A 55,620-nucleotide genomic window follows, 5' to 3' on the forward strand; every position below is an offset into this window, starting at 1 on the left:
GGTCCCGGTGGCACCGCGTCCGAGCGGTTCCTCCAGGAGGTATTTGCTGCCTACCGGCCGCACGTCATGCGCTCCCTGTCGCTCGCCTACGTTCCGACACACTGTAGTGCCGTCCCGCCCGGCACCGGCCGGTCGAAGTTCCCCTCCCCCGGGGGACCGCCTTCCCGGGCCGGGCCATGTCTCCGTTCGAAGGGAAGACGCTCGATCCGGACCGGCAGGTTGCCAAAACCGGACGTGACCGATCTCAACCGGTCATCCGCGAAGCGCCGGCCAGGCACTTTTGGGGGCAGAGCCGACCAATCAAGATCACTTGCCGGTGGGCGGCGGGCAGGGTGTCGGTGGCAGGTGCGAGGATGCCTGCAGTACTGGCCGACGTGCCCGTGCGGCGGTGGGGGGAATGTCCGCGGTTGGGGGGCCGCGGAGCGGCATCGTCCCCTCCGGTTCGCGGGCGCCCGCGCAGAAGGGACCGCTGACGGCGATGCAGATCCGGCTGACCGTCGTAGACCCGCTGGGCCCGCCCACCCCCACGGCCCGGGGCCGCGCCGCGAGCCGTGACGTGCTGGTCACGGCGCCCGCGGGGACGGCCCTCGCCGCGGTGGCCTCCGCCCTCGCCGCCGCGGTCGCCGGGGACGCCGGGGCCGCCGAGCGGCCCGGCCGGGAGCCCGGCGCCGGCCCGGTGGTGCTGTACGCGGGTGCGGAGCGGCTGGACGCCCAGCGCTGCACGCTCGGCGAGCCCCCGCTGCTGGACGGCGCGGTGCTGTCCCTGGGCGCCCCCGCCCAACCCGAGGCGCACCCCGAGCTGGACGAGGCCCCGACCCAGCTGCACGTGATCGCGGGCCCGGACGCGGGCGGTGTCCACCTGCTGCACGGCGGCCAGATCACGGTCGGCCGTTCCGCCGACGCCGACGTCCCGCTCGACGACCCCGACGTCTCCCGCGTGCACTGCGCGGTGACCGTGGCCCCCGACGGCCGGGTCTCGGTCGCCGACCTCGGCTCCACCAACGGCACCGCGCTGGACGGCCGGCCCGTGGACCGCCCGGTCCGCTTCGCCCCGGGCGCGCTGCTGCGCATCGGCGAGTCGGTGCTGCGCCTGACCCCGTCCGCGGGCCCGGCGGCCCGCAGGGAGACGGCCCCGGACGGCGAGGGCCACGCCCGGCTCGCGGGCCCCGCCCCCACGGACGCGCGGAGCGGCGGCCACCGCCCGGCAACGGGATCCTGGGACCGTACGGAACCGGAAGCCCCCCGCCACCCGGGTGCGGAGGCGGAAGCCTTCCGGGACGCAGGACCGGGCGCCGGTTCAGGCTCCGGTCCGGGCGCGGCGACCGTGGCGGGGACCGGCACCGCCGCCTGGTCCGCCGGACAGGTCCCGGGGGCGGCGGCCCCGCACACCTGGGAGCGCGGACCGGCCGGCGCCCCCGCCGTACCCCCGCAGGGCCGCGCACCGCGGATCGAGAGCCGGGGCGGCGACACCCACGCGGGCCGGTCCGGAGTCGCCGGCTACCCCGGTGCCGCACCGGACCGGGACGGCTCCTCCGACGGCGGCGGGCGCAAGGGCACGCCCGTGCGGGGGACGGACGTGCCCCAGGCACTGCGCAGGCGCGGCGGGCTCGGCGCGTGGGCGCGGCGGCTGGCCGGCGGGCGCGGCGAGGCCGCGGCCCGTGGCGAGGCGTACGACGACACGGCGGCGGACGCGCCGGACGGGACCGCGCCCGGGCCCTGGGCGACGCCCCGGTCGCCTGAGACGTGGCCGGACCCGGCGGCGCTGCTGCTGACCGCGCTGGGTCCCGGCCCCCGGCTGTGGGAGCGCGGTCCGGGACACCCCGAGGCGCTGACGGTGCGCCTGGGCACCGCCGACCGCCCCGCGCCCGACGGCTCCGGACGGCTGCTGCCCGCGGTCCCGGTGACGGCTGACCTGCGCGAGGTGGGGGCGCTGGGCCTGGCCGGACCACGCGCCCGCCTGTCCGGGCTGGCCCGCGCGGTGCTGGCCCAGCTCGCCGCGCTGCACTCCCCCGACGCCCTGGAGATCGTGCTGCTCAGCACGGACCGCGCCCGTCCGGCACAGGAGCGGACGGCGGAGTGGTCCTGGCTCGGCTGGCTCCCCCATCTGCGGCCGGGCCACGGCCAGGACTGCCGGCTGCTCCTGGCCTACGACCGCGAGCAGGCCGCGGCCCGCACCGGCGAACTCCTGCGCCGCCTGGAGGACCACCTGGCGGACACCCGTGCCCCGGAGCCCGCGGCGATCCGCGCGGACCGCACCGAAGGCACCGCACCGGGCGGTGCACCGGGCGCCGGCGACGGGCCGGCCGCGCCGCACCCCGCCGGGGCCGTCCCCGCACCCGCCCCCGCGTCCGCCCACCGCCCCTCCTGGGCGCGTGAGGAGACGGCGTCCGGTCCGGCCGGCGGCTTCGCGGGTCCGTACACCGTGGTCGTCGTCGACGGCGACCCCGGCGGCACCGCCGTGCGCGACGCGGTGGCCCGGCTGGCGCAGGAGGGTCCCCGCGCGGGGATCCACGTGATCTGCCTGGCGGAGGCGGCGGCCGCCACCGCGCCCGCGGTGCCGCAGGCCCACCAGGGGACGTACGAGAGGCCGTACGAGGAGCCCTACGAGGCCGCGCACGGCGGGCAGCCGCACCGAGGGGCGCACGGAGAGCCGTACCAAGGGGCCTACGAATACGAAGAGGCGTACGAGGCGGCGTGCGCGGCCTCGCCGGTGTTCCGGGAGTGCGGCGCCGTCGCGCTGCTCGGCGGTGACGTGGCGACCGCGCTGCGGCTGATGCGCGTCGCCCGCTCCGGCGGCCGGGCGCGGCGGCCCGTGGCCCCGGGCACCGTGGCCGTCGTCGACGCGGTGTCCCCGGCGTGGGCCGAGCGGTTCGCGCGGGCGCTGGCACCGCTGCGGTCGGCGGAGACAGCGGCCGGGAACCGGCCGGCGCGGGTGTCGGCGCCGCTGCCGCTGTCGGCGCGGCTGCTGGACGAACTGGGGCTGGCCCGCGCCACCCCGGCCTCGTTGCAGGCCCGCTGGGCGGACGCGGCCGACGACGCCACGGCCCTCGGCGGCCGGGCCTGGGCGATACTCGGGGCCGGTCCGCGCGGACCGGTCTGCGCCGACCTCGTGGCCGACGGGCCGCACCTGCTGGTCGAGGGGCCGGCGGGCAGCGGCCGTACGGAACTGCTGCGTTCGGTGGTGGCGTCGCTGGCCGCCGCCGAGCGCCCGGACCGCCTGGGCATCGTGCTGGTGGACGGCCGGGACGGCACCGGCACCGCCGGCGGGCCCGGGGAGGGTCTGCGGGTGTGTACGGACGTACCGCACGTGACGACGCACCTCACCGCCAACGACCCGGTGCGGATGCGGGAGTTCGCCCAGTCGCTGAGCGCCGAGCTGAAGCGGCGGGCCGAGCTGCTGGGGCTGGCGGACTTCGCCGAGTGGCACGGGCGGCGGGGGCTGTCCGGCCGGGTCGTCGCCCAGCGCTCCGGGCCGCCGGGCCCGGGGAGCGGCCCGGCGACGGGAGCGGGCGCGGACGACATCGACACCCCGCCCAGCTCCACACTGCGGCTGCGGCCCGCGGCGGCGCGGGCCCGGACCGAGGCGGCACCCCCGCTGCCCCGGCTCGTCGTGGTCGTGGACGACCTGGACGCCCTGGTCTCCCCGGCGCTGGGTTCGCCCGGCCGGCCCGCCGCCGGGTCCGTGATACGCGCGCTGGAGGCGGTGGCCCGGGACGGCGAGCGGCTCGGCGTCCACCTGGTGGCGGCCACCGCCCCGGGAGGCCGTACGGCGCAGACGGAACCGGTCCGCCGGGCCTCGCTGCGCGTCGTCCTCGACCCGCCGGAGTCCGGGCCCGGGGCGGCCGGGCCGCTGGAGCGGCCGGGCGGCGCCGGCGGCCGGCCGGCGCCGGGGCGGGGCCGGCTGACCGCCGCCGACGGCCGGGTGACGCCGTTCCAGGGCGGCCGGGTCACGGGCCGCATCCCGCGGACGGCGACCCAGCGCCCCACGGTGGTGCCGCTGGAGTGGCAGCGCATGGGCGACCCGCCCACCCGCCGTTCGGTGCGCGAGCTGGGCAACGGCCCGACGGATCTGGCCCTGCTGGCGAGCGCGTTGGAGCGGGCGGCGCGGGAGGTGGCCGCGGCCCGGGTGCCGTCCCTGATCTGAGGGCCGCCCCGGTGCCGTCCGGTGCCGCGCCGAGCCGTGCGCGTCCCGCTCCCGGACCGCCGCCCTGACGCTCCGTCACGACCTCATCACGATCACGGGGTTGAGGCGGGGGGCGCTCTTGCCGACATCCGGACCCCGGCGTAGGACAGTGCAGCACGGGACAGCGCTCGGACGTTCGACGAGTACGAAGAACGGGGCAGTGATGCACAGCAGGCGCAGCACCATCCGGACAGACAGACCCATCAGCCCGGCGGGAACCGGCAGACCCGCGCGGCCCGCCGGGGCCGGCCGTGCGGCCAGGGCGGCGGCGGTCCTCGCCGCCGGCGCACTGGCCCTCTCCCTGACCGCGTGCGGCGGTTCGGGCGACGACAAGAAGGCCGACGGTCCGAGCAGCAGTGGCACCGGCGGGGACGCGGGCAGCGGCGCGACCGTCACCCTGCCCAAGCTGGACGGCGCGTCCCTGGAGGTCGCCGCCGTCTGGACGGGTGCCGAGCAGGCCAACTTCAAGAAGGTCCTCGCGGAGTTCACCAGGCGCACCGGCGCCAAGGTCACCTTCGTCCCCGCGCAGGACCCGATCATCAACTTCCTCGGTTCGAAGATCGCGGGCGGTCAGCCGCCGGACGTGGCGCTGCTCCCGCAGCCGGGCGCCATCAAGCAGGCCGTGGACAAGAAGTGGGCCAAACCGCTCGGCCCCGAGGCGCAGGCGCAGCTCGCCAAGAACTACTCGCAGGGCTGGCAGGACATCGGCAAGGTCGGCGGCAAGCAGTACGGCGCCTACTACAAGGCCGCCAACAAGTCGCTGATCTGGTACAACGCCAAGGTCCTGGAGGGTGCGGGGGCGAGCGAGCCCAAGACGTGGAAGGACCTGCTGACCACCGCGCAGGCGGTCTACGACTCCGGGGTCACCCCGTTCTCGGTCGGCGGCGCCGACGGCTGGACGCTGACCGACTGGTTCGAGAACGTCTACCTGTCCCAGGCGGGCCCCCAGAAGTACGACCAGCTCGCCCAGCACAAGATCAAGTGGACGGATCCGTCGGTCAAGCAGGCGCTCACCACGCTCGCGCAGATCTGGTCCAAGAAGGACTACATCGCGGGCGGTCAGAGCGGCGCGCTCCAGGTCGAGTTCCCGGCCTCCGTCACCCAGACCTTCACCGGCGGCGACCAGCCGAAGGCCGCCATGGTCTACGAGGGCGACTTCGCGCAGGTCAACATCGGTGAGACCAAGGCGAAGGTGGGCACCGACGCGAAGGTGTTCCCGTTCCCGGCCGTGGGCGCCACCGCGCCGGTGGTCTCCGGCGGCGACGCGGCGGTGATCCTCAAGGACTCCAAGGCGGCGCAGGCCCTGGTGACGTTCCTGGCCTCGCCGGACGCGGCGACGATCCAGGCGAAGCTCGGCGGCTACCTGTCCCCGAACAAGAACGTCCCGGAGTCGGCGTACCCGAACGAGGTGCAGCGCAAGATCGCCAAGGCGCTGATCGGGTCCGGCGACGACTTCCGCTTCGACATGTCCGACCAGGCCCCGCAGGCCTTCGGCGGCACCCCCGGCAAGGGCGAGTGGAAGGACCTCCAGGACTTCCTGAAGAACCCCTCGGACGTCGCGGGCACCCAGGCGAAGCTGGAGAAGGACGCCGCGGCGGCCTACGGCGGCGGAAGCTGACCCGGCGATGACGTCGGCAGCCGCGGAGGGTGCCGCCGCACGGACGGCGCCGCCCTCCTCCCCTTCCCCGCGCAAGAGCGTGACCGGCACCCGCAGGACCGTGGCGGTCCTCTTCCTGCTGCCCGCCCTGGTGCTGCTCGGCGCGCTCGTGGTCTACCCGATCGGGTACTCCCTCGTCCGCAGCTTCTACGACTCCTCCGGCCACGGCTTCACGGGGTTCGACAACTACAAGGCCCTGTTCACCGACGACGGCATCCGCACCGCGCTGAAGAACAACGTCATCTGGGTGGTGGTCGCGCCCGCGGTCGCCACCGCGCTCGGCCTGATCTTCGCGGTGCTGACCGAACGGGTGCGCTGGGGCACGGCGTTCAAGCTGGTCGTCTTCATGCCGATGGCGATCTCGATGCTGGCGGCCGGGATCATCTTCCGGCTGGTGTACGACCAGGACCCGGACAAGGGCGTCGCCAACGCGGTGTGGGTCGGCGTCCACGACACGTTCGCGCAGTCGTCGGCGTTCCCGAAGGCCCACCCGGGCCGGAACTCGCCGCTCAAGCCCGACCACGGCGGCTTCCTCACCACGAGCCCGGTGCACACGGGCCAGTCGGTGGCGCTGCCGCTGGTCGGCGTCGCCCCCGACCGGATGCCGGACGGTGCGAAGAAGGCCGCCCCGGCACCGGCCGAGCCGGGGAAGGTCACCGGCACCACCTGGCAGGACTTCACGCGCGGCAAGGGCGTCGGCCGGCTCGGCGCGGTGGACCCGTCCGAGCAGGGCTACGCCGGGATGCGGATCGAGGCGGTCAAGGACGGCAAGGTGGTGGCCGGCACGAAGGCCGCCTCCGACGGCACGTTCACGCTGCCCGCCTCGGCCGACGGGGCGCTGCTGCGGCTGCCCGCGAGCAACTTCAAGGAGCCGTACAACGGCGTCGACTGGCTCGGTCCCTCGCTGGTCACCCCGGCCGTCATCGGCGCCTACGTGTGGATGTGGGCCGGGTTCGCGATGGTGCTGATCGCGGCGGGGCTCGCGGGCGTGCCGCGGGAGCTGCTGGAGGCGGCCCGCGTGGACGGTGCGAGCGAATGGCAGGTGTTCCGCAGGATCACCGTGCCGCTGCTCGCCCCGGTGCTCGCGGTCGTCGCGGTCACCCTGATGATCAACGTGCTGAAGATCTTCGACCTGGTCTTCATCATCGCCCCCGGCTCCTCGCAGGACGACGCCAACGTGCTCGCCCTGGAGCTGTACCGCAAGGGCTTCTCGGAGGGCCGCCCGGGCGTGGCCAGCGCGATCTCGGTGTTCCTCCTGCTGCTGGTGATCCCGGTGATGGTGTTCAACATGCGGCGGCTGCGGCGGGAGGTGCGGCGATGAGGGGGCCTCACGCTCACTGCCGGGGGTCCGGGGGGCGCCCCCCGGATGGACACAGCGACATGCGGCGGCTGCGGCGGGAGGTGCGGCGATGACGACCGAGGCCGTCACGAAGGCGCGGGCGGTGCCCGCGGCGCGGCCCGCCGGGGCCCGGCAGCCGCTCGGCTCCCGGCTCGCGGAGATCGCCGGCGGGGGCCTGGTCCGGGTGTTCCTGATCCTGGTGGGCCTGTTCTGGCTGGTGCCGACGATCGGCCTGCTGCTGTCGTCGCTGCGCTCACCGCAGGACATGAGCACCGGCGGCTGGTGGACGGTGTTCACCAAGCCCTCGCAGCTCACCTTCGACAGCTACCAGAAGCTGCTGGAGAACGGCGACATCACCAACTCCCTCCTGAACACCGTCCTGATCACGGTCCCCGCGACCGTGCTCGTCGTGGTGGTCGGCTCGCTGGCGGCCTACGCGTTCGCGTGGATGGAGTTCCCGGGCCGCGACTGGTGGTTCCTGGCCGTGGTCGGCCTGCTGGTCGTGCCCGTGCAGGTGGCGCTCATCCCCATCGCCGAACTGTTCGGCAAGCTGGGCCTGTTCGGCACCATCTTCGGGGTGATCCTGTTCCACACCGGCTACGGCCTGCCGTTCGCGGTGTTCCTGCTGCGGAACTTCTTCGCGGAGATCCCGCGCGAGCTGCTGGAGGCCGCCCGCCTCGACGGCGCCGGTGAACTGCGCCTGTTCGCACGGGTGGTGATGCCGCTGGGCGGTCCCGCCATCGCGAGCCTGGGCATCTTCCAGTTCCTGTGGGTGTGGAACGACATGCTCGTCGCGCTGGTGTTCACCAAGTCCGGCACCCAGCCGATCACGGTGGCCCTGCAGACGCAGGTACGGCAGTTCGGCAACAACGTCGACGTCCTGGCGCCGGGCGCGTTCATCTCGATGGTGATCCCGCTGGCCGTGTTCTTCGCCTTCCAGCGGCAGTTCGTCTCCGGCGTGATGGCGGGCGCCGTCAAGTAGCCGCCGCGCACGCGGCGGACCACGCGCCCCTGGGGGCGGACCGACACCGGTCCGCCCCCTTCCGTTCACCCACGATCCCCCATATGCCGTAGCGAACCGTAACCAATTCACCCCATCGGCCGTTTCCGGGCACGGCAGCACCGACCGCCCGCGCGACCCTTGGATGCCCCGTTGCCCAGGTTCAGTGTCATCGTCCCCGTGTACCGCGTTCAGGCGTATCTGCACGAGTGCCTGGAGTCGGTGCTCACCCAGTCCTTCATGGACCTCGAACTGGTGGCCGTCGACGACTGCTCACCGGACGCCTGCGGGGAGATCATCGACGAGTTCGCGGCCCGCGACCCGCGCGTGCGCGCCGTCCACCTGAGCGAGAACCGGGGTCTGGGCGCCGCCCGCAACGCGGGGATGGCACAGGCCAGTGGCGAGTACCTGCTCTTCCTGGACAGCGACGACACCCTCACCCCGGACGCGCTGTGGGCGATCGCGGCCCGGCTGAAGGAGACCGGCGACCCGGACCTCCTGGTCTACGACTTCGCCCGCACCGACTGGACCGGCCGGGCCGTCCGCGACGACGTCACCGGCCCGCTGAGCCAGGACGGCCCGGCCCCCTTCCGGCTGGCCGACCGCCCCGGGCTGCTCAGGGTGCTGATGGTCGCCTGGAACAAGGCCTACCGCCGGGACTTCGTGCGGCGCGAGGGCCTCGCCTTCCCGGACGGCTACTACGAGGACACGCCCTGGACGTACCCGGCGCTGCTGGCGGCCGGGTCGATCGCCACCCTGGACCGGGTGTGCGTGCACTACCGGCAGCGGCGGCGGGGCAGCATCCTGGGCACCACCAGCCGCCGGCACTTCGACGTCTTCGCGCAGTACGACCGGGTGTTCGCGTTCCTGGACCGGCGGCCCGACCTGGCCTGCTGGCGGCCGGTGCTGTTCCGCCGCATGATCGACCACTTCACCACCGTCTTCACCCGCCCCGGCCGGCTGCCGCGCGGCTGCCGCGCCGAGTTCCTGCGCCGGGCCCGCACGTACTACCGCCGCTACCGCTGCCCGGGCGCCCGGCCGGGTCCGCGCCCCCGGCTGCGGCACGCCCTGGTCCGCCTCGGCCTGCACCGCACGTTCCGCCTGCTGCGGCTGGCGATGACCCTGCGCCGCCGGGCCGCGAAGACCGTGCTCACCGCGCTGCTGGCGCTGCGGGCCGCCCTGCTCCGGGCGCACTACCGGATCCAGCTGTGCCTGCCGCTGCGCGAGGACCGGGCGGTGTTCGCCGCCTACTGGGGGCGCGGGCACGGCTGCAACCCGGGCGCGCTGGAGGCGGCGTTCCGCGAGTTCGCGCCGCACATCCGCACGGCGTGGGCCGCCCGCCCGGGCCACCACGGCACCCTCCCGCCCGGCACCCGCCCGCTGACCTGGGGAACGGCGGCGTACTGGACGGCGCTGGCCCGCTCCAAGTACCTGGTGAACAACGTCAACTTCGACCGCCGCCTGGTCAAGCGGCGCGGCCAGGTGTTCGTGCAGACCCAGCACGGCACGCCGCTCAAGCACATGGGCCTGGACCTTCAGGAGCGGCCCGCGGCGGCCCGCGGCATGGACTTCGCCGAACTGCTGCGGGGCGTCGACAAGTGGGACTACGTCCTGTCGGCCAACCGGCACACCACCCTGACCTGGGAACGCGTCTACCCCGGCCGCTACACCACGCTGGAGTACGGCTACCCGCGCAACGACGTCTTCCAGCGGGCGACCCCGCAGGACGTGGCGGCGCTGCGCGCGTCGCTGGGCGTCCCGGACGACGCGGTCGCGCTGCTGTACGCGCCGACCCACCGCGACTACCGCCGCACCCAGCGCCCCGCTCTGGACCTGGAGCGCCTCGCCCGGCGGCTCGGCCCGCGCTTCGTCGTCCTGGCCCGCGCCCACTACTCCCAGGACGGCCCGCTCACCCGCGCGCACGACGGTCCCGTTCCGGACGGCCCCGCCACGCACGCACCGGAGGCACCGGACCAGGGCGCTGCCGTGCCGGGCGGCCGGGTCATCGACGTCAGCGCGCACCCGAGCGTCGAGTCCCTGTGCCTGGCCTCCGACGTCCTGCTCACCGACTACTCGTCGATCATGTTCGACTACGCCGGCCTGGACCGCCCGATCGTCGTGTACGCCGACGACTGGGAGGCGTACGAGGCGGCCCGCGGCACCTACTTCGACGTCCGCGCCCACCCGCCCGGCGCCGTCGCCCGCACCCCGGACGAACTGGTCGGCATCCTCACCGGCGGCCACTGGTGCGGCTCCCGCTCCGCCCGGTCGCGGGCCGCCTTCCGCGAGCGGTTCTGCCCCTACGACGACGGACGCGCCGCCGAACGGGTGGTGCGCCACGTGGTGCTCGGCCAGACCGACGAGGCGTCCGGGCTGCCGCCCGTCGTGCCGCTCGCCGAGCGCCGCCCGGTGCCGTCGCGGGCCGCCACCGCCCAGGCCCCCTCCCGGCTGGCCACCGTGCCCCCGCCCGCGGGCCCGCAGAGCGTCACCGAGAAGCACTGACCGGCGAGAGCCCGCGACGAGAGTCCGCGGTCACCGGCCGCGACCTGAGCCACCGACCAAGAGCCCCCGAAGGAAGAGCCGCATGCCGCGCTTCAGCATCATCGTCCCGTCCCACGGTGTGGCGGGCCGGCTGTCCCTGGCGCTGGACTCCGTCCTCGCCCAGTCCTACGGCGACTTCGAGCTGATCCCGGTCTGCGACGGACCCGGTGCCCCGGCCGCCGACGTGGCCGCCGCGCACGCCCGGCGGGACTCACGGGTGCGGCCGGTGCACTCGCCGCCGTCCGCCGGGCTGGGCGGCGCGCGCAACGCGGGGACGGCCGCCGCGACCGGCGCCTACCTGCTGTTCCTGGACGGCGACGACGTCCTCGTACCGGGCGCGCTGACCGCGCTGGCCGGGCGTCTGGCGCAGACCGGCGACGTCGACGCGCTGTACTTCGAGCACGAGCGGACGCCCTGGTGGCAGGGGCTGCCCCGGCCCGCGGACCCGCCCGGGGCCCTTCCCGGCGGCCTGCCCGCCGGTCTTCCCGACCCGCTGCCCGAGCACGCCTTCGCGCCCGCCGGCGCTCCCCGGCTGACCGGTGTCCGGCTGCCCGCGTGGAGCGCCGCCTACCGCCGTGCCTTCGTGACCGGCCACCGGCTCGCCTTCCCGCCCGGGCACCACACCGACCTCGCCTGGGGCGGCCAGGTCGTGCTGGCCGCCGAGCGGATCGCGGTCCTGCGCCGGGTCGTCGTACGGCACCTGCTGCGCCGGCAGGGCAGCCGGCTCGAACTCCCGGGCGAGCACCATTTCGACCTCCTCGACCAGTCGGAACGGGTGCTCGTCCGGGCCCGCGAACAGGGCCTGTCCGCGGAACGGTTCGCGGCGCTGTTCGCACAGGTCATGGAGGTCGTGACGGAGACGGCCCGGCACCCGGCGCGGGTGCCCGCGGGCCGCCGCCGCGCCTTCTTCGACCGGGCCCGTCTGCTGGACCGCCACCACCGCCCGGCCGGGTTCCGCCCGCCCGCCGGCCACCCCGGTCTGCCGCACCGGCTGCCCGCGCCCCTGGCCCACCCGGTCTTCCGCGTGCGCGGTGCCGCCGCCCGGGCCGCCGGGCGGGCCGCACGGGCGGGCGCCGGCGCCGCGTCCGGGCTGCGCGCCGTGCGCACGCGCCTCGCCTACCGGTGGCACCTGCGCCGGCCGCTCGACGACGACCTCGTCGTGTACTGCGCGTACTGGGGCCGCGGTTACGCCTGCAACCCGGCCGCCCTGCACGCCAGGGCCCTGGAACTCGCCCCGCACCTGCGGGCGGTGTTCCTGGTCGAACCCGGCCACGAGCACACCCTGCCCGAGGGCGTCGACCACGCGCTGATCGGCAGCCCCCGCGCCTGGAAGGTGCTGGCCCGCGCCAAGTACCTGGTGAACAACGCCAACTTCGCCGACGCCGTCGTCAAGCGGCCCGGCAGCGTGCACGTCCAGACCCAGCACGGCACCCCGCTGAAGACGATGGGCTGCGACCAGTCGACGTACCCGGTCGTCGCGGCGCAGTCGGGCAGCTTCACCGGACTGCTGCGGCGCGTGGACCGCTGGGACCACAACCTCTCCTCCAACCGGCACTCCACCGAGGTGTGGGAGCGGGCCTTCCCCGGCGCGTACGAGACCCTGGAGTACGGCTATCCGCGCAACGACCTCCTGCTGACGGCCGGTGCCGAGGACGTGGCCCGCGTCCGCCGCGCGCTGGGCGTGCCCGAGGGGGCGACGGCCGTCCTGTACGCCCCCACCCACCGCGACCACCACACCGGTTTCGAACCCGGCCTGGACCTGGAGGAGTTCTGCGCGGCGGCCGGCGACGACGTCGTCGTCCTGCTGCGCGCCCACTACTTCTACGACCGGGGCGGCCGCGCCGGCAGCGGGCGGGTCATCGACGTGACCGCGCACCGCTCCACCGAGGAGGTGTGCCTGGCCGCCGACGCGCTGGTCACCGACTACTCGTCGATCATGTTCGACTACGCCAACCTGGACCGCCCGATCGTCGTGTACGCCGACGACTGGGACGTGTACCGCCAGACGCGGGGCGTCTGCTTCGACCTGCTCGCGAGCCCGCCGGGCCCGGTGGCGCGCACGCCCGGGGAACTGGCGGCCCTCTTCCGCGACGGCTCCTTCGCGGGGGCCCGGTCGGCGGCGCTGCGGGCGGTGTTCCGGGAGCGGTTCTGCCAGTTCGACGACGGCCGGGCCGCCGAACGCGTCGTGCGCCGGGTGTTCCTCGGTGAGCCCGAGGCGGCGCTGCCGCCGGTGATCCCCCTCGCTGCCCGTGTCCCGGCCCCGGCCGCCGTGCCCTTCACCAGGACCGGCGTGCCCCCCGTACGGTCCGCCGCCCCCTTCGTGAGGAGCTGACGAGAGCAGTGCCCCGCTTCAGCGTCATCGTTCCCTGCTTCAACGTGCAGGGCTTCCTGCGCGAGTGCCTCGACTCGGTCCTCGGGCAGTCCTTCCGGGACATCGAGGTGATCGCCGTCGACGACCGCTCCCCCGACGGCTCGGGCGCCATCCTCGACGAGTACGCCGAGCGCGACCCGCGCGTGCGCGTGCTGCACCTGCCGGAGAACGTCGGGCTCGGCCGTGCCCGCAACGCCGGGATGCCGCTGGCCACCGGCGACTTCCTCTTCTTCCTCGACAGCGACGACACCCTCACCCCGGGCGCGCTGCGCGCCATGGCCGACCGGCTGGCCGAGACCGGCGACCCCGACGTGCTGGTCTTCGACTACGCGCGCACCTACTGGTGGGGCGGGACGCGGCGCAACGCCCTGGCCAGGGTCCTGGCCGAGGCGGGCGAGGGGACGTTCACGGCGGCCGAACGGCCGGAGATCCTGGACCTGCTCATGGTGGTGTGGAACAAGCTGTACCGGCGCGACTTCGTCGAGGCGCACGGTTTCGCCTTCCCGCCCGGCTACTACGAGGACACCCCCTGGACCTTCCCGGTCCTGCTCACCGCCGGCCGGATCGCCGTGCTGGACCGGATCTGCCTGCTGTACCGGCAGCGCCGGCAGGGCAACATCCTGTCCACCACCAGCCGCAAGCACTTCGACGTCCACGACCAGTACGAGCGGGTCTTCGCGTACGTGGACGCGCACCCGGAGCTGGCCTCCTGGCGGCCGTACCTGCTGCGCAAGATGGGCGAGCACTGCCTGGACATCCTGGCCAAGCCGGACCGGCTGCCGCCCGCGGACAAGGCCGAGTTCTTCCGCCGGACGGCCGAACTGTTCCGCGCGCACCGGCCCGCGGACACGCCCGCGGACGGCGCGGCCGCCGCGCTGGAGGGCAGCTGGGCCGCCTACCGGCTGCGGCGGCAGGCCGCGCGGACCGGACGGGAGCTGGGCCGGCGGGCGCGGCAGGGCCGCCGGGCGGCGGCGCGCGGGGTGAAGGGCGGCTGGGCCGCGCTGCACACCCGCCGGCCGCTGGACGAGAACCTCGTCCTGTACTCGGCGTTCTCGCACCGCGGGGTGCTCGGCGATCCGGCGGCCGTGCACCGCAGGGCGCAGGAGATCGCCCCGCACCTGCGCGGGGTGTGGGTGGTGCGCGACGCGGAGCAGGCGCGGCGGGCCGGACTGCTGCCGCCCGGCGTCGAGTACGTGCTGCCCGGCACCCTGCGCTTCCGTGAACTCGCGGCGCGGGCCGGGTACTTCGTCAACAACGTCAACTGGCCCGACGTGCCCGGCAAGCGCCCCGGCAGCGTGCACATCCACACCCATCAGGGCACCCCGCTGAAGTTCATGGGCGCCGATCTGCTGGCCAAGCCGGGCGCCCGGCACGGCCTGGACGTCCCGGGCATGCTGCGCCGCGCCGACCGCTGGGACCACAGCCTGGTCGCCAACCTCCACTCCGAGCTGGTCTGGGAGCGGGCCTACCCGTGCCGTTTCGCCTCCGCGCGCACCGGGAGCCCGCGCAACGACGTCCTCGTGCGGGCCCGCGCGGGGCAGGGCGGTGAGCCGGGGGCCGCGGTGCGCGCCCGGCTCGGCATCCCGGCGGACCACACGGTGGTGCTGTACGCGCCGACGCCGCGTGAGTACCGGCGCGGCGGGTACGCCGAGCGCTTCGATGCGGCGCGGCTCGCCGCGGACCTGGGCGAGGGGCACACCCTGGTGGTCCGGCTGCACCCGTCGCTGGCGAACGGCCCCGCGCGCGGCCTGGGCCTGACCGAGCTGCACCGGCGCGGTGTGCTCGTGGACACGACGGACGAGCCGTTCGTCGAGGAGGTGATGCTCGCCTCCGACGTCCTGGTCACCGACTATTCCGCCCTGATGTTCGACTACGCCGCCCTGGACCGGCCGATCGTGCTGCACGCCGACGACCTCGGCGCGTACACGGCGAGCCGCGGCCTGTACGTCGACATCACCGCCGAACCACCGGGCCACGTGGCGCGCTCCTACCGGGAACTGGCGTGGCTGCTGGCGTCGGGGAGCTGGCGGGACACGGAGTCGGCGCGTCTGCGAGCGGCCTTCCGGGCGCGCTACTGCGCGTTCGACGACGGGTGGGCGGCGGAACGGGTGGTGCGCACGCTGATCCTCGGCGAGCGGGACTGGACCCCGCCCGGACCCGCCGCGTCCGGCACGGTCGCCGCGTCCGCGCCGCCCGGCGCCGCCCAGGTGCCCGCCCAGCTCTCCGGCCACGGCCGGCTCGCCCCGTCATGAGGACACGCACCCGGGCGCGGGAGGCGGCGGCCCGGCTGCGCGGGCCGCGCGGCTGGGTCCTGCTGTTCGCCGTGGTGTTCGCGCTGCTCCAGCTCGGCACCGTCACCGGCCGGGACACGCCCGACACCAAGAACTACCTGTCCTACGCCCTGAGCCTCGGCGGCGCGGACAAGCGGGAGACGGCGGCCGTCACGATCGACTACGCCTGCGCGGGACGGGCCGCCCGCGCCCGCCGCGAGCACCGTGTGGACGTGCTGCGCTTCCGCGCGCCGAGCCCGGACGCCCGGGTGGCGAAGGCGTGCCGGGACGGGCTGTGGCGCACGGTGGACGCGCGGCTGCGGGCCGGGCAGAGGGGCGGGCACACCCTGCCGTTCATGCCGGTGCGCTTCATGCGGATCTTCGAGGTGCGCCCCGGCTACCCGGTGTTCCTGGTCCCCTTCGTCACCGTCCTCGGGGCGACCTGGGGTCTGTGGGCGGCGGGCGTGACCGTGACGGTGGCGGGCGGCGTCCTCGTGTACCTGCTGCTGCGCCGCCGCCGGGTGCCGGTGCCCCTGGCGCTGACCGGCCAGGCCCTGTACTACGTCCTGCCGTGCGGCACCACCGCCATGCGGCCGATGACCGAGGGCCTGATGACGGCGCTGACCCTGGTGGCGCTGTGGGGCTGTGCGCTGGCCCTGGACGGGCGCGCCCGGCTGGGGCCCGCCGTGGTGGCGGGCGCCCTGCTCGCACTGTTCACGGTGAAGCACTCCCAGGCGCTGTTCCTCGGGCTGTGCCTGGCCGCCGCGGGCGCGCTGACCGCCCTGCGCCGGCGGGCGCGGCCCGGACCGGCCCGGCGTGCGGTCACGGCGGTCACGGCGGTGGCGTGCTGCGCGGTCGCCGGCACCCTGCTGCTGGCACGGGCGCTGCACTACCCGTCCGAGTACGACAGCCTCCAGGACCTGCTCACCGGCCACTACGCCCGGCCCGACCGGGCCCGCCCGTGGTCCGAGCTGCTGCACCTGGAGCTGAGCTTCTGGCGGGAGTGGCTGCGCCGTCAGCTGTGGCAGCCGCTGTTCGCGGCACTGCTCGCCGCCGGCGCCTGGGGTGCCCTCAAAGCCCGCCGGGGGGCCGGTCCCGGGCGGGAGCGGGCGTTCGGTGCCTTCGTCGTGGCGGCCGCGTGCACCGGGTTCCTCAACCAGGCGGCCCATCCCGACATCACCGTGTGGGGCGAGCGGCTGATCGTGCTGGGCTGGCTGCTGCCGGTGCTGGGGCTGCCGCTGCTGCTGGACGCGCCGGCCCCGGGGGCGCGCCGGCCGGCGGCGGGCATCCCGGGGCCCCGTGCGCGCAGCGCGGCCGGCGAGGAGCGCAGCCCGGAGGGGACCGTCACTCGATGACGAGTTCGACCGGGATGTTGCCGCGGGTGGCGTTGGAGTAGGGGCAGACCTGGTGGGCCTGCTCGACCAGCTCGCGGCCGGTGGCCGCGTCCACGGTGTCGGGCAGTTCGATGCGCAGGGTGACGGCGAGCGCGAAGCCCTCCCCCTGCTTGCTGAGGCCGACCTCGCCGGTGACGGCGGCGTCGCTCACGTCCGCCTTGGCCTTGCGGCCGACGAGGGCCAGGGCGCTGGCGAAGCAGGCCGCGTACCCGGCGGCGAAGAGCTGCTCCGGGTTGGTGCCCTGCCCGTCGCCGCCGAGTTCGGCGGGCGGGGCGAGCTGCACGTCCAGCTTGCCGTCGGAGCTGAAGGCGCGGCCGTCACGGCCGTGGGTGGCGGTGGCGACGGCGGTGTAGAGCGCGTCCATGGAGAACCATCCCTGTCGTTTGCGTCGAGGAGCGTGTGCCGTCCGCGGGTGCCTGGGGCACCCGGTCCGGACGACCATGAGTAGATCACACAATTAAGTTGTGCACAACTGAATGACGCCAGAGGTACTCTGGGGTCCATGACGACCGAGGCATCGCGGACCCCCGCCCCCGACGAGGAGTGGCTCCACCTGGACCACCAGGTCTGCTTCGCGCTGCACGCCGCCTCGCGCGCCTTCACCGGCGTCTACCGCGGCCTCCTCAAGGAGCTGAACCTCACCTACCCGCAGTACCTGGTGATGCTGGTGCTGTGGGAGCAGGGCGAGACGCCCGTCAAACGGCTGGGCGAGCGCCTGCGCCTGGACTCCGGGACCCTCTCCCCGCTGCTCAAGCGCCTGGAGGCGGCGGGCCTGGTGACCCGGGAGCGCAGCGCGCGCGACGAGCGGTCGGTCCAGGTGCGGCTGACCGGCGAGGGCACCGCCCTGCGCGAGCGGGCGGCCCGGGTGCCGCGCGCGATCATGGCCGCGACCGGCCTCACCGCCGGGGAGGCCGCGGACCTGCACCTGCGCCTCGCCCGGCTCACCGAGGCCCTGGACACGGCGGCGGCCGGCCTCCCCGGCTGACCCGCCCGCGCCCACGCCTGCGCCCGCGCCCGCAACGCACGCCGGCACTCGCCGTCACCCGTCCGCACCGACACGGACCGGCCACCGACACCGACACCGGTGTGCCCGATCAGGCGTGCTCGGCGACTTCTTACCGGTGATTTGCCCGCGTATCGGCAGGGGCACGGCATTCGCACGCATTACGATCCGCCGTGATGAGTGCCATCCGGAGCGTGCCGCGTGCCCTGATCCGCCTCTCGGCGAGACACCGCCTCCTCACCCTGACGGCCGCCTGGCTCCTCACCCGCGCCCTGACGCTGTGGCTGCTGGCCCACGACACGCTGCCCGGTCTGGGCGGCGGCGCGGTGGCGCGCGAGGTGTGGAAGCTGTACCACCGCTGGTACCTCGTCCTCTCCCACGGCGCCTTCCCGGCGCACGACACGCTGTGGCAGTACCCGCCGGGCGCCGGGCCGGTCCTGCTGTCGCCCGCGCTGCTTCCCTGGCTGACGTACTTCCAGGCGTTCGTCGCCCTCACCCTGGCCGCCGACGCGGTGATCGCCCTCGCGCTGGCCCGCGCGGGCACCCGGCCGGGCCGCAGCCTGCGCGGCGCCGGCTGCTGGACGCTGGGCCTGCCGCTGCTGCTGCACGTCCCGCTGGCCCGCTACGACATCCAGGTCACCGCCTTCGCCGTGCTGTCCCTGCTGGCGCTGCGCCGCTCGCCGCGTGCCTGCGGCACGCTCGCCGCGCTGGGCGCGCTGGTGAAGGTGTGGCCCGCCCTGGTGCTGCTGGGCACCCCCCGGGGGCGCACGACACGCTCCGCCTGGATCTGGGCGGCCGGAACCGGGGCCGCGGGCGCGCTGGTCCTCGCCGGGACGTTCCGCAACCCGCTGGCCTTCGTGCGGCAGCAGGGCGGCCGGGGCGTGCAGATCGAGTCCTTCGGCGGCACGGTGCTCGCCTTCGCCACCCACGCGGGCTGGCCGGGCGCCGTGCGGTACCAGTACGGGGCGCTGGAGTTCACCGGACCGCACGTCACCACCGTGGCACATGTCTCACTGGCCCTGTCCGCGGCGGCCTTCGCCCTGCTGCTCCTGTGGCGGGTGCGGGCCAGGCACTGGACGCCGGACACGCCCTGCGACGCCGCGCTGAGCGCCGTCCTGCTGTTCACCGTGACCAGCAGGGTGATCAGCCCGCAGTACATGGTCTGGCTGCTGGGACTCGCCGCGGTGTGTCTGACCTCACGGCAGACCACCCAGCGCCCGGTGGCCGCGATGATCGCCTGCGCCTGCCTGGTCAGCGCGATCGCCTACCCGACGCTCTACAGTCAGGTGGCGGACTGCACGTGGACGGGTTGTGTGTTGATGCTGACCCGCAACGGCCTGCTGGCCGTGGCCACGGTAGTCTCGTTCGTCCGGCTGTGGCGCTCGACGAGACCCGTGGTGCCCCGCAGACAACCCGAGCAGGACCCGCACCGTCTTCCGTCCGGGACGCTGAGTTCCACTTAACGGGAGATTACCGACCACACCTACGATATTCGGCCGTGGACTCCATGCACCTGCACCCGCAGCAGAACCCGCACGTCAGCGTCGTCGTCATCGGCTTCAACGATGTCGACCGCATAGCGCACGCGGTACGTTCCGCGCTCGTCCAGGGCCCCATGGTCCGCGAGGTCGTCGCCGTCGACGACTGCTCCACCGACGGCACCCACGAACTGCTCAGACGCCTCGCCGAGGACGAGCCGCGGCTGCGGGTGATCCGGCGCGAGACCAACAGCGGCGGCTGCGGCAGCCCGCGCAACACCGGCATCGAAGCGGTGACGTCGCCGTACCTGATGTTCCTCGACAGCGACGACGTGCTGCCGCCGGGCGCGGTCGACGCGCTGCTCACCACCGCCGACCAGGAGGACGCGCAGGTCGCCGGCGGACTGTGCGTGCGCCGCGAGCTGCCCTCGGGACGCGAGGTGCCCTGGCAGGGCGAGCTGTACGCGGACACCACCGTCCTCGCGCACCCCGCGCAGCAGCCCGGGATCGTGCACGACACGCTGTGCGTCAACAAGCTGTACCGCACCGCCTTCCTCCGGGAGCACGGCATCCGCTTCCCCGAGGGCCGCTTCCCCTACGAGGACATCGTGTTCACCGCACGGGTCCTGGCCGCGGGGCCGCGCATGGCCTTCGTCCCGGACCAGGTGTACGTGTGGAACGTACGCCGCTCCGCCGAACAGCTGTCCATCTCCCTGGACCGGGCCCACGTCGAGAACTGGCAGGCGCGCACCGAGGCGAACCGGCAGGCGTACGAGATCCTGCTGAACGCCGGGCAGAAGGAACTGGCGCGCTCGGCCCGCGCCAAGTTCCTGGAGCACGAGCTGCGCATGTACGCGCGCGAGCTGACCCTGCGCGACGCGAAGTACCGCCGCGCCTGGTGGTCCCACACCCGCACGTACCTCCAGGGGTACGACGCCGGTGACTGGACGGCCGAGCCGACCGCGCCCGGCCATCTCATCGCCCGGGTCGTCCTGGCCTCGCCCGAGCCGCGCGACCTGCCCCGGCTGAAGGAACTGGCCGCCCGGCCCGCCCGGCTGTGCCCGCCCTACGCGCGGGGCGCGGACGGCGTCCCCGTCTGGTCGGACGACCTGACCGAGCTGTCCCTGGAGCCCTATCTGTCCTGGCCGGCGCACCGGCTGCCGCTCACCGTGGACGCGGCCCTGCGCCCCCGCGCGCGGGGTGCCACCCTGCTGCGGCTGCGCCTGCACGAGATGTACGGCAGGGTCGCGGCCGCGAAGCCGCGCACGCTGGAGGTGGAGTGGCTGCACCGCGAGGGGGGCCGCGTCGCGCAGCGCGCCACCGTGGCGCTGCGGCCCGACGCCGGTGACACCTGGCGGGCCGACACGGTCGTGGACCTGGCGGCCCTGGGGGCCGGGACGTGGGACCTGCGCCTGCGGGTGCTGTTCGCCGACGGCACCTGCCGCGAGGTGACCGGTCATGCCTGGGCGGACACCGGGCTGCTGCGCCGCAGCGTCGTGCCGAGCCTGCGGTTCGGCGTCCTGCTCGTCCAGCCCTACGCCACGCACTCCGGCGCCCTGGCCCTGCGCCTGGCCACCGGCTGGCGCGGCGCCACCACGGTCCTGCGCGGCAGGCTCCGCCGCCTGCTGGGCCGGGGAACCGGATGACGGCCCGCACGCATCCCAGCTGACGAGCACCACCTGCACCACCTGCACCACCTGCACCACAGCACCACCTGCACCACAGCACCACCTGCACCACAGCACCACCTGGGCCAACTGATGAGGAGACGCCCGCAATGACCTGGCTGATCACCGGCGGCGCCGGCTACATCGGAGCGCACGTCGTCCGTGCGATGACCGAAGCGGGCGAGCAGGCCGTCGTCTACGACGACCTGTCCACGGGCATCGCGGAGCGCGTCCCGGACGGGGTCCCGCTGGTGGTGGGCTCCACCCTGGACGCCGACCGGGTGGCGCGGACCCTCACCGGGCACGGGATCACCGGCGTCGTCCACCTGGCAGCGAAGAAGCAGGTCGGCGAGTCGGTGGACCTGCCCCTGCAGTACTACCGGGAGAACGTGGAGGGCCTGCGCGTCCTGCTGGAGGCGGTGACGGCCGCCGGTGTCGGCGCCTTCGTGTTCTCCTCCTCGGCGGCCGTCTACGGCATGCCGGACGTGGACCTGGTCACCGAGGAGACCCCGTGCGTGCCCATGTCGCCGTACGGGGAGACGAAACTGGCCGGTGAGTGGCTGGTCCGCGCGACGGGCCGGGCCGCGGGCCTGTCCACGGCCTGTCTGCGCTACTTCAACGTGGCGGGCGCGGCGGCCCCTGAACTGGCGGACACCGGGGTCTGCAACCTCGTCCCCATGGTCTTCGAGAAGCTGACCGAGAACGCGCCCCCGCGCATCTTCGGCGACGACTACGCCACCCCGGACGGCACCTGCGTCCGCGACTACATCCACGTGGTGGACCTCGCGGAGGCCCACGTCGCCACGGCCCGCGCGCTGCGCGCCACGCCCGGACTCGGACTGACCCTGAACATCGGCCGCGGCGAGGGCGTGTCGGTGCGCGAGATGATCGACACGATCAGCGCCGTCACCGGGCACCACCGCCCGCCGACGGTCACCCCGCGCCGCCCCGGCGACCCGGCCCGCGTCGTGGCCTCCGCCGACCGCATCGCCGCCGAACTCGGCTGGAAGGCCAAGCACGACGTCCACGACATGATCACCTCCGCCTGGGAGGGCTGGCTGCGCCGCCACCCGGAGGCGGCCCGCGACTGACACCCCCGGCCGGCCGCCCTGACCGACCCCGCCCGGACCGGCCGTGGGCACCCCGCTCGGCTCCGCCGTCGGCGACGCCCTCGGAGCCCCTTCGAGTGCGGCCCCGAGGCCGCCTTCACCCGCCGCTTCCCGCGCGGTTCGAGGGAGCCGTCCGGCCGTGCCCCGGTTCCGCCGTCCGGGCGCCGCGCACCACCGCCGCCTACGAGGACGCCGTGCGCGCCGCCGTCGGCCTCGGCGGCGGCCCGGACACCGTGGCGGCCGTCACCGGCGGCCCGGCCGGTGCCGTCCCCGGCGCCGGCGCCCTCCACGGCACCTGTGCCGTCCCGGCCCGGTGGACCGAGGCGCCGCGCGTGCCGCCGCCCGGCAGGGGCGGCCGGGAGCTGCGCCCTGCCGAGCCGACCGCGCCGGCCCGGCGCCCGGCGGCCGTCACAGCGCCTTGAGCGCCTGAGCCGTCCCCCGGGCCAGGCCGCCGAGATACCCCTTGGGGAGCTTCGGGCTGCGGATGACGACGGCGCGCCAGTACAGCGGCCCGGAGATCAGGTCGAGGGCCAGGTCGCGGTCGAGTCCGGCGCGGACCTCGCCGCGTTCCTCGGCCGCCGCGAGGATGCTGCTGGCGACGCCCTCCTGGCCGTCGCGCAGGGCCTTCTGCACGGCGTCGGCGAGGTCGGGGTTACGGGCCGCCTCGGCCTGGAGGTCGGGGAGGATCTGGGAGGCCACGGGGTGGCGCAGGGCGCGCGAGGTCACCTCGTACAGCAGGCGCAGGTCCGTCTCCAGGGACCCGGTGTCGGGTGCGGGCAGGCCCTGGACGGCGAGCGCGGAGACGACGTCGAGCACCAGGTGCAGCTTGGAGCGCCAGCGGCGGTACACCGCGGTCTTGCCGACGCCCGCGCGCCGCGCGATGCCCTCGATGGACATGCGCGCGTAGCCGACGGCCGCCAGTTCCCCGAAGACGGCGGCCCGGATCGCCTCCGTCACGTCCTCCCTCAGCACGGCCGCCCCCGCGGGGGCACGGCGGCGCTGGGACGTCTGGGAACCGCCGGCGTTCGTCGTCATGGGCTCCAGCATAGGGCGTGACGACGAAACGGTTGCGTTGCGACGTCACTTGGGCCTACGCTCACGTTGCGACGATACGGTCCCGTTCCGACGTAAGAGAACGTGAAGAGAACCGTAAGGAAACGGGTGGTGGACACGGAGCCCGCTCCCGAGCCCCCTCCCCCCGAGCGAAAGCAGCGGATGTGAGCCAGGTCCTCCACACACCGCCCCCCGCCCCGGCCCAGGCCGAGGACGACCTGGGGGCGCTCGCCGCCCGCCACGGCCTGTCCGTCAGCGGCGCCCGCCCCACCCTGCCCGCCTACGTGCGCGAACTGTGGGCACGGCGCCACTTCATCACCGCCTTCGCCACCGCCAAGCTCACCGCGCAGTACAGCCAGGCGAAGCTGGGCCAGGTCTGGCAGGTCGCCACCCCGCTGCTGAACGCGGCGGTCTACTACTTCATCTTCGGCGTCCTGCTCGGCACCAGCCGGGGCGTCTCGGACTACATCCCGTTCCTGGTCACCGGCGTGTTCATCTGGACGTTCACGCAGAGTTCGATCATGGCGGGCACCCGCGCGATCTCCGGCAACCTGGGCCTCGTGCGGGCCCTGCACTTCCCGCGGGCCGCGCTGCCGATCTCCTTCGCGCTCCAGCAGCTCCAGCAGCTGCTGTTCTCGATGGCCGCCCTCGTGGTGATCCTGCTCTGCTTCGGCGTGATGCCCGCCGCCTCCTGGGCGCTGGCCGTGCCGGTGCTGGTGCTCCAGTTCGTCTTCAACGCGGGCGTGTCCATGGTCGTGGCCCGGATGGGTGCGAAGACCCCGGACATCGCCCAGCTGATGCCGTTCCTGCTGCGCACCTGGATGTACGTCTCCGGTGTCATGTGGAGCATCGACGCGACCCTCAGGCACAGCAGCATGCCGCACATCGTCAAGACGCTGCTGGAGATCAACCCGGCCGCCGTCTACATCGACCTGACGCGCTTCGCGCTCATCGACAGCTTCAAGGCCCACCAGCTCCCGCACCACGTGTGGGCGTACGCCGTGGGCTGGGCGCTGCTCGCCGGCGTCGGCGGGTTCGTCTACTTCTGGAAGGCCGAGGAGAGGTACGGACGTGGCTGAGCAGACCAGCGAGAGGGTCCCCACCGTCGTCGCCGACCAGGTGGACATCGTCTACCGGGTGCACGGCACGGGCGCCGGGCGCGGCTCCGCGACCGCCGCGCTCCACCGCATCGTGCGCCCCGGCAAGGCGGAGAAGGCCGCGGGCGTGCGCCGGGTGCACGCGGTGAAGAAGGCCTCGTTCGTCGCCTACAAGGGCGAGGCGATCGGCCTCATCGGCACCAACGGCTCCGGCAAGTCCACTCTGCTCAAGGCCATCGCGGGCCTGCTGCCGGTGGAGAGCGGCAAGATCTACACCGACGGCCAGCCGTCCCTGCTCGGGGTCAACGCGGCCCTGATGAACGACCTCACCGGCGAACGCAACGTCCACCTCGGCGGCCTGGCCATGGGGATGTCCCGCGAGCAGGTCAAGGCGCGCTACCAGGAGATCGTCGACTTCTCCGGCATCAACGAGAAGGGCGACTTCATCACGCTGCCGATGCGGACGTACTCCTCCGGCATGGCGGCGCGGCTGCGGTTCTCCATCGCCGCCGCCAAGGACGCCTTCACCAGCGGGAAGTCCTAGGTGTGCTGTCCGGACGGCCCCGCGCGCCCCGGCCCGGGCACCTCTCGCCGGGGCCGGGGCGCGCGGGGCCGGGCTCACGGCACCACGGCGTACAGCACCTGTCCGCCCGGTCCGTGGGCCACCGGCCGCAGACCGGGATCCCGGCGCGGTTGCCTGCCGTCGACCACCCAGCGCACGCGGTACGTCCGCAGGATGTCCCTGCGCGCCCCCCGCGGGGTGCTGCGCGCGAAGTAGCGCTGCACGGCCCGCTCCCGCCGCGCCTCGTCCGGGAGGAAGAACTCCGGGTAACCGGGGACGACGGTGTAGGCGCCGTAGGCGGGGATCAGCCGGGACGGGACGTCGCGGGCCATGACCACGTCGCCGTACCTCACGTGCGGTGTGATCCAGTGGTACCCCGCCCACGGAGCCGTGTAGTGCACGGCGAGCGCCGCGGGCAGCGCCGCCCGGCCCACGACGTAACCGAGCACACCCGCCTGGGTCCACGCGCCCAGGGCGAGCGCGCCGGCCAGCGCCCAGGCCCACCCGGTGCGCACCGCCTTCCGGCCCCGGCCGACCACCTCCAGCGCGACGGCGAGCTGCGCCGGGACGATCGCGGCGGGCAGGGCGCGGCCCCAGGAGTAGTGGCCGCTGACGAAGCCCGCCGCGCACACCAGCGCGCCCAGCGCGAAGAAGAGCGCCAGCGGATCCCACCGGTCGCGCCGCCACCGCACGGCCAGCGCGGCCACCCCGAGCAGCACCAGCCAGTACCGGCCCGCGAAGTCCGTGTACAGCGCGCGGTGCACGCCCTCCAGGTCGCGCCCGGCGGCGAACAGCGCGAAGAAGTCGTAGTACGGCCACAGCCACAGCACCAGCAGCCCCAGCGCGGCCGACGCGGCGATCCTGGACCACTGCGCGCGCGGCGGCCGGGCGGCGATCACCAGGGCGAGCGCGCCCAGCGTGTCGACGATCCCGGTGAACTGGTGGCAGAGCAGGACGACCGCCCACAGCGCCCCCAGGCCGAGCCACACCTCCCACCCGGCCGGCGCGCGCAGTGACCGGGTGAGCCACGCCCAGTGGTGGAAGGCCAGGCCGAGCGCGAACACGCTGGGGTACGAGACCGTCAGCGCGAGCGAGTTGAGGGAGACGAAGCCGCTCCAGTTGATGAGGGCGGTCCCCCACAGCAGCACCAGGCTCAGCGCGGCCAGGGCGGGCGCGGCCGGATGCGCGCTCAGCGTCCGCACGTACCGGCGCACGCCCGTGACCAGCAGCGTCAGTCCGGCGAGCGCGGCCAGGCGCAGCACGACGAAGACGGACCAGCCGCTCAGGCGGGCGACGGAGCCGAGCAGCAGCATCCACGGCGAGTAGTAGGGGCTCGGGGTGTCCGTGTCGACGAGCGGGTTGCCCGGGTGCAGCAGGCTGTGGCGCAGGCGTTCGATGGTGGCCGCGTGCATGCCGAGGTCACCGGCCCAGGGCAGCCTGACGATCACCAGGAGCAGCAGCACGACGAGCAGCGCGGCGGCCGTCCGGGGAGCGGCGGAACGTTTCACGAAGACCGGCGGCCGGGGCAGCGCACGGCCGGCGGGACGTACCTCGGGCGGCGCGGCGCGCATCATCGTGCCGGAATTCCCTGCGGCAGACTCTTCGCTGTATTTCCGGGCGGACGGTCCCCGGCGAGGTGCACAGTCACGCGCGACACTTTATCCGAATGATCTCGAATAACAGGAAAAGGTAAATTCACCGTGCGTCGTTTCCTAAACGACCGCAAGAAATCAGCATGAGGGCGCCCCGGGCTTTTGACGGCCCGGGGCGCCCTCATCGGCTGTGCGGGGGGACGTCAGCCGTGCGACCCCAGCAGCGTCCGCATCGTCCGCATGGCCACCGAGAGGTTGGCCAGGTCGAAGGCGTCCGAACCGCGGATCTCCTCCAGCGTGATACGGGCCCGGGACAGGATCGGCGCGTTCTTCGTCTCCCACACCTTGAAGCGCTCCTCCGGCGTGGACGTGCCGTTGCCCACCGCGAGGACGTCCGCGGTCAGGGCCGCGTGCGCCGCGTACAGGTCCTCACGGATCGCCGCGCGCGCCATGGACTGCCAGCGGTCGGCGCGCGGCAGCTCGATGATGCGGTCCATCAGCTGGGTGATGGCGAGCCGGTCGGCCAGGTCGTAGTACACCTCGGCGACGTCCATCGGGTCCCTGCCCATGCGGTCGGCCACCGAGACGATGTCGAGCGCCGGGAAGGCCGAGGAGAACCCGGCCACGCGGGTGGCCAGCTCGTCCGGGACACCGGCCGCGGACAGCTCGTCGTAGACCTGCTGGTACCACTCCAGGTCCGCGCCCTTGATCAGCTTGGGCAGCTGGGCCCACACCTGCTCGACCCGCTCGGAGAAGAACTCGACCGTCTCGCCGAGCTGCAGCGGCTGCGGCCGGTTGTTCAGCAGCCAGCGCGTGCCGCGCTCCACCAGCCGGCGCGAGTGCAGCCGGATCCGGGTCTGGACGTCGGCCTCGACCTTGTTGTCCAGGGCCTCCACCGCGTCCCACACCGGCGCCGAGCGGAAGATCGCGCGGGCCACGGTCTGCGCCCGGACGATCTCCTCCAAGGACGCCCCGGTCTCCTCCCGCAACCGGTGCAGATACGTCGTACCGCCGGTGTTGACCGTGTCGTTGACCAGGACGGTCGTGGTGATCTCGCGGTTCAGCGGGTGGTTGTCGATCTGCTCCGCGAACCGCTCGCGCAGCTGCGTCGGGAAGTAGGTGTGCAGCAGCCCGCGCAGATACGGGTCGTCCGGCAACGAGGTGCGCAGCAGCTCCTCGGCGACCGTGATCTTCGTGTACGCCAGCAGGACGGCCGTCTCCGGACCGGTCAGGCCGTTGCCGGCGTTCAGCCGCTCGCGGATCTGGCGGTCGGTGGGCAGGAACTCCAGCGCCCGGTCCAGATGCCCCTCGCGCACCAGGTGCTTCATGAAGCGCTGCTGGGCGTGGACCATGTCCTTGGACTGGGCGAGGGCGTTGGCGATCGCCGTGTTCTGCGCGTAGTTGTTGCGCAGCACCAGCGCGCCGACCTCGTCGGTCATCTCGGCGAGCAGCTTGTTGCGCTGCTTGACGGTCATGTCGCCGTCGGTGACCAGTCCGTTGAGCAGGACCTTGATGTTGACCTCGTGGTCGGAGGTGTCCACGCCCGCGCTGTTGTCGATGGCGTCGGTGTTGACCCTGCCGCCCGCCTGCGCGAACTCGATCCGGCCCAGCTGGGTGCAGCCCAGGTTGCCGCCCTCGCCGACGACGCGGACCCGCAGGTCCTTGCCGTCCACACGGATCGCGTCGTTGGCCTTGTCGCCGACGTCGGCGTTGGACTCGGTGGACGCCTTGACGTAGGTGCCGATACCGCCGTTCCACAGCAGGTCCACCGGGGCCTGGAGGATGGCCCGCATCAGGTCCGCCGGGGTCAGCTTGGTGACCTTGGAGTCGATGCCCAGGGCCTCGCGGATGTGCGCGTTGACCGGGATCGACTTCAGGTTGCGCGGGAAGATCCCGCCGCCGGCCGACAGCAGCTCGGTGTCGTAGTCGGCCCAGCTGGAGCGCGGCAGGTCGAACAGGCGGCGCCGCTCGGCGTAGCCGGTGGCCGCGTCCGGGTTCGGGTCGATGAAGATGTGCCGGTGGTCGAAGGCGGCCACCAGGCGGATGTGCTCGCTCAGCAGCATGCCGTTGCCGAACACGTCACCGGACATGTCACCGATGCCGACGACCGTGAAGTCCTGCGACTGGGTGTCGACGTCCAGCTCGCGGAAGTGCCGCTTGACCGACTCCCAGGCACCGCGGGCGGTGATGCCCATGCCCTTGTGGTCGTAGCCCGCCGAGCCGCCGGAGGCGAAGGCGTCACCGAGCCAGAAGTCGTAGGACTCGGCGACCTCGTTGGCGATGTCCGAGAACGTCGCCGTGCCCTTGTCGGCCGCGACCACCAGGTAGGTGTCGTCGCCGTCGTGGCGCACCACGTCCCGCGGCGGGACGACCTCGCCCGCCACCATGTTGTCGGTGATGTCGAGCAGCGCCGAGATGAACGTCTTGTAGCTGGCGATGCCCTCCGCGAGCCAGGCGTCCCGGTCCACGCCCGGGTCGGGCAGCTGCTTGGCGACGAAGCCGCCCTTGGCGCCCACCGGCACGATGACCGTGTTCTTCACCATCTGCGCCTTGACCAGGCCCAGGATCTCGGTGCGGAAGTCCTCACGCCGGTCGGACCAGCGCAGACCGCCGCGGGCGACCTTGCCGAAGCGCAGGTGCACGCCTTCCACGCGCGGCGAGTACACCCAGATCTCGTACGCCGGGCGCGGCGCCGGCAGGTCGGGGATGGCCTGCGGGTCGAACTTCATGGAGACGTAGTCGTGCGGCCGGCCGGCCTCGGTCTCCTGGAAGAAGTTGGTGCGCAGCGTCGCCTTGACGACGGTGAGGAAGGAGCGCAGGATCCGGTCCTCGTCCAGCGAGGCCACCTGGTCCAGGGCCGCGTCGACCTCTTCGAGCAGGGCGTCGACCAGCTCGTGCCCGGCGCGCTGCCGCTCGGGCGCCATCCGCGCCTCGAACAGGGAGACGAGCAGACGGGTGGTGTGGACGTTGTTGCGGAGGGTGTCCTCCATGTAGTCCTGGCTGAACGTGGAGCCCGCCTGGCGCAGGTACTTGGCGTAGGCGCGCAGCACCATCGCCTGGCGCCAGCTCAGTCCGGCGCTCAGCACCAGCGCGTTGAACCCGTCGTTCTCCGCCTTGCCGGTCCAGGCGGCGGCGAAGGCGTCCTGGAACCGCTCACGGGCGTCGTCGGCGAGGTAGTCACCGGCGCCGGCGACCGCCTTGGGCATGCGCAGACCGAAGTCGTAGATCCACGCCGTCGTACGGTCCGCGCAGCGCAGCTCGTAGGGCCGCTCGTCGGTGACCTCCACGCCGAGCCGGCTGAGCACCGGCAGGACCTGCGAGAGGGAGACCGAGCCGCCCTTCTGGTAGATCTTGAAGCGGCGCTCTTCGGGGGCGGCGCCCACCGGCTCGTACAGGCTGAGCGCGAAGGTCTTGTCCTCGTCCAGCTGCTCCAGGTTGACCAGGTCGGCGACCGCGGCGCGCGGTGTGTGGTCGGCCTTGTAGCCCTCGGGGAACGCGGCGGCGTAGCGGCGCATCAGCTCGGCGGCGCGCTCCTCGCCCAGCTCGGCGGTGAGCGCCTCGGAGAAGGCGTCGGCCCAGGAGCGGGCGGCCTCGACCAGGCGGGCCTCGATGCGCTCCTTGTCGGCGTCGGACAGCTCGGGCAGCTCGGTGCCCTGCGGCACGCGGACGACGAAGTGCAGCCGGGAGAGGATCGACTCGGTGTTCCAGGCCGTGAAGTCGACGCTGGTGCCGCCCAGCTCCTCCTTCAGGATGTCGATGATCCGCAGGCGCACGCCCGTGGTGTAGCGGTCGCGCGGCAGGTAGACGAGGGCCGAGTAGTAGCGGCCGTACTCGTCCTGGCGCAGGTACAGGCGCAGCCGGCGGCGCTCCTGGAGGTACAGCACCGAGGTGGCGATCGACTGCAGCTCGGCGGCGGGCGTCTGGAACAGCTCGTCGCGGGGGTAGGTCTCCAGGATCTGGAGCAGGTCGCGCCCGTCGTGGCTGTTGGGCGAGAAGCCGGCGAGCGCCAGCACCTCGTCGACCTTGCGGCGGACGACCGGGACCCGGCGCACCGATTCGGTGTACGCCGCCGACGAGAACAGGCCGAGGAAGCGGCGCTCCCCGATCACCTCGCCCTGGTCGTTGAACTTCTTGACGCCGATGTAGTCCAGGTAGGACGGCCGGTGCACGGTGGCCCGGCTGTTCGCCTTGGTCAGCACGAGCAGCTTGTGCTCGCGCGCCTTGGCGCGGGCGTCGGCGGGCAGCCGCTCGAAGGACGGGCTGACCGGGTGGGCGTCCTCGCCGGCGTGCTGCGGGTCCGAGCGCAGTATGCCCAGCCCGGTGCCGGGGACGGCGGCCAGCGTGTCGTCCTCCCGCAGCTGGTACTCGCGGTAGCCGAGGAAGGTGAAGTGGTCGGAGGAGAGCCAGCGCAGCAGTTCGCGCGCCTCCTCGACCTGCGGCCCGGGCAGGTCGGCGGGGACGGGCTCGTCGGGCAGGCCCTCGGCGATGCGGGCGGCCGCGTCGCGCATCTTCTCCCAGTCCTCGACGGCCTCCCGGACGTCGGAGAGCACGCGCAGCAGATCGGCGGTGATCTGCTTGAGGTCGGACCGGTCGGTCTCGCGGTCGACCTCGACGTGGATCCAGGACTCGACGTGCGCGTCGTGCGGCAGCGGCTCACCGGCCGGTCCGGCGGGCAGCACGTCCAGCAGCTTGCCGGTCAGGTCGCGGCGGACGACGAACTGCGGGTGGACGACGACGTGGATGCCGCGTCCCTGCCGGGTCAGCTCGTTGGTGACGGAGTCCACGAGGAAGGGCATGTCGTCGGTGACGACCTCGACGACGGAGTGGCTGCACGTCCAGCCGTTCTCCTCGACGGTCGGGGTGTGCACCCGCACGTTGGCCGTGCCCTGCGGGCGGTTCTCGGCCAGCCGGTAGTGCGAGAAGGCGGCTCCGAAGACGTCGACCGGGTCACGGTCGGCGAGGTCCTCCGGGGCGGTGTGCAGGTAGTAGCGCTGGAGGAAGGCGAGTACGGAGTCCCGGTCCGGGGTGCCCTCGCCCGCCATACCGGCCGGGAGGTGTCCCCCGGCCGGACTGTTCTCAGCTACCCGAACGGCCCTTTCGAGCAACTCGGCCTTGGCTTCGTCCAGCTTGGTCTGCATTGTCCTCTGGCTCCTGTCGCGCGCCGTTGCGTGACGTTGAAGGAAGTACGGTCTCTGCCCTTCCGGCGTGCCGTCGCGGTCCGGGGTGTCCGGCCCTTACCGACGCTATGCCGTGAGGTGAGATGAGCGGGGGGTTATCGGCCATCTTCGACGCATCCGAGGGGTGTGACCCTGCTCTCGGTGGCGCCGCCGGGAACCGGCCCGGCGTCGTGGAGGCCCTGGGGGTGGTCCTGGCGACCCCGTCCCGCCCGGGAGGACCAGCGACCGCCGCCCGGTCACGGATGTGGTCCGTGCACACCGGGCGCAGAGCGGAGGCGAGCGCGCCCCCGCGAACTATCGCGCTGATCACGCCACCAGGCTATCGCTCTTCACGGGTGCCCCGTCATGAGCCGTATGTGTACAAAACCAGGGGTGGAACTTTGACGTTCTGCACAGGGTGCGGCGGGGTGGGGTGGTGGTGGGGCGCCGTGGGGTGTCTTGAGGGACGTCTGTGACCGGTGGGGCGGCACCACCGTTGGGGGGCGTCTTGAGGACGGTTGCGGCCTGTGGGACTGCACCAGGTTGAGGGGGCCTTGAGGAACGGTGCGGCCGGTCTACGGGGCGGCACCAGGTTGGGCGCCTCGAGGGCGGCTGCGGCCTGTGGGGGCGGCACCACCGATCGGAGGTTTTGAGGCGCTTGCGGCCTGTGGGGCGGCTGCGCCTTGTGGCGCGGCGGGACGTGGTGCGGGGTCTGCCGGGCGCGTCCCCGCCGGGCACGGCGGTCACACGGTCACATCCATCGCGTCAGGCCGCCGCCGCCAGGCGCTGCGCCTCGGCGACCGCTTCCTGGAGCGTGTCCACCACCGGAACGCCGGCGTCCTGCAGACTGGCCCGGCTGTGCGATCCGCCGGTGTACAGCACCGCCCGCGCCCCCGCGTACCGCGCGGCCAGCGCGTCGTCGGCCGCGTCCCCGATCACCACCGTGCGCGCCGGGTCGACCGCCTCGGCCAGCGCGCCCAGGTGGCGCACCATGTGCTCGGCCTTGCTGCCCCCGGAGGGCCCGGTCCGCCCGTCGACGCGTATGAAGTGCGCCTCGATCCCGAAGCCCCGCACCAGCGGGACCAGCTCCTCATGGCCGTACATGCTGAGGATGGACTGGCTGTGCCCGGCCGACGTCCACCCGGTGAGCAGCTCCACCGCGCCCTCGGTGAGCCCGCAGCGGGTCCGGTGCACGGTGTAGTGCCGGTGGAAGGCGTCGTCCATCAGCCGCCACTCGGTGTCCGTGGGCAGCCGCCCCATCAGCCGCTCGTAGAACTTCGGCACGGGCACGCAGTACAGCGCGCGGTACCGCTCCAGCGTGATCGGTTCCAGGCCCAGTTCGGCGAAGGCGGCGTTCGTCGCGCCGATGATCGCGTCGTTGTCGTGGAACAGCGTGCCGTTCCAGTCCCAGACGATGTGCGCACCTGACTGCATCCCCATACCCGAGAACGTACCCGCAGCCACTGACAACCGGACCGGGGACGGACCGGGCCGCGGACGGACCGGGGCGCCGACGGACCGGGGCGGGCCGGTCCCGGCGTCGTCACGACGTGCCGTCGGCCGGTCCGATCAGGTTCGGGACCTCCTGGGTGGCGAACCACAGCAGCTCGTGGTCCTCGGTCCCGTCCACGACGGACTGCGCGTCGTCGTCCCCCGCGTCCGCCGCGGCCAGCGCCTGCGCCGCCGCCGTCACGTCCGCCTCCGCGTCGTCCGCGTCGACGTGCACCGCGGCCGCCTTGGCCAGCGGGACCGTCCCGGCCACCCGGACCTCGCCGAGCGCCCCGGGGTCCAGGCCGCGGTCGGGGTCGCTGCTCACCGTGGTGTCGGGGACGTCCACGGCCACGACGACTCGGCGGCGCGGCGCGTCCGGCGCCGCGGCCAGCAGCCGCAGCGAGGCCAGCGCGGCCCGGTTCAGCGCCGCGTACTCCAGTTCCTCCAGGTCGTCGGAGAGGCACCACTCGCGCAGCGCGGGCGTGACGGCGTAGGCGACGAGCGGCTCCGCTCCCAGCTGCCCCGCCTCGTAGGCCTCGGCGAGCCCGGGGAGGGTCAGGGGGACGTAGACGCGCATGGCCGGCCGCTTTCGTGGTGGGTGTTCACGGGAGTGCGTGGTCGGAGGGCTCCGACGGGGCTCCGGGAGGCACGGGGAAGGCCACCCGGACGGCCTTCAGGATACGTGCGGGGGACCCCTTTCGTGTCCCCGGCCGCACCTTCGCAGGCGTCCACCGCGCGCCCCTCGCTTCACCCGGTGCACCCCTGTTCCGGCCCGCAGTTCCGGGGGCGCGGGTTTCCAGGACCACCCGGATGGGTGAATCCGCCCGGACGTCGACCCGACCGGTGCCTTCCTTGCCTCCCCCGAGCCGGGTCCCGTACAAGGTCCCCAGCAGGAAGTTACTGCTCGGTACTGCGGCCCGCACCGACCGGCGGTCCGCACGTCCACGGCGCAAGCCAGACCACACCGAGAACGGGGACGCATGAACAAGGTCATGACCAGGGCGCAGCGCCGCCCCGGCACCCGCCCGCCCGGACGCCGCGACACCCGCCGCCCCGGCGGCGCCCCGCCGCGCGCACCGGGCGGCAGCCCGGCACGCATCACGAGCGACGGCCGCCCGCCGGGCTCCCCCCGGGGCTCCGGCCCCGCCCGCACCGGCCCCACGGACAACCGGCCGCCCACCGCACCGGGCCGCCGTCGCGCCGCGACCGCGGACCCGGCCCGCCCGTACGGCCCATACGGTCCTCCCAGGAGCGGCCCCGCAGAACCGGGCGGCGCTCAGGGCCGTGCCGCCTCGGCTGTCGCCGCCTCCGCGGCCGCCGCCCCGGCGCCCGCCGCCACCGACCTCTTCGCCGACCGGCTCCTGGCCGTACTGAGCGGGCAGCGGCCCGTCCACTGGATGCTCCGGCACACGGCGGGAGAGGCGTACGACGAACTCGCCCGCCTCGCCGAACGCGGCCCGCTGCGGACCCGCGGTGCCCGCCCCGTCGTCCGCGACATCGGCTACTACGAGCCCCGCCCCGGCGCCCTGGAGGTCTTCGCCCGCATCGGCGCGGGCCGGCAGCTGCGCGCCATGGCGTTCCGCCTGGAACGGGGCAGGGACCGGCGCTGGCGCTGCACGGCGGTGGAGCTGGGAATCCCCCGCGTCCCTCATCCCCAGGAGGCCTGAGCTTCGCACGACAGGTGGCCGGCCGGGCGACAGCCGGCCGGCCACCTGACCGACCGGCCCGGCCGGCGGACCCGTAACCGGCCCGCCGGTCACAGAGCCCACCAGGGGGCCCGGCGGCCCCCTCGGCGCCCGTAAGACCGGCCCGGAGCCCGGATCCCCTCCCGGCGAGCGGGACGCCCGCCACCGCACCACTGGACCCGCCACCGGACGGCAGGGAAGCCAGACCGCAGAAACACCGAAGGGCCCCCGCCCCGGCTCGCGGGCCGGACGAGGCCGGGCAGACCGAACAAACCGGCCGGGCGGAACACAGCTCTGGCAGGCCAGACGGGCCAGGGAGGGCAGCTCCGGCAGGGCAGGCGGGCCAGGCGGGGCAGCTCCGGCAGGACCGGCGGGCCAGGCAGGACAGCTCCGGCAGGGCAGGCGGGCCAAGCAGGGCAGGACAGGCGGCCCAGGCAGGACAGGACCGGCGGGCCGGGCAGGGGGCGGGCAGGCGGGCCGGGCAGGGGGCGGGCAGGCGGGCAGGCGGGCAGGCGGGCAGGCGGGCAGGCGGGCAGCAGCCTCGTACACCAGGGGCTGAGGTCCCGGCCCGTGACCAGCCCACTCCCACCCCTAGGAACAGACGCAGTACTCCGAGCCCGTTCTCCCCCCCGGCGCCAACCGGCACACGCACCGGCAGGGGCCGGGCCCGCAGCTGGCCCCTGCCGGTGCGTCTGCCGGCCCCTACTGCGGGCCGGCAGACCGTACGGCAGCCCTCGGCCGCCCCTCAGCGGCCGGACGGGACCCGAGCCAGTGGTGAGCGCCCGGCACCGGCCGGCAGGCCGGTGAACGGCCCAGCAGCCGCGCCCTCGGCCCCTCCCAAGCTTCCGGGGCACCCCAGACTGCCCGGACAGGCCAGACCGTCCAGACCGCTCAGACCACCGAACGGTCCGGACCGCCTAAACCGCTCGGACCGCCCGGACCCCGAACCGTCCCGACCAGCCGGGCCGCCCGACCGGCCAACAGCCGCCTGCCAGCCCCTCAGCCGCCTGCCCGCCCCTCAGCCGAGCCGGCTGCCCGAGCCCGCTCCCAAGCCAAGCCCCCGACCCGAGTCAAAAGCCCAGCCCCCGACCAACCCCAGACCAAGGCCCACCCCACACCAAGGGGCCGCCGCCGCCCGCCGGAACTGCAGGCCCAAACCAAAGGGCCAGGCACCTTTCCGGTGCCCGGCCCTTTCCCGTGTGCCGCTCCGTCAGGAGCCGCCCTCACTTCTTGCGGCGGCGGCCGCCCTTCGCCTGCTTGCGGCGCTCCGCGCGCGTGAGGCCGTCGGACTCGGAGCGCACCGGCTCGTCGTCGCTGGCGAACTCGCCCTCGACGACACCGCCCTCCCCGTCCACGGTCGGCGCCGAGAAGTGCAGGTCACGCCGCTGCGGCGCGTCCAGGCCCTTCGCGCGGATCTCCGGACGCGCGCCCGCCTGCGCGGGCACCGCGTCCTGCGGCGCCTTCTCCAGGGACGGCGCCGCCTCCTCGACGGGAACCTCCTCGACCTGCTGTTCGACCTGGACCTCCAGGTTGAACAGGTAGCCGACGGACTCCTCCTTGATGCCGTCCATCATCGCGGAGAACATGTCGAAGCCCTCGCGCTGGTACTCGACCAGCGGGTCCTTCTGCGCCATCGCGCGCAGGCCGATGCCCTCCTGGAGGTAGTCCATCTCGTAGAGGTGCTCGCGCCACTTGCGGTCGAGCACGGACAGCACCACCCGGCGCTCCAGCTCACGCATGATCTCCGAGCCGAGCTGCGTCTCACGGGCCTCGTACTGCTCGCGGATGTCGTCCTTGATGGAGTCGCCGATGAACTCGGCCGTCAGACCCGCACGGTCCCCGGCGGCCTCCTCCAGCTCCTCGACGGTGACCTTCACCGGGTAGAGCTGCTTGAAGGCGCCCCACAGCCGGTCCAGGTCCCAGTCCTCCGGGAAGCCCTCGGCGGTCTCCGCCTGGACGTAGGCGTCGATCGTGTCGTCCATGAAGTGCTGCACCTGCTCGTGCAGGTCCTCGCCCTCCAGGACGCGGCGCCGCTCGCCGTAGATGACCTCGCGCTGACGGTTGAGGACCTCGTCGTACTTCAGGACGTTCTTACGGGTCTCGAAGTTCTGCTGCTCGACCTGCGACTGGGCGGAGGCGATCGCGCGGGTGACCATCTTGTTCTCGATGGGCACGTCGTCCGGCACGTTCGCCATGGACATCACGCGCTCGACCATCTGGGCCTTGAACAGGCGCATCAGGTCGTCGCCCAGCGAGAGGTAGAAACGGGACTCGCCGGGGTCGCCCTGACGGCCGGAGCGGCCGCGCAGCTGGTTGTCGATCCGGCGCGACTCGTGCCGCTCGGTGCCCAGCACGTAGAGGCCGCCGAGCTTCTCGACCTCGTCCTTCTCCGCCTTGACGGCCTGCTCGGCCTTCTCCAGCGCGGCGGGCAGGGCCGCCGCCCACTCCTCGATGTGCTCCTCGGGGTCGAGGCCGCGCTGGCGCAGCTCCGCCTCGGCGAGGTCCTCGGGGTTGCCGCCGAGCTTGATGTCCGTACCACGGCCGGCCATGTTCGTCGCGACCGTCACGGCGCCCTTGCGGCCGGCCTGGGCGACGATCGACGCCTCACGCTCGTGGTGCTTGGCGTTGAGCACCTCGTGCTGGATGCCGCGCTTGCTGAGCTGCTGCGAGAGGTACTCGGACTTCTCGACCGAGGTGGTGCCGACCAGGATCGGCTGGCCCTTCTCGTGCTTCTCCGCGATGTCGTCGACGACCGCCTCGAACTTGGCGATCTCGGTGCGGTAGATCAGGTCCGACTGGTCCTTGCGGATCATCGGCTTGTTCGTCGGGATCGGGACCACGCCGAGCTTGTAGATCTGGTGGAACTCGGCGGCCTCGGTCATCGCCGTACCGGTCATGCCGGAGAGCTTGTTGTACAGGCGGAAGAAGTTCTGCAGGGTGATCGTGGCGAGCGTCTGGTTCTCGTCCTTGATGTCCACCCCTTCCTTCGCCTCGATCGCCTGGTGCATGCCCTCGTTGTAACGGCGGCCGGCGAGGATACGGCCGGTGTGCTCGTCGACGATCATGACCTCGCCGTCGATGACGACGTAGTCCTTGTCCTTCTTGAACAGTTCCTTCGCCTTGATGGCGTTGTTCAGGTAACCGACGAGCGGGGTGTTCACCGACTCGTAGAGGTTGTCGATGCCCAGCCAGTCCTCGACCTTGGAGACGCCGGCCTCGTGGATGGCGACCGTGCGCTTCTTCTCGTCGACGTCGTAGTCGCCGGTCTCCTCGAGGCCCTTGAGCGGGTTGCCCGCCTCGCCCTTCTTCAGGCGGGTGACGAGCTTGGCGAAGTCGCCGTACCACTTGGTGGCCTGGTCGGCCGGCCCCGAGATGATCAGCGGCGTACGGGCCTCGTCGACGAGGATGGAGTCGACCTCGTCGACGATGGCGAAGTTGTGGCCGCGCTGGACCAGTTCGTCCTTCGACCAGGCCATGTTGTCGCGCAGGTAGTCGAAGCCGAACTCGTTGTTCGTGCCGTAGGTGATGTCGCAGGCGTACTGCTCGCGGCGCTGGGCCGGCGTCATGTTGGCGAGGATGCAGCCGACGTCCAGGCCCAGGAACTTGTGGACACGCCCCATCATCTCGGAGTCGCGCTCGGCCAGGTAGTCGTTGACCGTGACGATGTGGACGCCGTCTCCGGAGAGGGCGTTGAGATAGGCGGGCAGGGTGCCGACGAGCGTCTTGCCCTCACCGGTCTTCATCTCGGCGACGTACCCCATGTGCAGGGCGGCGCCACCCATCATCTGCACGTCGTAGTGCCGCTGGCCCAGGACGCGCTTGGCCGCCTCGCGAACGGTGGCGAACGCCTCGGGCAGCAGGTCGTCCAGGCTCTCGCCGTCGGCGTACCGCTGCCTGTACTCATCGGTGAGGGCCCGCAGCTCGGCGTCGGAGAGGTCGACGAAGTCCTCTTCGATGGAGTTGACCTGGCCCGCGATGCGGTGCAGCCTGCGCAGGATCTTGCCTTCGCCTGCACGCATGATCTTCGAGAGGACGGACACGGGGGTTGGTCTCCTTGCCGGTCGGGCCTGGGACGGTCGGGTTTCCATTTGGCTTGGCTGAGCAACGGCCATCGTATGCGAGGACCCCGCCCAGCCGGGAGTGCCTGCCGCGAGGGCACTCCCGCACTGCGATTCGCGTCGCCTTCAAAGAGGACAACGGACGGCGGGCGCGGATGGTGCCGCCTCCTTCCCGGGAATTGCGCGAATCGTGACCGGGCGCTCACAGAGGGAGAAAGGCGATGGCGTCACGCGCGGTCGGCGAGCAGAATCGGCCGATGGAACCCGTGACGCTCACCACCGGCCGCCTCGTCCTGCGCACCGTCGGCCCGAAGGACACCGACGCGGTGTACGCCGCCGCGCAGGACCCCGGCATCCAGCGCTGGACCACCATCCCCTCCCCTTATCTGTACGAGCACGCGCGCGGCTTCACCGAGCAGATGGTGCCCGACGGCTGGCGCGACGGCTCGATGTTCACCTTCGGGCTCTTCCTGTCCGCACCCGCGCACGACCTCGTGGGCATGCTGGGCATCACCCGGCGCTCCCTGGGAGAGGCCGAGATCGGCTTCTGGGCCACGAAGGAGCACCGGGGCCACGGCTACATCACCGAGGCGTCCCGTGCCGCCGCCCACTGGGCCTTCACCCACCTCGCCGTGGACCGGCTGGAGTGGCGGGCCGAGGTCGGCAACACCGCCTCCCGCGCGGTCGCCGAACGGGCGGGCTTCACCGTCGAAGGCACCCTGCGCTCCGCCCTGAACAACAAGGGGGTGCGACGGGACTGCTGGGTGGGCTCCCTGCTCCCCTCCGACCTGGAGCTGGCCTCCACGGCCCCCTACCTGCCCGCCCGCTCCTAGGCCCTGTCGTCGAACCCCCAGGTCGGGCCGTGCTGTCAGTGCCGGCCTCTATCGTGCCGACCATGACGACCGTCCCGCGCCCCACCACCGACCTGTCGGCGGACGAAGCCCGCCGCATCGCCCTGCGTGCCCAAGGCCTCCTCGGCGCCCCCGACCGCAGGTCCGGTGTGCGCGGCCTGCTGCGCCACCTCGGCGCGGTCCAGCTGGACACCATCTCGGTCCTCGCCCGCTCGCACGAACTCATCCCCTACGCCCGTCTCGGCGCGGTCGGCCGCCACAGCGTCGAGCAGGCCTACTGGAGCGGCACGCACGCCTTCGAGTACTGGTCGCACGCCGCCTGCATCCTGCCCATCGAGGAGTGGCCCCACTTCGCCTTCCGCCGCCGCGCCTACCGCAACCGCCCGCACTGGAACCACCAGCTCCCCGAGGGCACCTACGACCAGGTGATCAAGCAGCTGACCACCGAAGGCCCGCTGACGGCGACGGAGTTGGGCGGCGCCAAGCGGACCAGCGAGTGGTGGGACTGGTCCGGGACCAAGGTCGCCGTCGAGCGCGCCCTGATGTACGGGGAGGTGGTCTGCGTCGAGCGCCGCGGCTGGAAGCGGGTGTACGACCTGGCCGAGCGCGCCGTCCCCCCGTCGCTGCTGCACGACGAGCTGGACGACGCCGAGTGCCTGCGCCGCCTGGTCCGGCTGGCGGGCCAGTCACTCGGCGTGGGGACCCGCGCGGACATCGCCGATTACCACCGCCTCAAGGGCGAGCAGGTCGATGCGGTGATCGCCGACTCCGGGCTGGTCCCGGTCACCGTGGAGGGCTGGGGGAAGCCCGCCTGGGCGGACCCGGCGGCCCTGGAGACGGTCCCGCGCGGACGCCACCGCACCACGCTGCTGTCCCCGTTCGACTCCCTGATCTGGGACCGGGCACGCACCGAGCGGATCTTCGGCTTCACCCACCGCCTGGAGGCCTACGTCCCCAGGCCCAAGCGGATCCACGGCTACTTCGCGATGCCGGTGCTGGCGGGCGGCCGGCTGGTCGGCCGGGTGGACCCGGCCCGGCAGGGGAGCACGCTGGTGGCCAAACAGGTCACCCTGAAGAGTGCGAAGGCGGTCCCGGCGGTGGCCCAGGCCCTGGCCGAGGCGGCGAGCTGGGTGGAGGCCACGGACGTGCGGGTGGAACGCGTCGAGCCCGCGGGACTGCGCGATGCGCTCACCCGGGAGGTGAGCGGGGCGCCGGCCGCCACACCGCGCTGAGCCGGCTCAGCGGATCTCGAGGATCTTCTCCCGCATCGCGTACACCACCGCTTCCATCCTGGAGTGCAGTTGCAGCTTCTCCAGGATGTTGCGGACGTGGTTCTTCACGGTGTTCTCGGAGATGAACAACTCCTTGGCGATGTCCCGGTTGTTCATGCCCGTGGCGACGAGCTTGAGGACCTCCAGCTCCCGGTCGGTCAGCCGGGGGGCGGGAACCAGGCGGCGCTCGTCGGTGCGCTGGATCATCGACTTGAACTCGGTGAGCAGCTTCGAGGCCATGGAGGGGCTGATCTGCGACTGGCCGTCGGCCACGGCCCGGATGGCGGTGGAGACCTCGTCCGTGGAGATCTCCTTGAGGAGGTAGCCGGTCGCCCCCGCCTTGATCGCGTCGTAGAGGTCGGCCTCCTCGTCGCTGATCGTCAGCATGATGATCTTCGCGCTGGGGGCGACCTCCTTGATGGAGGTGCACGCCTCGATGCCGCCGCGCCGGGGCATCCGTACGTCCATCAGCACGATGTCGGGCAGCAGGTCGGCGGCCTTGTCCACGGCCTCGGCGCCGTCTCCGGCCTCGCCGACGACCTGGATGTCCTCCTCGGCGGCGAGCACGATCTCCAGGCCGCGGCGGAAGAGGGCGTGGTCGTCCACGACCAGGACTCTGATCGGCTCCGCGCGGGTCACGCCCGCGTCCGGGCCCATGCCGGTGACACCGTGGCCGACGTCAGGGTCCCGCAACGGGCCGAAGCTGTCCATCATCGTTGTTCCTCCCCCTCTGAGGCTGTGGCCCGGCGTGCGGTGACGAGGCCAACCCGAGGCAACGGCCCAGCCGTTGGGCCGTTGCGGCCATGATTCCATGTCCGGCCGCCACCGAGGTGACCAAGCGGTGCGCGAAGGGGTCGCACACCGGTGCCCCCGGGGGCGCACCCGCGCACTCCAGGGGCACCGGCTCGGCCACCGGCCGCCGGGCGGGCCGTCAGCCGCCCAGGGTGCCGCCCGCCTCGGGAGAGTGCTCCTGGGTCACCATCGTGTCCGTCCGGAGGTGGATCACGCCGTAGTCGTAGGCGTGCCGCCGGTAGACGACGCTGGGTTCCTTGGTCTCGGAGTCCACGAACAGGTAGAAGTCGTGCCCGACCAGCTCCATCTCGTAGAGAGCCTGGTCGAGGGTCATCGGAGAGGCGACGTGGGTCTTCTCGCGGACGACGAGGGGGCCGTCCCCCTGCACCTCCAGCGAGCCGACCTTCTTCGTGGGCACCTGGCCCGCTTCCTCCGCGGCGGTCAGCCCGTTGCCGTTCAGCGTGGCGGCGCCCGGGACGTGGTCGGGAACCTCGGCCGCCGAGATGCGGCGCGCGCCCCGGCGCGAGAATCGCTTGTCGTGCTGCTTGCGCAGCCGGGCCCCCAGCTTCTCCGCGGCGAGGTCGAGTGCCGCGTACGGATCGCTGGCCGCTGCCTCCGCCCGGATCACCGGACCGCGGGAACGGAGCGTGATCTCCACTCGGTCGCAGCGGTCGGCCTGCCGGGGGTTGGGCTCCTTGGACACCTCGACGTCGAGGCTGATCACCTTGCCGTCGAGCTTCTGGATCTTCTCCAGGTTCAGCTTCTCGGCCACGTGCTTGCGGAACCGCTCGGGCACCTCTGTCTTGCGGCCCTTGACGACGATGTCCACGCAGAACTCCGTTCCCGGATCGCTCCGCTTCGGCGGCGGAGCATCTCCCTTTCGCACCCGGTTCCGGTCAGTCCGGAACCTCGGACTCGGTGACGTCCACCTCCCCTTCCCCGCGGGCGAGATCTCCACCCTGCCGGCACGGAGATTGCGTAAAACCTGCAAACCCGCGGCACGGCATTCGGTTATGACGGGAACGGCCTGCACCTTTCCCTCACCACCCGAACATATCTCGCCAGGCGGGACGGCGTCACCCTCTACCGCGGCGTACCTCCGTCCAGGTGAATTATCTCCCTCATTACCTGCAACGACGCATGTCCACTGTCAGTTCCGGTTCATTTCGAAGGAATCCGGAGAAGCGGCGACGACGGCCGCACCGATCACGTCACCTGCACCAGCGGCACCCGCCAATTCCCCTGTGCCGTACACCGGGTTCCCCTCCTTCCGCCGTGATACCGGCTTTCGTTCCCCCATCCCTTCCCGGACCCGCGCCTCGTACACGGCCGACCTCACCGCACGCGCCGCCTCCGCCAGGGAGGCCCCCGTCGTCATGAGGTCGTCGACCAGCACGACGGGCCCCTCCCGCAGCAACCGCGCACCGCCCGCGGGCACCTGGAGCGCACCGGCCAGGTTCTCCAGCCGCTGCCGGGAACCCAGCGTCGACTGGTCCGCCACGGCCCGCCGCTGCCGCAGCACGGCCAGGGCCCGGGCCGGCAGGCCCGACCGGCGCAGCTCATCGGCCGCCGCGAGCGCGATCCGCCGCACCGGATCGTGCCCCCTGGCCCGCACGGCGCCGCGGGCCGACGGCACGGGCACCAGCAGCACCGGACCCGCCGCACCCCCGTGCGGCAGCCCTGCCCGCACAGCGCCCGCCAGTGCTGTTCCCAGCGGTCCGGCGAGGGCCAGCGCGCCGCGCTCCTTGTGGGCGAGGAGCGCCGCCCTGACCTCGTCGGCGTACCAGGCCGCCGCGTGCACGGCCGGCAGGCCGGGCGGCTCCGGCACCGGACGCACCCGGCGTGGTGCGGCCCCGCCGAGGACGGCACGGCACCGGGGGCAGAGCACCGTGCGCGGTCTGCCGCAGCCTCCGCACTCGGCCGGCAGGACCAGGTCGGTGAAGTCCTGCCACCATCCGCGCATGACTCCACTGTGCCGACGCCCCGCCGCCCCCGCCACCCCTGTGGACAACGGACCGCGGCCCCCTGTGGACAACTCGGCCCACGACGCTCAGAGCCTCACCCGTACGAGCCGACGAGCGCACGGGCGGAGCGGGAGGCGACAGGCCCGGAAGCCGTGACTCACCCGGGATAGACGGGCGCCGCCCCCTCCTTGACCACCTTCTGCCACTGGGCCACGGACGACATCCGCACGAGCCCGTCCGCCTCCGAGTACGCCACCAGCGGCAGCCGCTCGTCCTCGGACGCGGCGATCGACTTCACCCCGGTGAGCGCGGCGGGCGCCGGAACGTCCGGCGTCGAGCCGTCGACCTGGACGTACCGCATCGTCTGCACGCCCCCCTGCTCGCGTCCGGCGACCACCAGCCGGCTGTCACCCGCCCACGACATGGCGGTGACGTCCTCCATGTCGGGCGCGGCCGGGCGCAGCCCGAGCACGGACACCGCGGGCCGCTCCCCGCTCCTGCCGTCCCGTTCGATCCGCCCGACGAGCAGGGACTCGGTGCCGTCCTTGTGCTGCACGAGCAGCGCGACACGCACGCCGTCGGCGGCCACCCGCACCGCGTCGACGCGCCCGTCCAGACCGGGCACCGTCACCTCGACCGGCCGGCCCTTCCCCTGCTCCAGCACCATCAGCCGCGGCCGGGCCGGATCCCGGTCGGCCACCCACAGGTCGCCCCGCGCGTCCCAGCTCGGCGCCGTCAGCCGGTCGTCCTCGGTCTTGCCGTCGCTGCGCAGCACCGCGTTCCCGAGCGTTCCCCCTTGCACCAGCGACCCGACGTACAGGTCCTTGCGGTCGTTGCTCACGCCCGCGGCGGTGCGCTCGTCCCACGCCACCGCGGCCGAGCTGAGCCGCTGCAGGCCCTCGCCCAGGCCGCCCGGCACGGGCTCCACGCTCGTCCCGGCGGTGCCGCCGAGGATCCGCACCAGCCTGCGCTTGTCGTCGAGGAAGTACAGGTACTCGGGCCGCTTGACGGGCCCGCGGGTGGCAACCGTGCGCGCCCGGTCCGCGCCGAGCGTGCACAGCGTGCTGCCGTCGGCCCGCTGCAACGCCACCGTCTCCACGGTCGGCGTCAGGTTCTGCACCGTGAACAGCACCTGGGCGGCCATCTCCCAGCACCGCTCGCTGCCCACCCCGGACGCCTTCTCGTTCAGCGGCACCGTCAGTCTGTTCTGGTCGTCGGGCGCCAGCGCGGTCACGTCCCGGCGCAGCGCCGTCCCGGTCGGGAAGCTCGACCTGACCACCCGGTCCAGCCACCGCGTCGGCCCGCTGATGACCGAGCGGACCACCCGCGTCATGGCGTCGACCCGCTGCCGTACGTACACCGGGTCGGCGACCGCCGTCGCCGGCCTGCCGGCCCCGCCCGCCGTGTCGGAAGCGAAGTAGTACTTGTTGACGGGCAGGTAGTTGCGCTGGAAGTCGGAGCGGCCCATGAGGACGCCCTGCGGCGGCGTGTCGATGCGCCACTGCCCGGACTTCTTGTCGCGCGCCAGGTGCACCGACTGGCTGTAGCGGCCGTCGAGCGGCGTGTACGACTGCTGCTCGTCCACCCGTGCGACCTTGCTGCCGGTCAGCGTGAAGGCGTAGTCGCCGCTGTCCTCGTGCGCGGTGGCACGGTCGACCTCGATGTCCCACCCGTCGGCGAGCACGGTCGTGGACGACTCCGGCCGCCACTGCCGGGAGGCGGTCGGCGTCAGATACTGGCGGGCCGTGGCGTACTGCGGGTCGTCGCTGGTCAGCGCCTCCAGGAAACCCTGCACGATCTCCGCGGGCGGGGCGTTCTCCCGGGGCGGCATGGCGAACACCCGTACCTCGGTGTCCTGCCGGGGTGTGGACTCCACATCCCGCAGGTCCCCGCTGTCGGGCATCGAGGCGCACCCCGCCAGCAGCAGGATCCCCCAGGCGGCGCAGGCCACCGCGCGCATCGGCCGACGCCGCGCGCCCCCCTCGCGGTCAGCGCCCACGAAATGCCTCCCCTTGCTCCTTCACGCCGTGCGCCCCGGCGTCCCCCGGGTCCGCGGCCCCGCCCGCGTGCTCCTGAGCCCGCGCCGGCTCCGCGGCCGGCGTGCTGTCCTGCCACCGGGCGCCCGGCCCCGGCCGGGGCACCACCCGCGCGCCGCTGCCGGGCAGCGCCGTCGGATCGGCGGTGGGCACCACCGCGGGCGGCCGGGCGGCTATCGGGTCCCTGCCCTGCGCCGCACCGCGGTCACCGGAGGGCTGCACGGGCACGGTGGCCCGCTTGTCACCGCGCACCGCACCGGCCTCGCCGAGCCCCCGGTTGCGCCGCGAGTCCTTGGGCTCCAGCGGTATCGGCGATCCGCGCAGCGGCTCGTCCGCCGTCCTCGGGATCGTCAGCCGGAACTGCGAACCGCCGCCCGGCTCTCCCCACGCCTGCAGCCAGCCGCCGTGCAGCCGGGCGTCCTCCAGGGCGATCGACAGCCCCAGTCCCGTCCCGCCGGTGGTACGCGCGCGTGCCGGGTCGGCCCGCCAGAACCGGCTGAAGACCCGGGTCGCCTCCCCCGGCTTGAGCCCGACGCCGTAGTCGCGCACCGCGACCGCGACCGCGCCGCCCGCCGCGGCGAGCTTGACGACGACGTCCCGCCCGTCGCCGTGCTCGACGGCGTTGACGACGAGGTTGCGCAGGACCCGCTCCACCCGCCGGGCGTCGACCTCGGCGACCACGGGCTGCTGGTCGCCGACGACGCGTATGCGCGTGCCCTTGCGGTCCGCGAGCGGCTCGGCGCCGCTGACCACCCGCCGCACCACCTCCCGCAGGTCCACCGGCTCGGCCTCCAGCGCCGCCGCACCCGCGTCGAAGCGGCTGATCTCCAGAAGGTCCGACAGCAGCGACTCGAACCGGTCCACCTGGTCGAGGAGCAGCTCCGCCGACCGCGCGGTGACCGGGTCGAAGTCCTCCCGGGCCTCATGGATGACGTCGGCGGCCATCCGTACGGTCGTCAGCGGCGTCCGCAGCTCGTGCGAGACGTCGGAGACGAACCGGCGCTGCATCCGCGACAGGTCCTCCAGCTGGTTGATCTTCAGCTGGAGGTTCTGCGCCATCTTGTTGAAGGCCTCGCCCAGGCGTGCGATGTCGTCCTCGCCGGTGACCTTCATCCGCTCCTGCAGCCGCCCGGCCGACAGCCGCTCGGCGATCCCCGCGGCCATCCGCACCGGTGTGACCACCTGGCGCACCACGAGCCAGGCGATCGCCCCCAGCAGCACGACGACGAAGAGGCCGGCCGTGGCCAGCGTCCCCTTCACCAGGCTGAGCGACTTCTCCTCCTGGGTGAGCGGGAAGAGGTAGTACAGCTGGTACGGGTGCCCGTTGGGATCGTTGACCTGCTTGCCGATGACGAGGGCCGGCTGGGGCTCCTTGTCGGTGTCCTTGTAGACGATGCGCGTGTAGCTCTGGGCGGCGGTCATGCTGCCGTTGATCCGCGCCCGCAGGTCCTCGGGGACGCTCACGGTCGGATCCACCTGCCCGGAGGCGCGCGGACCGCGTCCCCCGGCGCCGTCGTCGCCCGCGGGCAGTGTGACCACGTCGAAGGCGCCCTGGCCGCCGCTGGAGAGCGAAGAGACCAGCTCACTCATCCACGAGATGACGTTCTGCGAGGAGTGCCCGTCCGCGGGGGTGCCCGCGGCGTCGTCGCCGGTGCCGCTCGCCGCCTCGTCGGCCCGCTGCTTGGCCACCGCGAACCCGCCGGTGGCCTGGCTCTGCGACGCCTTCACCTTGGCGTCCAGCAGCCCGTTGCGCACCTGGCCGATGACGACGACGCCCAGCAGCAGCACGACGCCCAGCGACATCAGCAGCGTGGTGGCGACGACCTTGAGCTGGATGTTGCGCCGCCACAGCCGCATGACGGGCAGCAGCGGCCGGCGCACCCAGCGCAGCAGCAACCGCAGGACCGGACTGCCCTGCACGCCGCCGTGCAGCAGTCCGCCCTCCAGGAGGTGGCCCCAGCGGGACCCCGCGCTCTTGCGGCCGACAGGCCGCCCGGCACGGGACCCGGAGCGTCCGGGTGCCGAAGCGGCACTGTCCCCGGACATGTCAGCTCGGTCCGGCCTTGTAGCCGACACCACGGACGGTCACCACGATCTCCGGCTTCTCCGGGTCCTTCTCGACCTTGGAACGCAGCCGCTGGACATGCACGTTGACCAGGCGGGTGTCCGCCGCGTGGCGGTAGCCCCACACCTGCTCCAGGAGCACCTCGCGGGTGAACACCTGCCAGGGCTTGCGGGCGAGCGCGACCAGCAGGTCGAACTCCAGCGGCGTCAGCGCGATCGACTGCCCGTCCCGCTTCACCGAGTGCCCGGCCACGTCGATGACGAGGTCACCGATGGCCAGCTGCTCCGGGGCCGGCTCCTCCGACCTGCGCAGCCGCGCCCGGATCCGGGCGACCAGCTCCTTCGGCTTGAACGGCTTGACGATGTAGTCGTCGGCCCCCGACTCCAGGCCCACGACCACGTCCACGGTGTCGCTCTTGGCGGTCAGCATCACGATCGGCACCCCGGACTCCGCCCTGATCAGGCGGCAGACCTCGATGCCGTCGCGGCCGGGCAGCATCAGGTCGAGCAGCACCAGATCGGGCTTGCTCTCCCGGAAAGCGGCCAGCGCCTTGTCGCCGTCGGCTACGAAAGACGGCTCGAAACCCTCGCCACGCAGCACGATTCCGAGCATCTCGGCCAGTGCGGTGTCGTCGTCGACGACAAGGACTCGTCCCTTCATGAACGACATCATCCCATTCTTGTAACGGTGGCGAAGATCCAGGTGAGACAGCTCACTGGCCTGTGACGATAGTCGTACGGAGTCACTACTGTCTGCCCTCGCCCGCGAACGGCCCCGCAGCGGAGCCGGCCGGCTACCCCGCCGCCCCCCGCCGCGACCTCGCGCACAGCTTGGCCAGCCCCTCGGCGGTCACCGGCGACACCGTGCCCTCCTCGGTGACGATCGCGGTCACCAGCTCCGGCGGCGTCACGTCGAACGCCGGGTTGTAGGCCTGCGTGCCGAGCGGCGCCACGGGGATGCCGCCGGCCGCACCCGTCACCGGGATCTGCGGAGCGATCAGCTCCGTCACCTCGTACCCGGGGCGCTGCTCGACCTCGATGGACGCCCCGTCCGCGGTCTTCTCGTCCACCGTCGTCACCGGGGCGACCACGATGAACGGCACATGGTGGTAGCGGGCGAGCACCGCGAGCGGATAACTCCCCACCTTGTTCGCCACCGACCCGTCCGCCGCGATGCGGTCCGCGCCGATCAGCACCGCGTCCACCTCACCGGCCGCGAACAGCGAACCGGCCGCGTTGTCCGTGAGCAGCGTGTACGCCAGACCGTGGCGGGCCGCCTCGTACGCCGTCAGACGCGCGCCCTGCAGCAGAGGACGGGTCTCGTCCACCCACAGCCGGCGCAGCCGGCCCTCCCGGTGCGCCGCCAGCGCCACCGCGAACGCCGTCCCCTCCCCGCCCGACACCAGCGACCCGGTGTTGCAGTGCGTGAGGACCCGGTGCCCGCCGGCCGGCAGCAGCTCGTCCAGCAACGCCAGCCCGTGCTCGGCCATCCGCGCGCTCGCCCGCGCGTCCTCCTGGTGCAGCCGCTGCGCCGCGGCCAGCGCCGCAGGGGCGGCCAGCAGCGGATCACCGGTCTCGGCCAGGGCCGTGTGGTACGCGCACTGCGCCCGGTGCACGCCCAGGGAGAGGTTCACCGCGGTGGGACGCGCCGCGGCGAGCGCGTCGGCGGCGTCGTCCACGTCGAAACCGCGCGCGGCGGCCAGCGCGACGCCGTACGCACCGGCGATGCCGAGCAGCGGCGCCCCGCGCACGGCCAGCGACCGGATCGCCTCCACGAGAGCGGGTGCGTCCGTACACACCAGCTCGACCTCCTCGGCGGGCAGCCTCGTCTGGTCCAGGAGGACCAGGACGGGGCCCTCGGGGGGCTCCTCCCAGCGGATGGCGGGAATCCCCGGCGGCCGGTTGTCCTCGCGGGTCTGCGCGTACTGATCAGCCATGCCGTCAGTGTTCCCCGTATCCCTCGGACAATGGAAGGCGCGCAGCCCGCACCGCGGCAGGTCACCCGAACACCGCCCCATGGCACGATGGCAGCCAACCTGCCGCCGCGCCCGCGGACGGGCACCATGAAGGAGCGACGATGAACGACACTCCGGGCTGGGCCTCGCCCGGATCCGCCCCGTCCGACGGGCAGGAGCCCGGCGCGTCCGGCCCTGCCGACGCCGCCGGCCGCCCCGATGCCGCACCGCCGGCCCAGCCCGCGCAGCCGCAGGGCCCTGGCGTGAAGTGGTCCAAGGAGCAGCCACCGGCAGGCCAGTGGTCCGCGCCCACGGGAGGCCCCGCCGCCCCGGCGCCCGGCCAGACCCCGCCGCCCCCTCCCCCCGGCCCCGGCTGGGGCACCCAGCCTCCCGCGGGCGGCGGCTACGGCGGTCCGGGCGGCGGCTACGGCGGTTACCGGGGGCCCGGGGGCTACGGAGGCCCCGGCGGTTACGGCGGTCCCGGAGGATACGGCGCCTGGGGCGCCGGCTGGGGCGGCCCTCCGCCCGCGGCCAAGCCCGGCGTGATCCCGCTGCGCCCGCTCGGACTGGGCGAGATCCTCGACGGCGCGGTGTCCACCATGCGCACCCACTGGCGCCCCGTGCTCGGCATCTCCCTGGTCATCGCGGTCGTCACCGAGATCGCCGTCATCCTGGTCCAGCGTCTGGCCCTGAACGGCATCGTCGACAGCGCGGCGCTCGACGACCCGGACGCAAGCCCCGGCGAACTGCTGCGCGCCATGGGCGACGGCCTGCTCGGATCCGGCATCCTCTTCGTGGTCGGCATCATCGGCACCGTCCTCGCCACCGCCCTGCTCACCACCGTCACCAGCCGCGCGGTCCTCGGCAAGCCCGTCACGGTCCGCGAAGCCTGGCACGACGCCCGCCCCCAGATCCCCCGGCTGCTCGGCCTGGTCCTCCTGCTGCTGGTCATCTGCCTCGGCGTCTTCGCCGTCGGCATGGTCCCCGGCATCCTCATCGCCGCCGCCGGGTCCCCCACCGGAGGCACCGCGATCGCCGTCCTCGGCGCCCTGGGCGCCGGTGTGGTCGCCATCTGGCTCGCGGTCCGCTACTGCCTCGCCTCGCCCGCGCTGATGCTCGAGAAGCAGGGCGTCAAGAAGGCGATGAGCCGCTCCGCCAAGCTGGTCCGCGGCTCCTGGTGGCGGATGTTCGGCATCCAGTTGCTGACCGCGCTCATCGTGAACATCATCTCCGCGATCATCGTCATCCCCTTCAGCCTCATCGCCTCCGCGTTCAGCGACGGCGGCCTGTCCGGCCTCCTGGACGGAAGCACCCAGCTCGGCTGGACGTACCTGATCGTCACCGGGGTCGGATCGGTGATCGGATCCATGATCAAGTTCCCGATCACGGCCGGTGTCACCGTGCTCCTCTACATCGACCAGCGCATCCGCCGCGAGGCCCTCGACCTCGAACTGGCCCGCGTCGCAGGCGTCCAGGCGCACGGCACGGGCACACCCTCGTCGGGGAGCTGATGCCGTGAGCCCGCCGGGGGGAGTTCTCACAGTGCCGCCCGCGCTCCCGCACGCCGCGGACCACGCCGACGGACCCCTGTATGCCCTGCTGCACGCCGGGCACACCGCCGCCCTGGCCTCCACGGGCCCGGGCGGCGAACCGCCGGTGACCGTCCCACGCGACGCTGCGCGGGAGGCCGCCCGCCGCGAACTGTCCAAGCGGATGTACCACGAGAACGACCCCGGCCTGCTGCGGCGCGCCCTCGACCACTTCTGGGACTGGGTCGGCGGGCTCTTCGACTCCGCCTCCGCCACCACCCCCGGCGGACCCGTCGGCCTCGTCGTCGTCATCCTGGCCGTCCTCGCCGTGCTCGGCGCCCTGTGGTGGCGCCTGGGCGCACCCCGCCGCGAACCCCTCACGGCCCCCGCCCTGTTCGACGACCGTCCCCGCACCGCCGCCGAACACCGCGCCGCGGCCGAGGCCCACGCCGCCCAGCGCCACTGGAACCAGGCCCTCCAGGAACGCATGCGCGCCGTGGTCCGCTCCCTGGAAGAACGCGCCCTCCTCGACACACGCCCCGGCCGCACCGCCGACGAGGCCGCGGCCGAAGCCGGCCGCACCCTGCCCGCCCACAGCGACCGGCTGCGCACCGCCGCCCGGGACTTCGACGACGTCACATACGGCGGCCGGCAAGCGACCGAACAGTCGTACCAGCGCATCGCCGCACTCGACCAGGACCTGGAACAGACCCGGCCCCAGCTCGCCCCCGGCACAAGGAGCACCACCCCGACCGCCCACCAGGGAACCGGCCAGACCCGCCAGGGAGCCGCCGGATGACCCCCGAGGCCACCACCGCGGTCCCGCCCCCGGCCACCTCCGTCTCCCCCACCGCCCGCCAGACATGGACCCGCGCGCGCGGCATCCTGCTCGCCCTCGTCCTCCTCCTCGCCGCGGCCGTCGCCATCGCCGCCCTCCGCTCCGGCGACCAGCACGGCCGGCTCGACCCGCGCTCCGCCGACCCCTACGGCAGCCACGCCGTCGCAGCCCTCCTCGCCGACCACGCGGTCACCACGCGCGTCGTCACCACCCTCGACGAGGCACGCGCCGCGGCCGGCCCCCACACCACCCTGCTCGTCGCCGTCCCCGACCTGCTGACCCACGACCAGCAGACCCGGCTGCACGCCGCGACCACCCCCTCGGGCGGACGCACCGTCCTCGTCGCCCCCGGCACCCCGTCCGTCGGCCGCCTGGCCCCCGGCGTCACGGCCGACCCCGCACCCGGCTTCGACACCGCCCTCGAACCCGGCTGCGTCCTGCCCGCCGCCCGCAGTGCCGGCTCCGCCGAACTGGGCGACGGCGTCCGCTACTCCACCACCCTGCGCACCGCCGACGCCTGCTTCCCCAGCGACGGCCTGCCCACCCTCCTGCGCATCCCGCAGACCGCCGGCGGCGACACCGTCCTCCTCGGCGCACCCGACATCCTCTACAACACCCGCCTCGACCAGCAGGGCAACGCCTCGCTCGCCCTGCACCTCCTCGGCTCCCGCCCCCATCTGGTCTGGTACCTCCCCTCGCTCACCGACGACTCGGCCCCCGCCACCGGCGAGCGCGGATTCCTCGACCTGCTCCCCTCCGGCTGGCTCTGGGCCACCCTCCAGCTCTTCATCGCCGCCGCCCTGGCCGCCCTGTGGCGGGCACGCCGGTTCGGCCCCCTCGTGCCCGAAAAACTCCCCGTCGCGATCCGCGCCTCGGAAACCACCGAAGGCCGCGCCCGCCTCTACGCCAAGGTCAGCGCCCGCGACCGCGCCGCCGCCGCTCTCCGCTCCGCCACCCGCACCCGCCTCGCCCCCCTCGTCGGCATCCCCGCCACCCAGGCGCACACGCCCGAGACCCTGCTCCCCGCCCTGTCCCACCGCCTCCACGACGACGGACAGCCCCTGCACGACCTCCTCTTCGGCCCGCCGCCCGGCGACGACGCGGCCCTCGTCTCCCTCGCCGACCGACTCGACGCCCTCGAAAGAGAGGTACGCCGTCCATGATGGACCCGACCACTGACAACGCCGGGCACACCGGGGACGCGACCGCCGCCCGGTCCTCCCTCGAAGCCCTGCGCGCCGAGATCGCCAAGGCCGTGGTCGGCCAGGACCCCGCCGTGACCGGCCTCGTCGTCGCCCTGCTCTGCCGCGGCCACGTCCTGCTCGAAGGCGTCCCCGGGGTCGCCAAGACCCTCCTCGTCCGCACTCTGGCCGCCGCCCTCGAACTCGACACCAAGCGCGTCCAGTTCACCCCCGACCTCATGCCCAGCGACGTCACGGGCTCCCTCGTCTACGACGCCCGCACCACTCGGTTCTCCTTCCAGCCCGGCCCGGTCTTCACCAACCTGGTCCTCGCCGACGAGATCAACCGCACCCCGCCGAAGACCCAGTCCTCACTGCTGGAAGCGATGGAGGAGCGCCAGGTCACCGTCGACGGCACCCCGCGCCCGCTGCCCGAGCCCTTCCTCGTCATCGCCACCCAGAACCCGGTCGAGTACGAGGGCACCTACCCCCTGCCCGAAGCACAGCTGGACCGTTTCCTCCTCAAACTGACCATCCCCCTGCCCTCCCGGCAGGACGAGATCGACGTCCTCACCCGGCACGCCGCCGGCTTCAACCCGCGCGACCTGCACGCCGCCGGCGTACGCCCCGTCGCGGGCCCCGCCGACCTCGACGCGGCCCGCGCCGCCATCGCCAAGACCACCGTCTCCGCGGAGATCGCCGCCTACGTCGTCGACATCTGCCGCGCCACCCGCGAATCCCCGTCCCTCACCCTGGGCGTCTCCCCGCGCGGTGCCACGGCCCTGCTGTCGACCGCCCGCGCCTGGGCCTGGCTGACCGGCCGCGACTACGTCATCCCGGACGACGTCAAGGCACTCGCCCTGCCCACCCTGCGCCACCGCGTACAGCTGCGCCCCGAGGCGGAGATGGAAGGCGTCACCGCCGACTCGGTGATCACGGCGATCCTCACCCACGTCCCGGTCCCCCGCTGATGGCCCTCACCGGACGCGCCGCCCTCCTCGCGGCCATCGGCTCCTTGCCCGTCGGCATCTGGGACGCCGGCTGGACGGGCATCCTCGCCGTCAACGCACCCCTGGCCGTCGCCTGCGCCTGCGACTACGCACTGGCCGCACCGGTACGCCGCCTCGGCCTGACCCGCACCGGCGACACTTCCGTACGCCTGGGCGAAACCGCCGACGTCACCCTCACCGTCACCAATCCGTCGGGCCGCCCGCTGCGGGCCCGGCTGCGCGACGCCTGGCCGCCCAGCAGCTGGCAGCCCGGCACGGAGACCGAGGCATCACGCCACCGACTGGTGATCCCGGCCGGCGAACGCCGCCGCGTCACGACCCGTCTGCGCCCCACCCGCCGCGGCGACCGCCAGGCCGACCGCGTCACCATCCGCTCCTACGGCCCCCTCGGCCTGTTCGCCCGTCAGGGCACGCACCAGGTCCCTTGGACCGTCCGCGTCCTGCCCCCGTTCACCAGCCGAAAGCACCTGCCCTCGAAACTGGCCCGGCTCCGGGAACTGGACGGCCGCACCAGCGTCCTCACCCGCGGCGAAGGCACCGAATTCGACAGCCTGCGCGAGTACGTCCCCGGCGACGACACCCGTTCCATCGACTGGCGTGCCACAGCCCGGCAGTCCGCGGTCGCCGTACGCACCTGGCGCCCCGAACGCGACCGGCACGTCCTGCTGGTCCTCGACACGGGCCGCACCTCCGCCGGCCGCGTGGGCGACGCCCCCCGCCTGGACGCCGCCATGGACGCCTCCCTGCTCCTGGCGGCCCTCGCATCCCGGGCGGGCGACCGCGTCGACCTCCTCGCCTACGACCGCCGGGTACGCGCCCTCGTCCAGGGCCGCGCCGCGGGCCTGCTCCTCCCGTCCCTGGTCAACGCCATGGCGACGGTGGAACCCGAACTCGTCGAGACCGACGCCCGAGGCCTCGTGGCGACAGCACTCCGCACGACGTCCCGCCGTTCTCTGATCGTCCTGCTCACCAGCCTGGACGCGGCACCGGTCGAGGAGGGCCTGCTCCCCGTCCTCCCCCAGCTCACCCGACGGCACACGGTTCTCGTCGCATCGGTGGCGGACCCGTACGTGGCCCGGATGGCAGCGGCCCGCGGAAGCACGGAGGCGGTGTACGAGGCCGCTGCGGCGGCCCAGGCGCAGGGCGAACGCCGGCGCACCGCGGAACGACTCCGCCGGCAGGGCGTCACGGTCGTGGACGCTACCCCGGAAGATCTGGCACCGGCATTGGCGGACGCATATCTCGCCCTGAAATCGGCGGGCCGGCTCTGACGGGAAGCAGGGACGTACGGCCGCGGGCCGACCCCCTGAAAACCCCTCAAAACGCAGAAAACCCCGCACCGTGAGGTGCGGGGTTCTCCCTAAAATTTGTTCGGCGGTGTCCTACTCTCCCACAGGGTCCCCCCTGCAGTACCATCGGCGCT

General features: G+C 73.5%; 37 protein-coding genes and 1 pseudogene (1 of these 38 cut by a window edge). 23 read left to right on the forward strand and 15 right to left on the reverse strand.

Annotated elements, in window-relative coordinates; translation table 11 throughout:
* A protein-coding gene (locus tag IG64_RS31930) for a serine/threonine-protein kinase (protein ID WP_037862585.1) crosses the window boundary here: on the reverse strand, positions 1–63 show its start. The gene continues 1,617 nt to the left of window position 1, outside the view; 63 of the gene's 1,680 nt are visible here — the first part of the coding sequence; its start codon is at positions 61–63; its stop codon lies beyond the left edge, outside the window.
* A gap of 415 nt (positions 64–478) precedes the next feature.
* Between IG64_RS31930 and IG64_RS31935 the strand changes: the two genes are divergently transcribed.
* The 8 genes from IG64_RS31935 (at position 479) to IG64_RS31970 (ending at position 16,716) form a co-directional block, all read left to right on the forward strand.
* The gene (locus tag IG64_RS31935) at positions 479–4,144 is read left to right on the forward strand and encodes an FHA domain-containing protein (protein WP_037862586.1); all 3,666 of its coding nucleotides are present in this window, start codon (positions 479–481) and stop codon (positions 4,142–4,144) included.
* Between the two features lie 202 nt (positions 4,145–4,346).
* A complete protein-coding gene (locus tag IG64_RS31940) occupies positions 4,347–5,801 on the forward strand; it encodes an ABC transporter substrate-binding protein (RefSeq protein ID WP_234438679.1) in 1,455 nt (484 codons plus the stop codon).
* Between the two features lie 7 nt (positions 5,802–5,808).
* A complete protein-coding gene (locus IG64_RS31945) occupies positions 5,809–7,161 on the forward strand; it encodes a carbohydrate ABC transporter permease (protein WP_420710025.1) in 1,353 nt (450 codons plus the stop codon).
* Positions 7,162–7,249: 88 nt separating this feature from the next.
* The gene (locus IG64_RS31950; RefSeq protein ID WP_037862588.1) at positions 7,250–8,161 is read left to right on the forward strand and encodes a carbohydrate ABC transporter permease; all 912 of its coding nucleotides are present in this window, start codon (positions 7,250–7,252) and stop codon (positions 8,159–8,161) included.
* 171 nt (positions 8,162–8,332) lie between these two features.
* The gene (locus IG64_RS31955) at positions 8,333–10,681 is read left to right on the forward strand and encodes a bifunctional glycosyltransferase/CDP-glycerol:glycerophosphate glycerophosphotransferase (protein ID WP_037862590.1); all 2,349 of its coding nucleotides are present in this window, start codon (positions 8,333–8,335) and stop codon (positions 10,679–10,681) included.
* A gap of 82 nt (positions 10,682–10,763) precedes the next feature.
* Positions 10,764–13,052 (forward strand): CDP-glycerol glycerophosphotransferase family protein, encoded by a 2,289-nt coding sequence (locus tag IG64_RS31960; protein WP_037862591.1) that lies wholly within the window; start codon positions 10,764–10,766, stop codon positions 13,050–13,052.
* 8 nt (positions 13,053–13,060) lie between these two features.
* Positions 13,061–15,343: a bifunctional glycosyltransferase/CDP-glycerol:glycerophosphate glycerophosphotransferase gene (locus IG64_RS31965; protein ID WP_037862592.1), complete on the forward strand. Its 2,283-nt coding sequence runs from the start codon at positions 13,061–13,063 to the stop codon at positions 15,341–15,343.
* Positions 15,340–16,716: a hypothetical protein gene (locus IG64_RS31970; RefSeq protein WP_051813558.1), complete on the forward strand. Its 1,377-nt coding sequence runs from the start codon at positions 15,340–15,342 to the stop codon at positions 16,714–16,716. The genes IG64_RS31965 and IG64_RS31970 overlap by 4 nt, the downstream gene beginning before the upstream one ends.
* Here IG64_RS31970 and IG64_RS31975 read toward each other — a convergent pair.
* Positions 16,706–17,119, reverse strand: a complete 414-nt coding sequence (locus IG64_RS31975) for an organic hydroperoxide resistance protein (protein WP_037862593.1) — start codon at positions 17,117–17,119, stop codon at positions 16,706–16,708. The two genes, IG64_RS31970 and IG64_RS31975, sit on opposite strands and share 11 nt — an antisense overlap.
* Before the next feature lie 138 nt (positions 17,120–17,257).
* Here IG64_RS31975 and IG64_RS31980 point away from each other — a divergent pair, with 138 nt between their 5' ends.
* The 5 genes from IG64_RS31980 (at position 17,258) to IG64_RS32000 (ending at position 22,434) form a co-directional block, all read left to right on the forward strand.
* Entirely contained in the window at positions 17,258–17,740 is a 483-nt protein-coding gene (locus tag IG64_RS31980; protein ID WP_037862596.1) for a MarR family winged helix-turn-helix transcriptional regulator, read from the forward strand.
* A 194-nt stretch (positions 17,741–17,934) separates the two neighbouring features.
* Positions 17,935–19,221 (forward strand): glycosyltransferase family 87 protein, encoded by a 1,287-nt coding sequence (locus tag IG64_RS31985; RefSeq protein WP_051813559.1) that lies wholly within the window; start codon positions 17,935–17,937, stop codon positions 19,219–19,221.
* Positions 19,222–19,265: 44 nt separating this feature from the next.
* Positions 19,266–20,882, forward strand: coding sequence for a glycosyltransferase family 2 protein (locus IG64_RS31990; RefSeq protein ID WP_037862682.1), 1,617 nt, complete (start codon positions 19,266–19,268; stop codon positions 20,880–20,882).
* A gap of 131 nt (positions 20,883–21,013) precedes the next feature.
* Positions 21,014–21,994, forward strand: coding sequence for a UDP-glucose 4-epimerase GalE (gene galE / locus IG64_RS31995; protein ID WP_037862598.1), 981 nt, complete (start codon positions 21,014–21,016; stop codon positions 21,992–21,994).
* Positions 21,995–22,206: 212 nt separating this feature from the next.
* The gene (locus IG64_RS32000; RefSeq protein WP_158771695.1) at positions 22,207–22,434 is read left to right on the forward strand and encodes a hypothetical protein; all 228 of its coding nucleotides are present in this window, start codon (positions 22,207–22,209) and stop codon (positions 22,432–22,434) included.
* On the opposite strand, the gene IG64_RS32005 is transcribed toward IG64_RS32000, so the two are convergent.
* Positions 22,421–23,047: a TetR/AcrR family transcriptional regulator gene (locus tag IG64_RS32005; RefSeq protein WP_078884348.1), complete on the reverse strand. Its 627-nt coding sequence runs from the start codon at positions 23,045–23,047 to the stop codon at positions 22,421–22,423. The two genes, IG64_RS32000 and IG64_RS32005, sit on opposite strands and share 14 nt — an antisense overlap.
* A gap of 182 nt (positions 23,048–23,229) precedes the next feature.
* Here IG64_RS32005 and IG64_RS32010 point away from each other — a divergent pair, with 182 nt between their 5' ends.
* Positions 23,230–24,144 carry an ABC transporter permease gene (locus IG64_RS32010; protein ID WP_037862601.1) on the forward strand — a complete coding sequence of 305 codons (915 nt, stop codon included), beginning with the start codon at positions 23,230–23,232 and terminating at the stop codon, positions 24,142–24,144.
* Positions 24,137–24,682, forward strand: a pseudogene (locus IG64_RS32015) (ABC transporter ATP-binding protein); the annotation flags it as partial. The gene IG64_RS32010 and the pseudogene IG64_RS32015, both read left to right, overlap by 8 nt.
* Before the next feature lie 98 nt (positions 24,683–24,780).
* Here IG64_RS32015 and IG64_RS32020 read toward each other — a convergent pair.
* From IG64_RS32020 to IG64_RS32035, 4 genes are all read right to left on the reverse strand, one after another.
* Positions 24,781–26,295 carry a hypothetical protein gene (locus IG64_RS32020; protein WP_234438680.1) on the reverse strand — a complete coding sequence of 505 codons (1,515 nt, stop codon included), beginning with the start codon at positions 26,293–26,295 and terminating at the stop codon, positions 24,781–24,783.
* Positions 26,296–26,519: 224 nt separating this feature from the next.
* Positions 26,520–31,454: an NAD-glutamate dehydrogenase gene (locus tag IG64_RS32025; protein ID WP_037862603.1), complete on the reverse strand. Its 4,935-nt coding sequence runs from the start codon at positions 31,452–31,454 to the stop codon at positions 26,520–26,522.
* Positions 31,455–32,237: 783 nt separating this feature from the next.
* The gene (locus IG64_RS32030) at positions 32,238–32,912 is read right to left on the reverse strand and encodes an HAD family hydrolase (RefSeq protein WP_037862604.1); all 675 of its coding nucleotides are present in this window, start codon (positions 32,910–32,912) and stop codon (positions 32,238–32,240) included.
* A 103-nt stretch (positions 32,913–33,015) separates the two neighbouring features.
* Positions 33,016–33,540, reverse strand: a complete 525-nt coding sequence (locus IG64_RS32035; RefSeq protein ID WP_037862607.1) for a DUF6912 family protein — start codon at positions 33,538–33,540, stop codon at positions 33,016–33,018.
* 403 nt (positions 33,541–33,943) lie between these two features.
* Between IG64_RS32035 and IG64_RS32040 the strand changes: the two genes are divergently transcribed.
* A complete protein-coding gene (locus IG64_RS32040; RefSeq protein ID WP_037862609.1) occupies positions 33,944–34,630 on the forward strand; it encodes an Rv3235 family protein in 687 nt (228 codons plus the stop codon).
* Between the two features lie 1,241 nt (positions 34,631–35,871).
* Here the strand turns inward: IG64_RS32040 and secA are convergent.
* Positions 35,872–38,688 (reverse strand): preprotein translocase subunit SecA, encoded by a 2,817-nt coding sequence (gene secA, locus IG64_RS32045; protein ID WP_037862611.1) that lies wholly within the window; start codon positions 38,686–38,688, stop codon positions 35,872–35,874.
* A 275-nt stretch (positions 38,689–38,963) separates the two neighbouring features.
* On the opposite strand from secA, the gene IG64_RS32050 reads away from it, so the two are divergent.
* Together IG64_RS32050 and IG64_RS32055 are read left to right on the forward strand one after the other, a co-directional pair.
* Complete coding sequence (locus IG64_RS32050; RefSeq protein WP_037862692.1) at positions 38,964–39,539, forward strand: GNAT family N-acetyltransferase; 576 nt, start codon at positions 38,964–38,966, stop codon at positions 39,537–39,539.
* A gap of 62 nt (positions 39,540–39,601) precedes the next feature.
* A complete protein-coding gene (locus IG64_RS32055; protein ID WP_037862696.1) occupies positions 39,602–40,789 on the forward strand; it encodes a winged helix-turn-helix domain-containing protein in 1,188 nt (395 codons plus the stop codon).
* Positions 40,790–40,795: 6 nt separating this feature from the next.
* On the opposite strand, the gene IG64_RS32060 is transcribed toward IG64_RS32055, so the two are convergent.
* The 7 genes from IG64_RS32060 to mtnA form a co-directional block, all read right to left on the reverse strand.
* Positions 40,796–41,542: a response regulator gene (locus tag IG64_RS32060; protein ID WP_037862614.1), complete on the reverse strand. Its 747-nt coding sequence runs from the start codon at positions 41,540–41,542 to the stop codon at positions 40,796–40,798.
* Between the two features lie 217 nt (positions 41,543–41,759).
* A complete protein-coding gene (gene hpf, locus IG64_RS32065; protein ID WP_037862617.1) occupies positions 41,760–42,449 on the reverse strand; it encodes a ribosome hibernation-promoting factor, HPF/YfiA family in 690 nt (229 codons plus the stop codon).
* A gap of 321 nt (positions 42,450–42,770) precedes the next feature.
* The gene (locus IG64_RS32070) at positions 42,771–43,583 is read right to left on the reverse strand and encodes a ComF family protein (RefSeq protein WP_037862619.1); all 813 of its coding nucleotides are present in this window, start codon (positions 43,581–43,583) and stop codon (positions 42,771–42,773) included.
* A gap of 158 nt (positions 43,584–43,741) precedes the next feature.
* Positions 43,742–45,583 carry an LpqB family beta-propeller domain-containing protein gene (locus IG64_RS32075; RefSeq protein ID WP_037862621.1) on the reverse strand — a complete coding sequence of 614 codons (1,842 nt, stop codon included), beginning with the start codon at positions 45,581–45,583 and terminating at the stop codon, positions 43,742–43,744.
* On the reverse strand, positions 45,573–47,666 hold the full coding sequence (gene mtrB / locus IG64_RS32080) for an MtrAB system histidine kinase MtrB (RefSeq protein WP_037862623.1): 2,094 nt from the start codon (positions 47,664–47,666) through the stop codon (positions 45,573–45,575). Before mtrB ends, IG64_RS32075 begins: the two co-directional genes overlap by 11 nt.
* 1 nt (position 47,667) lies before the next feature.
* Positions 47,668–48,357: a two-component system response regulator MtrA gene (gene mtrA, locus IG64_RS32085; protein ID WP_003990656.1), complete on the reverse strand. Its 690-nt coding sequence runs from the start codon at positions 48,355–48,357 to the stop codon at positions 47,668–47,670.
* Between the two features lie 121 nt (positions 48,358–48,478).
* Complete coding sequence (gene mtnA, locus IG64_RS32090) at positions 48,479–49,621, reverse strand: S-methyl-5-thioribose-1-phosphate isomerase (RefSeq protein WP_037862625.1); 1,143 nt, start codon at positions 49,619–49,621, stop codon at positions 48,479–48,481.
* Between the two features lie 140 nt (positions 49,622–49,761).
* Here mtnA and IG64_RS32095 point away from each other — a divergent pair, with 140 nt between their 5' ends.
* From IG64_RS32095 to IG64_RS32115, 5 genes are read left to right on the forward strand one after another with little or no spacing between them, the layout of a single operon-like run.
* Complete coding sequence (locus IG64_RS32095) at positions 49,762–51,150, forward strand: glycerophosphoryl diester phosphodiesterase membrane domain-containing protein (protein WP_037862627.1); 1,389 nt, start codon at positions 49,762–49,764, stop codon at positions 51,148–51,150.
* A 4-nt stretch (positions 51,151–51,154) separates the two neighbouring features.
* Positions 51,155–51,967: a DUF4129 domain-containing protein gene (locus IG64_RS32100; protein WP_037862629.1), complete on the forward strand. Its 813-nt coding sequence runs from the start codon at positions 51,155–51,157 to the stop codon at positions 51,965–51,967.
* Positions 51,964–53,169, forward strand: a complete 1,206-nt coding sequence (locus IG64_RS32105) for a DUF4350 domain-containing protein (RefSeq protein ID WP_037862632.1) — start codon at positions 51,964–51,966, stop codon at positions 53,167–53,169. The genes IG64_RS32100 and IG64_RS32105 overlap by 4 nt, the downstream gene beginning before the upstream one ends.
* Positions 53,169–54,158 carry an AAA family ATPase gene (locus IG64_RS32110; RefSeq protein WP_107474420.1) on the forward strand — a complete coding sequence of 330 codons (990 nt, stop codon included), beginning with the start codon at positions 53,169–53,171 and terminating at the stop codon, positions 54,156–54,158. The genes IG64_RS32105 and IG64_RS32110 overlap by 1 nt, the downstream gene beginning before the upstream one ends.
* On the forward strand, positions 54,158–55,468 hold the full coding sequence (locus IG64_RS32115; RefSeq protein WP_037862639.1) for a DUF58 domain-containing protein: 1,311 nt from the start codon (positions 54,158–54,160) through the stop codon (positions 55,466–55,468). Before IG64_RS32110 ends, IG64_RS32115 begins: the two co-directional genes overlap by 1 nt.
* The last annotated feature ends 152 nt before the right edge of the window (positions 55,469–55,620 follow it).

The sequence above is a fragment of the Streptomyces sp. NRRL S-340 genome, assembly GCF_000720185.1.
Lineage (GTDB): Bacteria > Actinomycetota > Actinomycetes > Streptomycetales > Streptomycetaceae > Streptomyces.

Coding starts and splice junctions, on each gene's coding strand:
- IG64_RS31935 (WP_037862586.1), top strand. CDS start 479: ATGCAGATCCGGCTGACCGTCGTAGACCCGCTGGGCCCGCCCACCCCC.
- IG64_RS31940 (WP_234438679.1), top strand. CDS start 4,347: ATGCACAGCAGGCGCAGCACCATCCGGACAGACAGACCCATCAGCCCG.
- IG64_RS31945 (WP_420710025.1), top strand. CDS start 5,809: ATGACGTCGGCAGCCGCGGAGGGTGCCGCCGCACGGACGGCGCCGCCC.
- IG64_RS31950 (WP_037862588.1), top strand. CDS start 7,250: ATGACGACCGAGGCCGTCACGAAGGCGCGGGCGGTGCCCGCGGCGCGG.
- IG64_RS31960 (WP_037862591.1), top strand. CDS start 10,764: ATGCCGCGCTTCAGCATCATCGTCCCGTCCCACGGTGTGGCGGGCCGG.
- IG64_RS31970 (WP_051813558.1), top strand. CDS start 15,340: ATGAGGACACGCACCCGGGCGCGGGAGGCGGCGGCCCGGCTGCGCGGG.
- IG64_RS31975 (WP_037862593.1), bottom strand. CDS start 17,119: ATGGACGCGCTCTACACCGCCGTCGCCACCGCCACCCACGGCCGTGAC.
- IG64_RS31980 (WP_037862596.1), top strand. CDS start 17,258: ATGACGACCGAGGCATCGCGGACCCCCGCCCCCGACGAGGAGTGGCTC.
- IG64_RS31985 (WP_051813559.1), top strand. CDS start 17,935: ATGAGTGCCATCCGGAGCGTGCCGCGTGCCCTGATCCGCCTCTCGGCG.
- IG64_RS31990 (WP_037862682.1), top strand. CDS start 19,266: ATGCACCTGCACCCGCAGCAGAACCCGCACGTCAGCGTCGTCGTCATC.
- galE (WP_037862598.1), top strand. CDS start 21,014: ATGACCTGGCTGATCACCGGCGGCGCCGGCTACATCGGAGCGCACGTC.
- IG64_RS32005 (WP_078884348.1), bottom strand. CDS start 23,047: ATGACGACGAACGCCGGCGGTTCCCAGACGTCCCAGCGCCGCCGTGCC.
- IG64_RS32020 (WP_234438680.1), bottom strand. CDS start 26,295: ATGCGCGCCGCGCCGCCCGAGGTACGTCCCGCCGGCCGTGCGCTGCCC.
- IG64_RS32025 (WP_037862603.1), bottom strand. CDS start 31,454: ATGCAGACCAAGCTGGACGAAGCCAAGGCCGAGTTGCTCGAAAGGGCC.
- IG64_RS32030 (WP_037862604.1), bottom strand. CDS start 32,912: ATGGGGATGCAGTCAGGTGCGCACATCGTCTGGGACTGGAACGGCACG.
- IG64_RS32035 (WP_037862607.1), bottom strand. CDS start 33,540: ATGCGCGTCTACGTCCCCCTGACCCTCCCCGGGCTCGCCGAGGCCTAC.
- IG64_RS32040 (WP_037862609.1), top strand. CDS start 33,944: ATGAACAAGGTCATGACCAGGGCGCAGCGCCGCCCCGGCACCCGCCCG.
- IG64_RS32050 (WP_037862692.1), top strand. CDS start 38,964: ATGGAACCCGTGACGCTCACCACCGGCCGCCTCGTCCTGCGCACCGTC.
- IG64_RS32055 (WP_037862696.1), top strand. CDS start 39,602: ATGACGACCGTCCCGCGCCCCACCACCGACCTGTCGGCGGACGAAGCC.
- IG64_RS32060 (WP_037862614.1), bottom strand. CDS start 41,542: ATGATGGACAGCTTCGGCCCGTTGCGGGACCCTGACGTCGGCCACGGT.
- IG64_RS32070 (WP_037862619.1), bottom strand. CDS start 43,583: ATGCGCGGATGGTGGCAGGACTTCACCGACCTGGTCCTGCCGGCCGAG.
- mtrB (WP_037862623.1), bottom strand. CDS start 47,666: ATGTCCGGGGACAGTGCCGCTTCGGCACCCGGACGCTCCGGGTCCCGT.
- mtrA (WP_003990656.1), bottom strand. CDS start 48,357: ATGATGTCGTTCATGAAGGGACGAGTCCTTGTCGTCGACGACGACACC.
- mtnA (WP_037862625.1), bottom strand. CDS start 49,621: ATGGCTGATCAGTACGCGCAGACCCGCGAGGACAACCGGCCGCCGGGG.
- IG64_RS32095 (WP_037862627.1), top strand. CDS start 49,762: ATGAACGACACTCCGGGCTGGGCCTCGCCCGGATCCGCCCCGTCCGAC.
- IG64_RS32105 (WP_037862632.1), top strand. CDS start 51,964: ATGACCCCCGAGGCCACCACCGCGGTCCCGCCCCCGGCCACCTCCGTC.
- IG64_RS32110 (WP_107474420.1), top strand. CDS start 53,169: ATGGACCCGACCACTGACAACGCCGGGCACACCGGGGACGCGACCGCC.
- IG64_RS32115 (WP_037862639.1), top strand. CDS start 54,158: ATGGCCCTCACCGGACGCGCCGCCCTCCTCGCGGCCATCGGCTCCTTG.